The 57,671-nt window shown below is 67.7% G+C and carries 45 protein-coding genes (2 of these 45 cut by a window edge); 13 read left to right on the top strand and 32 right to left on the bottom strand.

What is annotated here, in order from left to right:
- The 6 genes in view from AC1D2H_RS10870 to AC1D2H_RS10845 are tightly spaced (at most 21 nt apart) and all read right to left on the bottom strand, a layout consistent with a single transcriptional unit that may run on beyond the window.
- A protein-coding gene (locus AC1D2H_RS10870; RefSeq protein WP_478010930.1) for a polysaccharide deacetylase family protein crosses the window boundary here: on the bottom strand, positions 1–110 show its 5' portion. It extends 766 nt beyond the left edge of the window; 110 of the gene's 876 nt are visible here — the first part of the coding sequence; the start codon lies at positions 108–110; its stop codon lies beyond the left edge, outside the window.
- Positions 107–1,942 (bottom strand): glycoside hydrolase family 2 protein, encoded by a 1,836-nt coding sequence (locus AC1D2H_RS10865; protein WP_478010929.1) that lies wholly within the window; start codon positions 1,940–1,942, stop codon positions 107–109. Before AC1D2H_RS10865 ends, AC1D2H_RS10870 begins: the two co-directional genes overlap by 4 nt.
- Before the next feature lie 12 nt (positions 1,943–1,954).
- Entirely contained in the window at positions 1,955–2,275 is a 321-nt protein-coding gene (locus tag AC1D2H_RS10860) for an L-rhamnose mutarotase (protein ID WP_478010928.1), read from the bottom strand.
- 15 nt (positions 2,276–2,290) lie between these two features.
- Positions 2,291–3,658, bottom strand: coding sequence for a glycoside hydrolase family 28 protein (locus AC1D2H_RS10855; RefSeq protein ID WP_478010927.1), 1,368 nt, complete (start codon positions 3,656–3,658; stop codon positions 2,291–2,293).
- 1 nt (position 3,659) lies between these two features.
- Positions 3,660–4,955 (bottom strand): L-rhamnose catabolism isomerase, encoded by a 1,296-nt coding sequence (rhaI, locus tag AC1D2H_RS10850; protein ID WP_478010926.1) that lies wholly within the window; start codon positions 4,953–4,955, stop codon positions 3,660–3,662.
- Between the two features lie 21 nt (positions 4,956–4,976).
- Positions 4,977–7,085 carry a bifunctional rhamnulose-1-phosphate aldolase/short-chain dehydrogenase gene (locus tag AC1D2H_RS10845; protein ID WP_478010925.1) on the bottom strand — a complete coding sequence of 703 codons (2,109 nt, stop codon included), beginning with the start codon at positions 7,083–7,085 and terminating at the stop codon, positions 4,977–4,979.
- A 452-nt stretch (positions 7,086–7,537) separates the two neighbouring features.
- Between AC1D2H_RS10845 and AC1D2H_RS10840 the strand changes: the two genes are divergently transcribed.
- Positions 7,538–8,419 carry a DeoR/GlpR family DNA-binding transcription regulator gene (locus AC1D2H_RS10840; RefSeq protein WP_477930343.1) on the top strand — a complete coding sequence of 294 codons (882 nt, stop codon included), beginning with the start codon at positions 7,538–7,540 and terminating at the stop codon, positions 8,417–8,419.
- Positions 8,416–9,798 (top strand): FGGY-family carbohydrate kinase, encoded by a 1,383-nt coding sequence (locus AC1D2H_RS10835; protein WP_478010924.1) that lies wholly within the window; start codon positions 8,416–8,418, stop codon positions 9,796–9,798. Before AC1D2H_RS10840 ends, AC1D2H_RS10835 begins: the two co-directional genes overlap by 4 nt.
- 57 nt (positions 9,799–9,855) lie before the next feature.
- Here the strand turns inward: AC1D2H_RS10835 and AC1D2H_RS10830 are convergent, their stop codons facing one another.
- The 8 genes from AC1D2H_RS10830 to AC1D2H_RS10795 form a co-directional block, all read right to left on the bottom strand.
- Positions 9,856–10,521, bottom strand: a complete 666-nt coding sequence (locus tag AC1D2H_RS10830; RefSeq protein ID WP_478010923.1) for a PEP-CTERM sorting domain-containing protein — start codon at positions 10,519–10,521, stop codon at positions 9,856–9,858.
- A gap of 163 nt (positions 10,522–10,684) precedes the next feature.
- Positions 10,685–12,514, bottom strand: coding sequence for a rhamnogalacturonan lyase B N-terminal domain-containing protein (locus AC1D2H_RS10825; protein ID WP_478010922.1), 1,830 nt, complete (start codon positions 12,512–12,514; stop codon positions 10,685–10,687).
- Positions 12,515–12,695: 181 nt separating this feature from the next.
- A complete protein-coding gene (locus AC1D2H_RS10820) occupies positions 12,696–13,928 on the bottom strand; it encodes a serine hydrolase domain-containing protein (protein ID WP_478010921.1) in 1,233 nt (410 codons plus the stop codon).
- 4 nt (positions 13,929–13,932) lie between these two features.
- A complete protein-coding gene (locus AC1D2H_RS10815) occupies positions 13,933–15,156 on the bottom strand; it encodes a rhamnogalacturonan acetylesterase (RefSeq protein WP_478010920.1) in 1,224 nt (407 codons plus the stop codon).
- 1 nt (position 15,157) lies between these two features.
- A complete protein-coding gene (locus tag AC1D2H_RS10810; RefSeq protein WP_478010919.1) occupies positions 15,158–17,893 on the bottom strand; it encodes an exo-rhamnogalacturonan lyase family protein in 2,736 nt (911 codons plus the stop codon).
- Positions 17,890–19,542, bottom strand: coding sequence for an MFS transporter (locus AC1D2H_RS10805; protein ID WP_478010918.1), 1,653 nt, complete (start codon positions 19,540–19,542; stop codon positions 17,890–17,892). Before AC1D2H_RS10805 ends, AC1D2H_RS10810 begins: the two co-directional genes overlap by 4 nt.
- Positions 19,543–19,544: 2 nt before the next feature.
- Positions 19,545–20,708, bottom strand: a complete 1,164-nt coding sequence (bglB, locus tag AC1D2H_RS10800; RefSeq protein WP_478010917.1) for a beta-galactosidase BglB — start codon at positions 20,706–20,708, stop codon at positions 19,545–19,547.
- Positions 20,709–20,728: 20 nt separating this feature from the next.
- The gene (locus AC1D2H_RS10795) at positions 20,729–24,604 is read right to left on the bottom strand and encodes a beta-galactosidase (RefSeq protein WP_478010916.1); all 3,876 of its coding nucleotides are present in this window, start codon (positions 24,602–24,604) and stop codon (positions 20,729–20,731) included.
- Between the two features lie 124 nt (positions 24,605–24,728).
- On the opposite strand from AC1D2H_RS10795, the gene ftsY reads away from it, so the two are divergent.
- Complete coding sequence (ftsY, locus tag AC1D2H_RS10790) at positions 24,729–25,853, top strand: signal recognition particle-docking protein FtsY (RefSeq protein WP_478010915.1); 1,125 nt, start codon at positions 24,729–24,731, stop codon at positions 25,851–25,853.
- Positions 25,854–25,859: 6 nt separating this feature from the next.
- On the opposite strand, the gene AC1D2H_RS10785 is transcribed toward ftsY, so the two are convergent.
- Entirely contained in the window at positions 25,860–26,384 is a 525-nt protein-coding gene (locus AC1D2H_RS10785; RefSeq protein ID WP_478010914.1) for a hypothetical protein, read from the bottom strand.
- 137 nt (positions 26,385–26,521) lie between these two features.
- Complete coding sequence (gene ffh, locus AC1D2H_RS10780; protein ID WP_478010913.1) at positions 26,522–27,901, bottom strand: signal recognition particle protein; 1,380 nt, start codon at positions 27,899–27,901, stop codon at positions 26,522–26,524.
- A 58-nt stretch (positions 27,902–27,959) separates the two neighbouring features.
- Here ffh and AC1D2H_RS10775 point away from each other — a divergent pair, with 58 nt between their 5' ends.
- From AC1D2H_RS10775 to AC1D2H_RS10745, 7 genes are all read left to right on the top strand, one after another.
- Positions 27,960–28,835, top strand: a complete 876-nt coding sequence (locus AC1D2H_RS10775; RefSeq protein ID WP_478010912.1) for a cytochrome C assembly family protein — start codon at positions 27,960–27,962, stop codon at positions 28,833–28,835.
- Positions 28,832–29,074, top strand: a complete 243-nt coding sequence (locus AC1D2H_RS10770; protein ID WP_478010911.1) for a PP0621 family protein — start codon at positions 28,832–28,834, stop codon at positions 29,072–29,074. Before AC1D2H_RS10775 ends, AC1D2H_RS10770 begins: the two co-directional genes overlap by 4 nt.
- 2 nt (positions 29,075–29,076) lie before the next feature.
- Positions 29,077–30,756: a sensor histidine kinase gene (locus tag AC1D2H_RS10765; protein ID WP_478010910.1), complete on the top strand. Its 1,680-nt coding sequence runs from the start codon at positions 29,077–29,079 to the stop codon at positions 30,754–30,756.
- On the top strand, positions 30,753–32,201 hold the full coding sequence (locus tag AC1D2H_RS10760; protein WP_478010909.1) for a sigma-54-dependent transcriptional regulator: 1,449 nt from the start codon (positions 30,753–30,755) through the stop codon (positions 32,199–32,201). The genes AC1D2H_RS10765 and AC1D2H_RS10760 overlap by 4 nt, the downstream gene beginning before the upstream one ends.
- Before the next feature lie 482 nt (positions 32,202–32,683).
- Positions 32,684–35,590, top strand: coding sequence for a ribonucleoside-diphosphate reductase subunit alpha (locus AC1D2H_RS10755; protein WP_478010908.1), 2,907 nt, complete (start codon positions 32,684–32,686; stop codon positions 35,588–35,590).
- Between the two features lie 158 nt (positions 35,591–35,748).
- Positions 35,749–36,909 carry a ribonucleotide-diphosphate reductase subunit beta gene (locus AC1D2H_RS10750; protein ID WP_477930310.1) on the top strand — a complete coding sequence of 387 codons (1,161 nt, stop codon included), beginning with the start codon at positions 35,749–35,751 and terminating at the stop codon, positions 36,907–36,909.
- A gap of 209 nt (positions 36,910–37,118) precedes the next feature.
- Positions 37,119–37,718: a histone gene (locus AC1D2H_RS10745; RefSeq protein ID WP_478010907.1), complete on the top strand. Its 600-nt coding sequence runs from the start codon at positions 37,119–37,121 to the stop codon at positions 37,716–37,718.
- Positions 37,719–38,099: 381 nt separating this feature from the next.
- On the opposite strand, the gene AC1D2H_RS10740 is transcribed toward AC1D2H_RS10745, so the two are convergent.
- The 11 genes from AC1D2H_RS10740 to AC1D2H_RS10690 all read right to left on the bottom strand — a co-directional run bounded on the left by AC1D2H_RS10740 (position 38,100) and on the right by AC1D2H_RS10690 (position 48,068).
- Positions 38,100–39,170, bottom strand: a complete 1,071-nt coding sequence (locus AC1D2H_RS10740) for a zinc-ribbon and DUF3426 domain-containing protein (protein ID WP_478010906.1) — start codon at positions 39,168–39,170, stop codon at positions 38,100–38,102.
- Positions 39,167–40,054, bottom strand: coding sequence for a 50S ribosomal protein L11 methyltransferase (gene prmA, locus AC1D2H_RS10735; protein ID WP_478010960.1), 888 nt, complete (start codon positions 40,052–40,054; stop codon positions 39,167–39,169). Before prmA ends, AC1D2H_RS10740 begins: the two co-directional genes overlap by 4 nt.
- Positions 40,055–40,102: 48 nt before the next feature.
- On the bottom strand, positions 40,103–41,452 hold the full coding sequence (gene accC, locus AC1D2H_RS10730; RefSeq protein ID WP_478010905.1) for an acetyl-CoA carboxylase biotin carboxylase subunit: 1,350 nt from the start codon (positions 41,450–41,452) through the stop codon (positions 40,103–40,105).
- Between the two features lie 9 nt (positions 41,453–41,461).
- The gene (accB, locus tag AC1D2H_RS10725) at positions 41,462–41,923 is read right to left on the bottom strand and encodes an acetyl-CoA carboxylase biotin carboxyl carrier protein (protein ID WP_478010904.1); all 462 of its coding nucleotides are present in this window, start codon (positions 41,921–41,923) and stop codon (positions 41,462–41,464) included.
- Between the two features lie 61 nt (positions 41,924–41,984).
- On the bottom strand, positions 41,985–42,431 hold the full coding sequence (gene aroQ, locus AC1D2H_RS10720; RefSeq protein WP_477930302.1) for a type II 3-dehydroquinate dehydratase: 447 nt from the start codon (positions 42,429–42,431) through the stop codon (positions 41,985–41,987).
- A gap of 116 nt (positions 42,432–42,547) precedes the next feature.
- Entirely contained in the window at positions 42,548–43,069 is a 522-nt protein-coding gene (locus AC1D2H_RS10715; RefSeq protein ID WP_478010903.1) for a TlpA disulfide reductase family protein, read from the bottom strand.
- On the bottom strand, positions 43,066–43,650 hold the full coding sequence (locus AC1D2H_RS10710; RefSeq protein ID WP_478010902.1) for a hypothetical protein: 585 nt from the start codon (positions 43,648–43,650) through the stop codon (positions 43,066–43,068). Before AC1D2H_RS10710 ends, AC1D2H_RS10715 begins: the two co-directional genes overlap by 4 nt.
- Positions 43,647–44,360 carry a monofunctional biosynthetic peptidoglycan transglycosylase gene (gene mtgA / locus AC1D2H_RS10705; protein ID WP_477930592.1) on the bottom strand — a complete coding sequence of 238 codons (714 nt, stop codon included), beginning with the start codon at positions 44,358–44,360 and terminating at the stop codon, positions 43,647–43,649. The genes AC1D2H_RS10710 and mtgA overlap by 4 nt, the downstream gene beginning before the upstream one ends.
- Positions 44,360–45,175 (bottom strand): shikimate dehydrogenase, encoded by an 816-nt coding sequence (gene aroE / locus AC1D2H_RS10700; RefSeq protein WP_478010901.1) that lies wholly within the window; start codon positions 45,173–45,175, stop codon positions 44,360–44,362. Before aroE ends, mtgA begins: the two co-directional genes overlap by 1 nt.
- Positions 45,172–46,026, bottom strand: coding sequence for an energy transducer TonB (locus tag AC1D2H_RS10695; RefSeq protein WP_477930294.1), 855 nt, complete (start codon positions 46,024–46,026; stop codon positions 45,172–45,174). Before AC1D2H_RS10695 ends, aroE begins: the two co-directional genes overlap by 4 nt.
- 2 nt (positions 46,027–46,028) lie before the next feature.
- Positions 46,029–48,068, bottom strand: coding sequence for a ribonuclease catalytic domain-containing protein (locus AC1D2H_RS10690; RefSeq protein ID WP_478010900.1), 2,040 nt, complete (start codon positions 48,066–48,068; stop codon positions 46,029–46,031).
- 94 nt (positions 48,069–48,162) lie between these two features.
- Here AC1D2H_RS10690 and AC1D2H_RS10685 point away from each other — a divergent pair, with 94 nt between their 5' ends.
- Positions 48,163–49,761, top strand: a complete 1,599-nt coding sequence (locus tag AC1D2H_RS10685) for a phosphoethanolamine transferase (RefSeq protein ID WP_478010899.1) — start codon at positions 48,163–48,165, stop codon at positions 49,759–49,761.
- 9 nt (positions 49,762–49,770) lie between these two features.
- Here AC1D2H_RS10685 and fabG read toward each other — a convergent pair whose 3' ends face one another.
- Both fabG and AC1D2H_RS10675 read right to left on the bottom strand, forming a co-directional pair.
- A complete protein-coding gene (fabG, locus tag AC1D2H_RS10680) occupies positions 49,771–50,511 on the bottom strand; it encodes a 3-oxoacyl-ACP reductase FabG (RefSeq protein WP_478010898.1) in 741 nt (246 codons plus the stop codon).
- On the bottom strand, positions 50,508–51,107 hold the full coding sequence (locus AC1D2H_RS10675; protein ID WP_478010897.1) for a YqiA/YcfP family alpha/beta fold hydrolase: 600 nt from the start codon (positions 51,105–51,107) through the stop codon (positions 50,508–50,510). Before AC1D2H_RS10675 ends, fabG begins: the two co-directional genes overlap by 4 nt.
- A gap of 113 nt (positions 51,108–51,220) precedes the next feature.
- Between AC1D2H_RS10675 and AC1D2H_RS10670 the strand changes: the two genes are divergently transcribed.
- Both AC1D2H_RS10670 and AC1D2H_RS10665 read left to right on the top strand, forming a co-directional pair.
- Positions 51,221–53,902 (top strand): zinc-dependent metalloprotease, encoded by a 2,682-nt coding sequence (locus AC1D2H_RS10670; protein WP_478010896.1) that lies wholly within the window; start codon positions 51,221–51,223, stop codon positions 53,900–53,902.
- A gap of 83 nt (positions 53,903–53,985) precedes the next feature.
- Positions 53,986–54,396: a PaaI family thioesterase gene (locus AC1D2H_RS10665; protein WP_477930283.1), complete on the top strand. Its 411-nt coding sequence runs from the start codon at positions 53,986–53,988 to the stop codon at positions 54,394–54,396.
- A gap of 150 nt (positions 54,397–54,546) precedes the next feature.
- Here AC1D2H_RS10665 and mpl read toward each other — a convergent pair whose 3' ends face one another.
- The 3 genes in view from mpl to thiD are tightly spaced (at most 29 nt apart) and all read right to left on the bottom strand, a layout consistent with a single transcriptional unit that may run on beyond the window.
- Positions 54,547–55,908: a UDP-N-acetylmuramate:L-alanyl-gamma-D-glutamyl-meso-diaminopimelate ligase gene (gene mpl / locus AC1D2H_RS10660; protein WP_478010895.1), complete on the bottom strand. Its 1,362-nt coding sequence runs from the start codon at positions 55,906–55,908 to the stop codon at positions 54,547–54,549.
- Between the two features lie 29 nt (positions 55,909–55,937).
- Entirely contained in the window at positions 55,938–57,224 is a 1,287-nt protein-coding gene (gene hemL / locus AC1D2H_RS10655; protein WP_478010894.1) for a glutamate-1-semialdehyde 2,1-aminomutase, read from the bottom strand.
- An 18-nt stretch (positions 57,225–57,242) separates the two neighbouring features.
- On the bottom strand, positions 57,243–57,671 hold the 3' portion of the coding sequence (gene thiD / locus AC1D2H_RS10650) for a bifunctional hydroxymethylpyrimidine kinase/phosphomethylpyrimidine kinase (protein WP_478010893.1). 519 nt of this gene lie beyond the right edge of the window; only the last 429 of its 948 coding nucleotides appear in the window; its start codon lies beyond the right edge, outside the window; it ends in the stop codon at positions 57,243–57,245.

The following is a 57,671-nucleotide window of genomic DNA, read 5'->3' as shown; positions in this document are numbered from 1 at the left end:
CCCGGCGGCAGCTTGCCGTGCACGGGCAGGTCGTCGACCGTGACGGCGACGTCGAAGGCCTGCGTTGCCGAGGCGAGCCCGACCAGCAACGCCGCCAAAGCCCGCTTCATTTCGCCTGCGCCTTGTAGTGCTCGGCCAGCACGTCGAAGGCCAGCTTGCGCTGCCCCGTCTCGGAGATCAGCCCCTTGCGGTTCCAGCCGTTCTGGTAGACCGGGTGCTCGCGGCGCGGCGAGCGGAAGTCCTTCAGCACCCAGGGTGACAGGCCGCGCAGCGTCGGCACCTTGGCGGCCATGGCCAGCGTGGCGCGGTAGTAGTCGACCTGGAAGTCCTCGCTGAACTTGCGGCGCAGCTTGGCGTCTTGGAAGCCCGCCTGCGCATCGGCGCCGAACTCGCTGAACAGCAGCGGCTTGTCGGCCGGCACGTCCCAGCGCAGCTTGGCCACGTCGGCCAGCGTGTCGTCGCCGTACCAGCCGGCATACGTGTTCACGGCGATGACGTCGAGTTCCTTCAGCAGCGTGTCGGCGATGTGGAGGGTGTCGCCCTTGCGCTCCACCAGCAGCGCCGCGCTGATGAGGCGGCTCGGGTCCAGCGCGCGCACGGTCTGGGCCAGCGCGGTGTGGAAGCGCGTGCGGTTGTCGGCCACGGGCGTCTCGTTGCCGATGCTCCACAGCACGACGGCGGCGCGGTTGCGGTCGCGATAGATGGTCTCGGCCTGCATGCGGCGGGCCAGGTCCAGCGTGGCCGGGTTGTCCCAGTTCACGGTCCAGTAGACGGGGATCTCGCTCCACACCAGCAGGCCGATCTCGTCGGCCACGCGCAGCATGGCTTCGTTGTGCGGGTAGTGGGACAGGCGCACATAGTTGCCGTGCAGGCCGTTCTTCACCTCGCCGAGCAGGCGGCGCGCGGCGGCATCGTCGATGCGGCGGGCGGGGTTGGGGCCGACCTCTTCCTCGTGGATGCAGATGCCCTTCAGGAAGATGGGCTGGCCGTTGAGCAGGATCTCGCTGCCGCGCACGGCAATCGTGCGGAAGCCGATGCGGTCGCGCACTTTGTCGTCACCGGCGTCGAAGTCCACGTCGTAGAGCGTCGGCGTGTCGGGCGTCCAGCGCTTCAAGCTCGCTGGCGCTGCCATGTCAAAGCGGGCTTCGCCGTTCGCGTCGGTGCGCGTCGGCAGCGTGAGGTTCAGGCCGGCGATGCGCAGGTTTACCGCGCGGTTGGCGGCCTGCGGGCCGTTGAGCTGCAGGCTGCCCACCAGCCGGCCGGCGTCGTTGAGGCGCAGCGTCGCGTCGTCGATGAAGGTGGCGGGTGTCTGGATGAGCTTCACCGGCCGCGTGATGCCGCCGTAGAGGTCCCAGTCGGTGATCTCGCCGGGGACGCTGTTGGCGTCGTGCTTGGAGTCCACGCCGACGACGAGGCGGTTGCCCTGCGCGCGCAGCGCGTCGGTCACCTCGACGACGAAGGGCGTGAAGCCGCCCTCGTGCCGGCCGACTTCCTTGCCGTTCAGATAGACGTAGGCGCGGTAGTTGACGGCCTCGAAGCGCAGGAAGCTGCGCTGGTCCGTCTTGATGGCCGCATCAAAGCGGCGCTGGAACCAGATCAGCCCGTCGAAGTAGCGCAGTTCGGGCGTGGCCGAGTTCCACGCGCCGGGGATGTCCATCGCCGGGCCGCGGTCGAGGTCGAACTCGAAGAAGGCCGGACCGGGCTTGCTCTCCTCGGTGGCCACGTCCACGTCACGGTGGCGCTGCATGCGCGACTTGGCGACCCAACCATTGATGTCGGTGAAGCCGGTGCGGTACAGATCCTTGGAATAGGTCCAGCGGCCGGACAGGTCCTGCGCATTGGCCCGGGCACCGGTGAGCAGCAGCGGCGGGCGCAGCGCGTCGGCGGCGAGCGTCGGCAGGGCGAGGGCCCAGGCCAGGGTGAGGGTGATCCAGGTGCGCATGGCGGCCCTCCTTCAGTTGAAGTGGAAGAGGGGTGTCAACGGCCACTGGCGCGGCTTGTTGTCGGCCTCGACCTCCATCAGGTCGGCCATGTGGTCCCACCAGCGGCGCATCACGGGCTGGTGGGGCAGGTCGTCGAAGGGGTGGCCGGGCTTGCGCTTGAGGACGGCGAAGAGGGAGAGCGTGGCTTCGTCGAGGAAGATCCAGTAGTCGTGGATGCCGGCGCCGCGCAGGGCTTCGGCGAGATCGGGCCAGAGCTCGTCGTGGCGGCGCCTGTACTCTGCCACGACGCCGGGCTTGAGCTGCATCTTGAAGGCCAGGGTCTCGTCGCTCATCCTGTCGTCTCCTGCTTATTGAATGTCCTGCTCAACCATGGGCAGTGCCGACACATCGCGCCGGCGCAGCGCCGCATCATGTCTCCAGCAGGCGCTGTTCAGGCCGGTGAGTTCGATACCGGCGCCAACGGCGATGGGCTCGCGCAGCGACAGGCGGCTGTCCGCAAAGCGCCAGTCCACGGCATCCAGAACATGACCGCCGCGTCGGGCCTCGATGTCCAGCCCGGTGAAGCTGAAGCCACGCAGCGGCGCTTCGGTATAGGCGTCGACCTCAAAGGCGACATCCGCACCGCGGGCCTTGAGGCGTTCGATGCGCACGCCATTCACCTGCACGCGGCCTCGCTCGGCGGACACCGGCGTGGCGAGGTTGAGCCAGTGCGGGGGCGCTTCGGCGCGTTCGGCGGCGGGGATGTCCGCTCGGCTGAAGGCCGGGTTCCAGTTCATCGTCACGCGCAGGGCGGTGGGCACCTCATGCAGGGAGAGGTCGCTGATCGTCACGCCCTCGATGAAGCCACCGCGGCTGGGGGCGGACTTGAACAGCAGGCCGACGGGCACCGGCGCGTGGACCTCGATGCGCCTTGCCGTGATGCGCCTGAAGCCGCCCGAGGTCTCACTGCCGAAGGTCAGGCCGGCGGCGCCCTCGCGGACGATGCAATTGCTGATGCTGATGTCTTCGCAGGGCCGCGCGACGCGCAGGCCGTCGGCATCGCGGCCGGCCTTCATGCAGAGGGCGTCATCGTTGACGGCGATGTCGGCGCGGCGGATGGTCACGCGGCGCGAGGAGTCGATGTCAATGCCGTCCGTCGACGGGCCACGGGCGTCGCCGTCGTTGTTGCGGATGGTGAGGCTGTCGACCGTCACGTCCTCGCTGTAGCAGAGGTGCAGGGTCCAGAAGCCCGAGCGGCGCAGCAGCAGGCCATCGCCGATGTTGATGCGGGCTGACTCGAAGACCTGGATGAGGCGGGGTCGCTGCGCGTCATAGTCCGACGCCCAGCGCAGGCCGCGCGGCTCGTAGGTCGCGCGCAGGGCCCAGTAGCTGTCCCAGAAGACCTGGCCGTCGCCGTCTATGCAGCCTTCGCCGACCAGGCCGACGTCATGCTCGCCATAGATGTTGACGAGGGCCGCCGGCCAGCGCATCTCGATGCCGGAGACGCGCGTGGGCAGCAGCGGGTAGTCGGCCAGGTTGCGCGAACCCAGCAGCGTGGTGCCGGCCTCCAGCCGCAGCGTCATGCCGCTCTTCAGGAAGAGCGAACCGGTCAGGTAGGTGCCGGGCGGGATGCGCAGCGTGGTGCGCTGCAGCGCCGCGGCATCGATGGCGGCCTGCAGTGCCCGCGTGTCGAGCGTGATGCCATCGCCGCGTGCGCCGAAGTCCTTGGCATCCACCTCAGACGATGCCGCTGCCGGAAGCTCCTGCTTTCGGCGGGCGCTTGACGGCGGCCTTCTCGCGATAGCCACTGGCACGGTAGGCGGCGACCGGGTCGATGGCGGCGCCGCTGCGCAGGCGGGCCATCGCCAGGATGGGGCTGACGTCGGTGCGGAAGGCCTTCTTCAGCGCCTGCGCCGACTGCAGCGCGTCATTGGCCTCCTGGAAGCCTGCCAGTGCCGCGCGGTCCACCAGCGACGCCTGTACGAAAGCGCGCTGCACTTCGACGGCGCTGCTCATCAGGCTTTCGATGGGGTCGGTCACGTTGTGCGACTGGTCCAGCATATAGGCGGGCTTGAAGCTGCCGTCTCGCAGCGTGGCGTCGGCCAGTTCGTTGAAGACGAGGAAGAGCTGGAAGGGATCGATGCTCCCCGAGTCCAGGTCGTCGTCGCCGTATTTGCTGTCGTTGAAGTGGAAGCCACCGAGCTTGCCGAACTGGGCCAGGCGAGCCACGATCATCTCGATGTTGGTATTGGGCGCGTGATGGCCCAGGTCCACCAGGCACTTGGCCTTGTCGCCGAGCGTTTGCGCCGCGGCGAAGCTGGTGCCCCAGTCGGCGATGACGGTGCAGTAGAAGGCCGGCTCGAACAGCTTGTGCTCGATGTACATCAGCCAGTCGTCGGGCAGGGCGGCGTAGATGCCCTTGGCGCTGTCCAGATAGCGCTCCAGCGCGCCGCGCAGATTGTGCTGGCCGGGGAAGTTGGCGCCGTCGCCGACCCACACCGTCAGGCCCTTGGAACCCAGCGTCTTGCCCAGCTCGATGCAGTCGATGTTGTGGGCCACGGCCTGCTCGCGGGCGGCCTGGCTTTGCGAGGTCAGGCTGCCGTATTTGTAGCTGTGCGCCTGGCCGGCCTGGTCCTGGAAGGTGTTGGAGTTCACCGCGTCGAAGGACAGGCCCAGGCTGTCGGCCTGCTGGCGCAGCGCCTTGGGGTCGGCCGGCTTGTCCCAGGGGAAGTGCAGCGACACCAGGGGCGTGGCACGCGTCAGCTGGTGGATGACGGCGCAGTCCTCGAGCTTCTCGGTCACGTCGCGCGGCTCGCCCTTGCCGGGGAAGCGCGCGAAGCGCGTGCCGCCCGTGCCCACGCCCCAGCTGGGCAGGGCGACGGCGAAGGTCTGGGCCGTGGCCGTCAGCGCCTCGATGTCCACGCCGCGGCGGGACAGCATGCCGCCGAGCGCGTCATAGTCGGCCTGCAGCGTGGCGCGCTGGCTGGCGTTGTGCTGCTCGACCTGGCCGGCATCAATGATTTGCGTCGTCATGTTTGTCTCCTGCGCCGATTGTTAGCGCGTGAAGGCCGCGGCGTTGCCGGCGTCCACGTTGAGGACGTTGCCGGTGCTCTTGCCGGACTTGTCGCTGGCCATGAAGTAGACCGCTTCGGCGATGTCCTCGGGCAGCACGCTGAGCTTGAGCATGCTGCGCTGGCGATAGAACTCTTCGATGTTGTCCGAGTCGATCTTGTTGGACGCGGCGCGCTCTTCCTTCCACTTGCCGTCCCAGATGCGCGAGCCGCGGATGACGGCGTCGGGGTTGACGACGTTGACGCGCACGCCGATGGCGGCACCCTCCAGCGCCACGCAGCGGGCCAGGTGGATCTCGGCCGCCTTGGCCGTGCAGTAGGCCGATGCGCCGGCGGAGGCCACCAGGCCGTTCTTGCTGGCCACGAACACCATGCTGCCGCCGATCTTCTGCTGCTTCATCAGGCGGAAGGCACCGCGGCTGACGAGGAAGTAGCCGGTGACGAGGATGTTCTGGTTGCGGTTCCAGATCTCCAGCGTGGTGTCTTCCAACGGTGCGGCTGAGGCGATGCCGGCGTTGGAGACGAGGATGTCCAGGCCGCCGAAGCGCAGGGCCGTGGCCGACAGCAGGGCTTCGACTTCGGCTTCGGAGGTGATGTCGCCCCGCACGGCGGCGACGTTGTCCTTGCCGCCGACCTTCAGCAGGTTCTGGCGGGCTTCTTCCAGCGCTTCGGCATCGATGTCGGTCAGCATCACGCAGGCACCTTCCTGCAGCAGCTGGCGAGCGACCGCCTGGCCGATGCCACCGGCGCCGCCGGTGACCAGGGCCACGCGGCCGGCCAGGCTCTTGGGCTTGGGCATGCGTTGCAGCTTGGCTTCCTCGAGCAGCCAGTACTCGATGTCGAAGGCCTCCTGCTCGGGCAGGCCGACGTATTTGTCGACGCCGTTCGCGCCGCGCATCACGTTGATGGCGTTGATGTAGAACTCGCCGGCGATGCGGGCGGTGGCCTTGTCCTTGGCGAACGACAGCATGCCGACGCCGGGGATCAGGTAGATGATGGGATTGGCATCGCGCACGGCCGGGCTGTTGGGCCGCTTGCAGCGCTCGTGATAGGCCCGGTAGTCAGCGCGGTAGGCCTCCAGCGCGGCGTCCAGGCCGGCCAGCACGGCATCGACATCGGGCTTGGCCGGGTCGAAGTCCAGCACCAGGGGGCGGATCTTGGTGCGCAGGAAGTGGTCGGGGCAGGACGTGCCCAGGGCGGCCAGCTTGGTCAGGTCCTGGCTGCCGACGAACTCCAGCACCGCGGCGCTGTCGTTGAAGTCGCCCAGCTTGCGCTCGTCGGCGCTGATGCGGCCGCGCAGCGCGGGCATCAGCTTGGCGGCGAGTGCCGCGCGTTGCTCGGCCGGCAGGGTGGGGGTCTTCACGCCGCCGAACACCGGCTGCTTGATGTTCTCGGAGAGCCACTGCTCGGCCAGGCGGATCATGTCCAGCGTGATCTCGTAGCAGGACTTGGCCGTGTCACCCCAGGTGAACAGGCCGTGGCCTTCCAGGATGATGCCCTTCAGTTGGGGCTGCGACGTCGCCAGGGCCTCGAGCTTCAGGCCGAGGTCGTAGCCGGGGCGCTGCCAGGGCAGCCAGCCCAACTGGCCACCGAAGATCACTTCGGTCAGGCGGCGGCTGTCGGCGCAGGCGGCGATGGCAATGATGGCGTCCGGGTGCATGTGGTCGACATGCGCCTTCGGGATATAGGCGTGCAGCGGGGTATCGATACTCGCGGCACGCGGATTCAAATTGAATGTGCAGTGCGGCAGGTAATCCACCATCTCGTCCTCGAGCTCCAGGCCGCGATAACGCTTCTTGAGCGCCTGCAGCTTGCTCATATAGAGGGTGGAAAAACCATCGAGCTTGATGCTGCCGAGGTCGCCGCCCGAGCCCTTGACCCACAGCACCTCGACATCCTCACCCGTCAAATGGTCGCGCATCAGCACCTTGGCCGAGGTATTACCACCGCCGAAATTCGTCACGCGCAGGTCCGAGCCCAGCAGATTGGAGCGATACAGCAGCAGTTCGGGTTCGCTCAGCTTGGCCGCCACGGCGTCGTCCCATTTCGAGACGATCGGAGTTTGTGCAGGGGTTTGAGAAATTGCAGTCATCAGCTTGCCTGTATTCAGTCCGTCATTCATCCCCGTGAGCGCAGCCTGCGGTCCGGAGCCCGCCATTCGCGGGGTTAGCGGAACGCAGTGTGGGCCGAAACGGCGCGCCATGGGCGGCGGCGGCGCAGTAAATCAAAAGGATGAGCGAATGCGGCGGGCGCGATGCCTCCGCTCACGAAACGCTCACGGCCGTGAGCGTTTTCTGATTGACCTTGTCACCTGCCTGACGTAATCTGTACTTGGAACAGCGTTTCACCCAGGCTTTGATTGCTTCTGAGCGTGAGTGGAAAGGGCTGTAGCGACCGGCGCCTACGCTCACCGGCCGCGATCAAGGACCTGGCCTCAGCCGGGCCGCCAAGCCAAGCGACGCCTGCCCTTCAGAGGCTGGGTGCCATAAATACGAGACAACGGTCGCCGCCGGTTCTCCGGGACGCCCGATAAAGGTGATCCACATGATCAATCACAAGCGCCACAAGCGTCTGCTCAAACTGCTGGACGAGCGCGATCACGCCAGCGTGCAGCAATTGATGGAATGGCTTTCGGCTTCCGCCGCCACCGTGCGACGGGATATTTCCTGGTTGGCTGCCAAAAACCAGCTGACGCGCACCCGGGGTGGTGCCCAAAGGCTGGAGCAGAAGAAAAAGTCCTACACGCTGTCCAGCGAGACTTTTCAAAGCAATGCCCAGCAGAATACTGCCGCCAAGCGCGCCATCGCCCGTTATGCCACCTCGATGTGCAATAACGGCGAAACCATCATCATCAATGGGGGCACCACCACTTTCATGATGGCGGAGTTTCTCGTCGAGAAACAGCTGAAGATCCTGACCAATTCATTCCTGATGGCCGAGCGCCTGCTCGTCACCAGCGACAACGAAATCATCCTGCCCGGCGGCAAGGTCTATCGCGAGCAGAACGTCATCCTCAGCCCGTTCGAGAACGACGTCGCCCAGCACCATTACGCGGCCAAGATGTTCATGGGCGTCTACGGCCTGTCCATCCTGGGCCTGATGGAAGCCGATCCGCTGCTGATCCAGGCCGAAAAGCGCCTCATCGGCCAGGCCGAGGAACTCGTCGTGCTGGTGGACAGCTCCAAGTTCCAGCGCAAGGCCGGCCTGGTGCTGTGTGGCCTGAACCGCGTGTCCACCGTCATCACCGACACCGGCGCGTCCGACAGTGCCGTGCAGCTGCTGGAGCACTACGGCGTGCGCGTCATCACGGTGGAGCCCGAAGCCGTGGACCCTCGGGTGGTGGAGGCTTCGGCCATGAGCTCGAATGACTATGCGGCCGTGCTGGAAGCGGGTGGCTATGGACGCCACGTGGCGTTGAACTCTTGAGCGCTGCCCGCGGTCAAAGTGTCATCCTCGACATCGGCAAGACCAACGCCAAGCTCACCCTGATCGACTCGGCCGGCAAGACGCTGGCCGAGGCGCGCACGCCCAACACCGTGCGTCGCGACGGCCCCTATCCGCATCACGACACCGAAAGGCTGTGGACCTGGATGCTGGGCCAGTTGCGCGAGCTGTCGACGCTGGCGCATATCCGCGTCATCGTGCCCGTGACGCACGGCGCGACGGCGGCATTGATCGACGACGCGGGCCTGGTGCTGCCGGTGCCCGATTACGAGCATGTGCCCGGCGATGCGACCGATGCGGCGCGCTATGACTTGCTGCGGCCGGCCTTTGAAGAGAGCGGCTCGCCGCAGCTGCCGGCCGGCTTGAATCTGGGCCGCCAGCTGGACTGGCTGCAGGCGCGCTTCCCCGCGGAGTTCGCTCAGGCCAGGCATGTGCTGATGTATCCGCAGTACTGGGCGTGGCGCTTCTGCGGTGTCGCGGCCAGTGAGGTCACCTCCCTGGGTTGCCATACCGATCTGTGGCGGCCGCGCCAGCGCACCTGGTCGTCGCTGGTGGAGCGTCAGGGCTGGCAGCCACTGTTCCCGCCGCAACGCGAAGCGTGGGCGCGGCTGGGCACGCTGCGGCCCGATGTCGTCGCGGACACGGGCCTGCCGGCCGATTGCGAGATCGTCTGCGGCATCCACGACAGCAATGCCTCGCTGCTGCGCCACCTGCTGACGCTGCAGCAGAGCGGCCCCTGCACGGTGCTGTCCACCGGCACCTGGGTCATCGCCGCGGCGCTGGGCTCGGCGACGCGGCCCCTCGTCGAGGCGCAGGACATGCTGGCCAACTGCAATGTCTTCGGTGACGCCGTGCCCTGCATCCGCTTCATGGGCGGGCGCGAGTTCGGCGCCATTGCCGGCGAACGACCGGCGGCGTTCACGGCCGAGGATCTAGAGCGGCTGATTGCGCGGCAGACGATGGCGCTGCCCTGCTTTGCGGAGACCGGCGGGCCGTTCGAGGGGCAAGCCGGGCGGGTCCAGGGCGTTGCGCCGCAAACGGATGCGGAGCGCGCCGCGTTGGCGACGCTCTACGTCGTGCTGATGACCGACCATTGCCTGGCCGCTCTCGGCGCCAGGGGCCGTGTCGTCGTCGAAGGCGCGTTCACGGCCAACCCCTGGTTCGGCCCGCTGCTGGCGGGTCTGGCCGAGGGCCGCGACGTGACCGTGTCGGACGACAGCAGCGGCACGACCTGCGGCGCCTGGCTGCTGGACGCCTGGGGCAGCGCCCCCGAGGCGGCCGCAGCGCCCGTGGCCGCGTTGAACCCACCGGGCTGGCGGGCCTATCGCGACGCCTGGCGAACGCAGGCCGGCGCGCACTGAATGAAGGAAAAAGGGCCGGCCTCCCGCGAGACCGGCCCTTTGACTTTGGCGCAGCGATCAGCCGCGACGGCGACGGCGCACACCGGCCACACCCAGCCCGGCCAGCGAGGCCAGCGCAAGGGAGCTCGGCTCGGGGACGGTGAAGGCGCGCACGCTGTCGATGGCGGGCGCGCTGTAGCCAGACACGTCGCTGGCGCTGTCGAAGGCATAGACCCTCACCTCGTCAAAGCCCACCAGGTCGCTCAGGCCGAGCACGCCGCCGATACCCGCTGCGCCGAGAGACACGCGGCCGGTGCCGGTCTGCACGCCGTCCAGCCAGGTCTGCCACATCAGGTAGATGTTGGCGTAGCCCGAATCGACGGCGAACTCGATGCCGTTGAGGTCGCGTGCCGCGCTGCGGATGGATAGGTAGGCGTTCATGCCCGCAGTGGCGAAGTAGTTGCCGGAGAAGGACTGGCTGTAGGACTCGCCGGCGCCCAGATCGACACAGTTGCCGCCGGCATAGCCGCAGCCACCGTTGTCGTTGCCCAGGCCGGTATGGCTGAACAGCAGACCCCCCTCCGACCAGGGGCTGGCCAGCGCGGTGTTGGTCTCGAAGTCGGCGGTATAGGTCAGGTGCGCGGCACCGGGCGTGGCGCTGCCGGCACCGGTGGTCTGCACGACGGCGGCCATGGCGGGTGCCGCGAACAAGGCCGCGATCAGGGAGAGAAGTTTGGTTTTCATGGTGGTGGATGTGTCAGTTGTATTCCGGGCCGAGCGCCGGGCCGCCCCTAGCCGGCCCGCGTTGGCGATGTGCATGCGGCTCGACGCCGCATGCATCGCCGTCCCCTCGGGGGACCGACTGGGCTGACCCGCGTCCAGCGAGGTCAGACCGGGCGAGGGGTACCTAGTTCGCTGCGACGAGGTCGATGGCGTCGAAGGACAGGGCGGGGCTCAGGAAGCCCGCGCCGGCGGTGCCGCTGACGGTGTTGATGGTCAGCACATTGGTGCCGACGACGAGCTGGGCGGCCGGGATGTCGAAGGTGTAGAGGCGGTTGAAGCCGCGGTAGGTGCCCACGGTGACGTTGCGCGAGACCTTGGGCGGCGCGCTGGGAATCGCGGACGACCAGCTGTTGACGGTGACCTGTGGGCGGGCGCTGTTGTAGTCGGCCGTGATGCCGATGCGCAGCCGCAGCGGGGCCGCGTTCTGGCCGCGCTTGAGCGTGAAGCGCACCTGCAGGCCGTTGTTCACGTCCTTCCATTGATAGGCCGGCCAGTTGGCATTCGTCGACGTGCCGACGATGAAGGGGCCTGCCAACCACGAAGCCATGCGCACGTCGGACGGGTGCATGAAGTTCAGGCGGTCGCCGTTGATGAACTCCTGAGGCGTGCCGTCCCAGCGGCCGATGCGCCAGATCGCCGGCGTGGCCTCGGGGTCGGCCGTGATGGCCACCGGGTTCAGCGCAAAGCTGGTGTTGGCCGTGACCGTCACGGGCACGGTCTGCACGGCGAGTTCGCCCTTGTAGACCGTCATCGTGTAGTTGCCCGGCAGCATGCCCTCGGCCGCGAAGTGGCCGTCGACCGGGTCGGCGTCCACCCAGTACTGCGCCTGCGCATTGGCGAAGCCCACCGTGTAGGGCACGCCTGCGACGCGGCCCGTCAGGCCGGCCACGTTGACCGCGCCCCGGCCCACCGGCGGCACATAGCCGACCATGCCCAGCTGGCCATACCAGCTGGTGTCGGGTCTTGCCGTCGGCGCGGTCCCGTCGTTGAAGATCATCGTGTAGGTGTTGAGCACATTGAGGCGGAAGGGCTCGATCTGGGCCTCGCCGTAATTGACCATATAGGTCAGCTCGTTGGTCGTGTCGGTGATCTGCTGCAGCAGGCTGCGGTAGAAGGGGCCGCTGGAGCCGCCTTCGTTGTTGTCGCGCCAGAACCAGATGCCCACGCCGGCACCGGTGCCGCCGAGGAACTGCCAGTCCTTCAGGCGACGGTTGGCGTAATGCTTGGAGCGCGACTGGCCGTAGCGCGGGTCGCTGCTGGCGAAGCCGAACACGTCGCTGGCCTCGATGGCGCCGTTGGTGCCGCGCAGGTCTTCGGCCCAATAGCTCTGGCCGGCGTAGGTCACGAGGCCGCCGGCCGCGTTGGCCGGGCCGCCGTTGGGCAGCTTGGCGATGGGGATGCGCGCGATGAAGCGCACCAGGCCGTGCACATCGGGCTCCTCGGTGAAGTGGGTGCCCATGTGGATGTTGGACTCACCCTTCTTCACCACGTAGTAGTGCGTCAGCACGCCACCCTTGAGGCTGTTCACGGTCAGCGTGACGCGGATGTAGGCGTCGCCGGTGACGACGCCGCCATTGGTCGTGGCGGCCGGCACGACGCTGCCATTGGCGTTGACCAGCTCGGCCTTCACGGCCACGGCGCTGACGCCGGTGTAGAGCCAGTCGGCGCCCGAGTTCAGCTGCGTGCCGCGCGCCGGGTCGGCGTACTCCACGCCCTTGTAGACCATGCTGGAGAGGTCACCTGCCGACGTGGTGCTGGCGCCGTTGTCATAGCCGCGCACCTTGAACACCAGGCCGGCGTCGGTATCGATGACGTATTGCGGCTTGGCGGCATTGCCGCTGTCGTGGACGGTGGTGATGCTGAGGGCCGCCATCGCGGCCGGTGCGGTGGTGGCGAGCAGCGCGGTGGCCAGCCAGCGCGCCCAGGGCGGGCGCGCGCTTGTCTTCGTGTGCATGAGGTCTCCTGGTTTCGTGTCGTTGTTCACGGTCTATGACCGGGAGCGGACTCTAGGCAGGAGGCCTCGTTGCGTGTACTCAACCCAATGAGCGTTTGGGCCGCGTTTCAAATACGCCGTCGACGGCGCGAATTGATGCGCGCTAACACGGCGTTCGCGATACCCGATGTGGCATCGCGCGTCACTTCATGAGGGCTTGATAGGTCAGGTTGCGCACGCGCAGATGCAGCGTCGAGTTGCCCGCGGGCCGCAGCTGGGTCATGAAGAGTATGACCAGGCGCTCCTTGGGATCCACCGTGTACTGCGGGAAATAGGCGCTGCCCCAGCCGAAGGCGCCTTCGCTGCCCAGCTCCTTGAAGCCGCCGGTGCGCACATTGACCCAGAAGCCCAGGCCGAAGCCATCGGCGTCGCCACCGGACTTGGCTCCGAGATGGTCGGCCGTCATCAGCGCCACGGTGTGGGGCGCGAGCAGGCGCACGCCGTCGAGTTCGCCCTTGTTCAGCAGCATCTGCAGGAAGCGGGTGTAGTCGCCGGCCGTGGACAGCATGCCGGCGCCACCGGACAGCAGCTTGCGTGGTCCGTTGACGAAGTCGCTGTGCGCGGCCGTTTCCATCAGCTTGATCTGCCCGCCCTCCAGGCCGTAGACGTTGGCCAGGCGGTCGAGCTTGTCGGGTGGCAGGAAGAAGCTGGTGTCCGGCATGCGCAGCGGGCCAGTGATGCGCTCGCGGATGAAGCGGTCCAGCGGCTGGCCGGACACGACCTCCACCAGCCGCCCCAGCACGTCGGTCGCATAGCCGTAGATGAAGGCATCGCCCGGCTGGCCCTGCAGCGGCAGCGCGGCCAGCCGGTCGGTCCATTGCGCCAGCGTCTCGTCGTTGCCGACGAGATACCAGTCCTTCATGCCGGCCGCGTCGTAGGCGGCCTTGGCCGGGCCGGGGCCATAGCTCATGCCGGCCGTGTGGGTCAGCAGGTCGTGGATGGTCAGCGGCCGGCGCGGCTTCTCGGTGCCGCCACCGGGCAGCGCCACCTGCACATTGGCGAAGGCCGGCAGATAGCGCGCCACCGGGTCCTTCAGCAGGAAACGGCCTTCCTCGTAAAGCATCATGGCCGCGACCGTCGTCAGCGCCTTGGTCATGGAGGCGATGCGGAAGATGGCGTCCGTGCGCATGGGCTTGGCGTTCTCGACGTCCTGCTGGCCATAGGCCTTGAAGACGACGGGCTTGCCATCGCGCAGCACCACCATGACGCCGCCGGCGAGCTGTTTGCTGCCGATCTGCTCATCGATGGCGGCGTCCAGGCGCTTCAGCCGTTCGGGCGAGAAGCCGGCGACCAGGGCCGGCGGCGCTGCGATCGAGGCGGGCGCGTGGATCAGCGCGGCGCAGGCCAGCGCCACGGCAAGGACGAGAGACTTCATGCGGCTAGTCGCCCAGCGGGCGCTGGTTGGTGAAGCCGGGGCTGGTGGCGACGTGGAACTGCTCCGGCGCCTGCGGTTTGCCCGGCTCGATGGCGCCGAGATCATCCCGCAGCTGATCAGCCACCGGCACCCGGGCTTCCCTGAGGCCCAGGGCCACCAAACGCGCCAACTGCATGGCGCCGTAGTTGTTGTGGTGGGTGTTGTCCAGCTTGCCGTTGTTCAGCGGGTGGGCGGCCTGGGAACGCTCGGGCCCCAGGGCCGCATAGACCTGCTGGCTCATCGCGTTGAGGTCGATGAAGGCCAGCTTCATGTCCTGGGCCACGGCGCGGGCCGAGTCGGCGTACTCGGTCAGGCTGGGCTTGAGCTTGCCTTGCGCGTCGAAGTTGCGTCTCTCCATCGATGACACCACGACCGGCACGCCGCCGCGCGCCAGGATGCGTTCGGCGTGCGTGCGCAACTCGGCCTTGTAACTCTCGGCATTGCCGCTGCCGTCCTTCTGCTGCTTCTGGTCGTTGTGGCCGAACTGCAGCAGCACGGTGTCGCCGGGCTGCAGCAGCGACAGGATCTTGTCGATGCGCCGGCGCGCCAGCGAGTCGCGGAAGGTCTCGCCCGACTCGGCATGGTTGGCCACGGCCACGGTGGGCTTGAACAGGGCTGTCAGCATCTGGCCCCAGCTGGCATAGGGCTCGCCGCTCTGGTCGGCGACGGTCGAGTCGCCGAGCAGGAAGACGGTGGGAAGGCTGACCGGCTCGATGACGAGCTGGCGCAGGGCGGGATGCGGCCCGTTGATCTCGAGCGTGAGCCGGCGGTCCCAGGCCCAGGCTTCGCTGGCGATCTCGCGCTCCTTGAGCTTGACGCGGCCGGCTTCGACCCCTGGCGCGGCGGTGATGTCGGCCGTGCGCACGTTGACGATGAAGCTGCGGGTCTCGGTGCTGCCTGCGGGCAGGCTGACGCTGTCCAGCATCAGCCGCCGCAGCTCGGCCTTGACCGTCGTGTTGCTCGCCTCGGCGCCGCCCAGCGTGGCGGTGACGCGGTAGTTGCCTTCGGGCAGGTCGACCGAGAAGAAGCTGGACTGGCCGGCTGCATTGCGTGGCGAGCCGGGCTCGAAGCCGTTGCCGCGTTCGCGGCTGTAGGTCTGCTCTGGGCCGGTGAGGTCGAAGCTCACGGGCTTGTCGGCGGCCCAGGTGGGTGCGGCCAGCAGGCAGGCGATGAGGAGGAGGCTCTTCATGTCAGTCGCTGAGCTGATCGCCGATCAGGGCCAGGTTCTGGATGGCCGCCAGGCCCCATTGCGCCGTGTCGTTGGTGCTGATCCACGGCGCCTCGTCGACCGGGTTCAGCGCCAGCGGGCCGGCGATGCGCGTCGTCTTCAGCGTCTTGTGGCCGCGCGGGTCGTCGGCCCAGAACTCGCGCCAGGCGCGCTGGGCCAGGGCCTTGTCCTGCTTGCTCTTGGCCGCGTAGGCGCTCAGACGCGAATGCCCCACGCTCAGCACGGTGCCGCCGCCATGCGGCGCACCCAGCGCCTTGACCTGCTGTTCCTTCGGCGCGTTGTAGAGCTCGCAGTACTGCAGCCAGACCTGCTTGAAGGCGGGCTCATCGATGAGGTCGACAAGCTCGGCCATCATCTCGACGGCGCCGAAGACGGCGCTCAGGTGGCTGGCGCTGAGCTTGTCGCCGCTGACGTTGTGGAAGGCGCCTTCGTTGGGGCCGGTGGGCTCGTAGCCGCCGCTGCCGGTGAAGAAGCCATGCGGCATGGCGGCAATGCCTTTCATGCCGCGCAGCAACTTGTTGCGCCAGCGCGCGTCGCCGGTGCGCTCCCATTCGGTCAGCACGTTGGCGACCACCGAACCCCAGTCCGTGCCGAAACCGATGCGTGCCGGCCAGGGGCCCTTGTCGACGCGGCCGGCGATCTTGCGCACGGGGTCGACCTCGTCCATCTTGCTGTCGGCGTTCAGCACCTCGCGCATGACGTCGCCGATGCGCTCGTCCGCCGTCAGGTAGTAGTAGAAGCGACGGTAGGCAGCCGTGGAGATGCGTGCCTGCTTGGCGCTGCAGCCCCAGTGCTGCACGTTGTGCCGCGTACCCAGGCCCTGGAAGCGGCCGGCGTGATAGATGTCGACCTCGCTGGTGTGGCGCACCATGGCCTCGGCGAAACGGAAGATGTCGGCGCGGCCGCTGCGCAAGTAGGCGTACCAGAGCCAGAGGTCGGGCGAGAGCTCGGAGTTGTCCCAGGCGAAGCCGCCGACGTCGTAGCGCCATTCGTGGCGGTCGCTGTCATAGGTGTGGCGGATGTCGCCATAGTCCCAGAAGCCGTACCAGTGCCGCTGCTCGACTTCCTTGGCGTAGAAGCCGAACAGGAAGTCCAGCTTGTCCTCGATCTTCTGGCGTGCGGGCGTGGAGCGGTCGGGCAGGCTCCACAGCTTGCCGAAGACGCCGGCCTGCAGATAGCGAGCTGGCGACGCAGCCAGCTGCGGCGGCGTTTGCACCGCGGTAGCCATCTGCACGAGGCGCTCGCGGGTCGGCGTGGCGGCCAGCGCCCACAGCGTGATCTCGCTGCTGCGCGCGATGCCTACCGGCGTGCCGAAGCCCTTCTCATAGTCTTCGTAGGTGACCTCCAGGCCTTCGAGCTCCTGCTCGTGGGTCTCCATGCCGAGGCCATCGTGATAGAAGCGCAGGTCCATGGCCGGCGCCTCGGGCGAGTGCATCCACAGCGTCACCTGCGCGGCGTCGGTGTGGGCGTTGCGGATGTCCAGCTGCGTCGGGTGGCGCTGCCAGAAGTCGCGCAGGCCGAATGCCACGCCGCCGGTGGCGCCGCCGATATAGCCGCTGCCCGGCGCACGCCTGCCGAAGGCGGCGGGAATCCAGCCGTGGCCGGCCTTGGTGCGCTTCTTGATCTGGAAGCCGTCGGCGCTGAGTTGGCTCAAGCTGTAGTCGCCCCAGGCGGGAATGCGATGTTGCAGTTCGCGCACCTGCTTGCCCCATTGCGCCACCGGCGGCGTGGCGCGGCCGGCGAGTTGGGCCTCGCGCACGGCGGCGCCCGGGTCGCGGCGCAGGCCGGTCAGGTTGCGCACGCCCTCGGCCCAGAGGCCGCCGGCTTCGCCGGCAAAGCGCACGTGGCGGTCGTAGAGGGCATCGCGCAGCGGCACGTCGAAGCGCAGGCCGATGCCGCGCAGGAAATCCTTCTGGTCGTCGCCATCGAAGACAAAGGTGTGCATCACGCGCAGCGACTCGGCACCGGCGTAGAAATACAAGCGCACCGAGAAGGGCAGCCATTCGCGGCCGGCGGCGCTGCGGTGCTGGCCGTCGACCTTGATGACGGCGCGCACCGGGCCGGTCTGCTCGACGGTCAGCTTAGTCGTGCGGCTCTGGAAGGCGGTCTGCGTGACAGCACCCTGCTCGGCATCGGGCTTGTCGTCGGTCTGCGCAATGAGGGTGCAGGCGCCCAGCACCTCGCGGCCGTCGCGCTCAATGCCCTGGATGAGCTTGGCGCCCTGGCGTGGCAGCTTGCAGCGGATGACGCCGGTGTCGACTTCGATGAAGTCCGGCCCCTCCTTGACGCTGACGATGGCGCCGCCTGTGGCCACGCCCTTGCCGGCGCGGATGCTGGGTGCGGCGCCGGCGTCGACGCCGGCCGGCAGCGCGTGCGCCGTCCATTTCAGCGAGCCGTCGGGCCAGTAGGCCAGCGGCCAGGTCTGCAGCGGCAGCGGGTTGCCCTTGGCATCGGCCGCGTTGAAGTCCTGACTCTTCTGATACTGGCCGCGCGGCCAGGGCAGGCCCAGCGTTGCGCCCAGCGGCAGTGCGGGCGCGGCGCCGTCGAGCCAGCGCAGCGCGAGCAGCTCGGTGGAGACCGTGGCGACCGGCGCTGGCGCCGGCGCTGCGCTGGCGGCAGTGGCCAAGCCGGTGAGGCCGGTGATGCCCAAAGGCAGTGACGCGGTCTTGAAGAAATTGCGGCGGCTGAAATCAGTCATGGGCGGGCTTGCAGGGGTTGCAGCGAGGAGTCGGCGGCGTGGCCGCTGCCGCGGCCCCAGAGGCGGTCGTAGGACCAGCCGGTCAGGTCTTCGACGATGCGGCGGCTTTCATCGGTTTCTGCCTCGGTGGCGCCGCTGCGCAGGCGCTCGACTTCGTTGACGAGGACGGCATGCGTGCTGGCATTGAGGCGGAAGGACCAGGAGGCGATCAGGCCGAACAGCATCATCAAGAGGGGCCCGCCCACCATCAGACCGGTGATGGTCTGGATGGCCTCGGGGCTTTGCACGATGACCTCGCCGGGGCGGCTCTTGGGCGAGATATAGCCGCCCAGGTCGATGATCCAGCCGCTGGCGATGATGGCGGCGCTCTGGGCCATCTTGCGCACCAGCGTCATCACGCCGGCGAAGATGCCCTCGCGGCGCTGGCCGGTGACGGCCTCGTCGATGTCGGGCAGGTAGTTGTAGACCGACCAGGGCACGAAGTTCAGCGTGCCGCGGCCCAGGCCCGCCAGCACGATGGGCACGAAGATCCAGAACACCAGGCTGAAGCTGCCGCTGGCGGGGTTCAGCGCGGTGAAGAGGTTGGTGCCCAGCGCCTTGAAGCCGGCGTCGAAGCCCTCGGGCCGCAACAGGAAGAAGCCCAGGTACAGCAACAGCGCTGCGCCGAACAGGGAGATCGCCAGGCGGTAGGCCAGCACGGGCCCGGTGCGGATGACGATCTGGATGGCCACCATGACCGAGATCAGCTGGGCCACATATATGACCGTCATCAGCTGCGAGATGACGAGGGTGGCGCCCATCAGCACCGTCGCCACGAAGATGGGGAAGGCGGTGTTGAAGATGTCCTGCGACAGATAGCCACCCAGGTAGATGGACAGATGCTGGCGGAAGGCGCGGATCTTCAGCGTCGAGAACAGGTCGCCGAACATCTTGACCGGCAGGGCCAGCGCCGCCTTCAGCGTCACGCCGCCATAGGTCTGCGACAGCACGGCCTGTTCGCGGGTGCCGTAGGGGCGCTCCCAGGTCGTCAGCACGACGATCGTCACGACGACCGAGAAGATGCAGCCGAAGATGGCCGCCATCCAGAAGAAGGTATCGGGCGAGTCCTTGCCGCCGAACTGGCTGATCAGCAGCGTGGGCAGGTAGGAGGCCAGGATGGCCGAGCTCTGCGCGACGATCATGCGCGCGCCGGCGAACTTGGCCTTGGCCTTGTAGTCCTTGGTCATCTCGGCGGCCAGCGTTTCCCAAGGGATGAGAAACATCGTGTACAGCAGCTCGAAGAAGATGAAGGCGAGCAGGTAGTAGGTGAAGCTGTGGCCGGTGCGGAAGATCAGCGCGAAGCTGGGCAGCAGCGGGATGGTGATGAGCAGGAAGAGCTTGCGCCGGCCGATCTTGCGGCCCACCCAGGTGTGGCGCAGGTTGTCGGACACATAGCCGATGAGGGGGCAGGTGATGGCTTCAAGCAGCCTGGGCAGACCCAGGATCAGGCCAGCTTCCACGGCGCTAAGGCCACAGAAGGTCGTGAAGAAATAGAACAGCCAGCCGGTGATGACGGCCTGGGCGCCGGCGCCCAGCATGTCGCCCGAGCCCCAGCCCCAGTAGTTGATCCAGTTCGGCTCGCGGGCCGCGGGGTGCAGGTTCTTGTTCATCATCAGATGAAGCGCACCAGCAGCTCGCCCATCGCCAGCAGGGCCATGGCCTGGCCGAAGGGCATGGACGTCAGCGGGATGTCCTTGTATTCCTGCAGGGTGTTGAACACCGGCGTGCCGAAGCTGACCTGGGTCAGCTCGCCGGCGTCGTTGATCTTGCTGCGCACGGCCAGCGCGGCTTTCAGGCCGACGGCCTCAAACTCCTTGGAGATATAGCCCTTGCGGACGGCCTTCAAGATGCCATACGCAAATCCGGCAGAAGCCGCAGCCTCGTCATACGAGGTCGGATCGTCCAGCAACGTTGGCCACAAGCCCGATGGAGACTGGCACCCCGCCAGTGCCTTCACCTGCGCCTCCAAGGTCGACACCAGGAAGTCCCGGAATGCATCGCCCTCGGGCAAGTTCAGCAGCTCGATGAACTCCGGGATGACGATGGTGACCCAGGAGTTCCCGCGTGCCCAGAGCGCGTTGGCAAAGTTGTGCCGACCCTCGAAGGTCCAGCCGTGGAACCACAGGCCCGTCTTGCGATCGGCCAGGTATTTGATGTGGACGAGGAACTGGCGCTTGGCCTCCTCGACGTAGTGCGGCCGGTTCAGCAGCAGGCCGAACTTGGCCAGCGGCAAGACGGACATCATCAGCGTGTCGTCCCACAGCTGCTGGTGGTTCACGCTGTTGTAGACGATGTGCTGGAAGCCGCCTTCCTCGGTGCGCGGCAGGTCCTTGTAGACCCACTCGGCCCAGCGGTCGATATAGGGCAGGAAGCGGCGCTCGCCGGTGCGGTCGAAGAGATAGGCCAGCGTCAGGAAGGGCGCCACCGTGTTGATGTTGCGGCTGGGCATGCCTTCCGCAAAGCGGGCCTCGAACCAGCTCGTCATGATGTCCCAGGCCTTGGGGTCGCCGGTCAGCTCCCAGACCTTGTAGACGCCGTACAGGCCCACGCCATGCGTCCACTCGAAGCCGTTCCAGCCCTTGGTGTCCAGCACGCGGCCATCGTCCAGGCGCAGCAGGAACTTGCCGTCCTTGTCTTCGATGTTGACCAGGTTGTGGATCAGGCGATCGATGGCGCCGCGGATGTCATCGCGGTCCGCGCCGAGCTTGGCCGTGTGGTGGGCCAGCAGCGGGTGGATCTTGGACGAATCGACGGGCTTGAGGACTTGATTGGGCATGGTCATGTCTCGGTATGTATTCAACGCTGCAGGTTGCGCGGTTGGGGCACCGGCTCCAACGGTACGCCGCCGCGCGCCACGGCCAGCGGCACGAGGTGCACGGCCTCCAACGCGTTGGCCGCCTGGCCATCGGTGGTGACGGCCAGCGTGAGCGTGTTGTCGCCGTTCGGATTCAGGATGCCGGGCGGCAGCACGAAGACGCGTTGTGGGCCGACGTGGGCGATGAACTGGCCCATATTCCAGCCGTTGACGAAGATCAGCGCGCGGTTCTCGACCTCGGAGCGCGGCTTCGTCGTGTCGCCGAAGGCCAGGCCCAGCTGCACGTCGTGGCCGGCGGGAAGGTCGAGCTTGAAGTGGGTGCGCAGCCAGTAGCTGCCGGGCGCGGGCGGTGCGGCGCTGGGCGTGGTGGTTTCCCACCCAAGCTGCGGCTTGCTCGGATCGACAGGCAGATGCCAGCCCATGCGCTCGCCMTGCAGGCCACCGTTGTTCATCGGGCCGCGCACGAGGTCGGCAATGTCCTCGCCGCCCTTGTTGCCCTGGATCTTCCAGGCGATGGGCAGACCGAAACGCTGGCCGCCCCGGGTCGCCAGCGACGCGGCGATGAGGCCGCGGGCCTCCTTGTGGGCATCGTCGGCGAACAGATCCCAGTTGTGCGAGTTGTTGCGCACGACGACGGCCAGCACATGCTCGCCGGCCGGCAGGTCTTTCAGCTGCTGCTTGAAGCTGTCGGTCGTCTCGGGGAAGGGCCGGCCGGTGTCGTTCTCCTGCTGGCCGAGGAAGCGGCCGTCCAGCCAGACCTGGATCATGCCGGCGCCGCCGCCGCCAAAGAAGAGTTCGAGCTGCAGCGGCTTGGCAGTGCTCGTCGTCGTGAAGCGGCCGCGGTACCAGACGTCGCCGTGGTGGAAGCCGTAGTCGCTCATCGCCAGCACGGGCTGGCCCTTGTCGGGCGCGGTGTAGACATTGGCGGCCGAAGCGGTCGCGTCGGCCTTGCGCCAGGCGCTGTCGTCGAAGCCGGGTGCGGCTTCGAGAGAGTCGAAGCGGCGCGTCCAGGCCAGTTGCGTCAGGTCGGGCAGCTTGATCACGTCGGGACCGGGCAGGGCGGTGCGGGCGGCGAGGCTGAAGTCTTGAGCTGCAACGGCGACGGGCTGGCCGTTGAAGCTCAGACCGGTGACGCCATCGGGTACCCAGGCGCGCAGTGCGCTGGGCGCGGTCGTGTCGCCGCTCAGCTTCAACGTCTTGCCATCGATAGCCGCCGTGCGAAGGAGTGCCGGGCTGCGCACCAGCACGCCTTGCAGTCGCCAGAACTCCTGGGCCGTCTTCTCGTCGGCAAGCAGCAGCAGCAAGGGCGCGCGGCCGGCGCCGCTGATCAGTACTTCGATGAGGCCGCTGTGCTGGTAGTTCAGCCGCAGGTCGCCGCTCCTGGCATCCCAGTTCAGTTGGGCCTGGCCGCGCAGCAGCTTCACGGTCGGCCTGGCGGCATAGCGCAGCACGGTCTCGCCGTCGTCGCCGTTGCGGCCGTAGAGCAGCGCCACGTCGCGCGCGCCCTGCTGCAACTGCGCCTGCAGCTCGCTCGTGCTGTAGACGAGATGCTGGCGCTCCAGCGCGTAGCTGGCCAGCAGCATCTTGGCGTCCTGACCGGTCAGTGTCAGCTTGCCGGCCTGCGGGATCTGGTAGCTGCCGTCGCGCGTCTGCAGCTTGAAGCCGAAGGCCTCGGTGCCGGTCAGCGCGTTGTGCTGGGCCAGCAGTACATGGCTGCCCAGCGCCTGGTTGACGTTGTGATACAGCCTCACCCTGGCATTGCCCGGGTCCAGGATCTCACCCTTGTCCATCTGGGCGAGCACAGGCGTGGCTGCCTGCACGAAGCCGCCCATCTGCTTGAGCACCAGGGCCTTGTCGCGCATCACGCGGGCCTCGCTGATGGGCGAGCCGTAGTCGTAGCTGGTGTAGACGATGGGCCCCGGCTGCCAGCCCCAACTGGTGCCGCCGTAGGCCATGTAGATGGAGTGGATGGTCAGCGCATTGATGAGGCTGCTGCCGTAGAACACGCGCTGGTAGCCCGGCCCCTGGCGCTGGGCCGTGCACTCGTAGGTGCCGTTGCTGCCCCAGTAGTCGAACCAGCCTGCGCCGATCTCGGCGACGAAGCCCGGCGTGTTGGGCGAGGCCAGCGAGCCGACCTTGGGATAGTTCTTGCCGTAGATGCCCCAGTCCGGCGCTGGCGCCGGCGAGCCGGGTTGGGCGTCCACGCTGCAGACGCCACCGGGGTAGCCGTCAAAGGCGTAGAGGTCGGTCGGGCCGGGGTTGGCGAAGGGGGCGGTGGAGTTCCTGGGCGTCCAGTCCGGCAGGCGCGATGCGGCGTTGTGGAACAGCGGCACCGTGATGCCATCGGCGCGCGCCTTGTCCGCCAGATGCTGCATGTGCCGGATGTTCTTGGGCTGCACGGAGAACAGCTCGTTCTCCAGCTGGTAGGCGATGACGTTGCCGCCGCCATTGGTGATCTGGTGGCGGGCCAGGATGGCATTGATCTGCGTCATCCATTCATCGGCCGCGGCCTGGTACTCGGCCGCGTCGGTGCGCGCCTCGGCGCGCTGGCGCAACAGCCAGCCGGGGAAGCCGCCGGCCGTCAGCTCGGCGTTCACATAGGGGCCCATGCGGGCGATGACGTAGAGGCCTTCTTCTTCGGCCATCTGGATGGCGCGCTCGATGTTGCGCACACCGGTGAAGTCGTAGTGGCCCGGCTTGGCCGAGTGGTAGCCCCAGCTGAAGTAGAAGGACACGGCGTTCAGGCCCGAGGCCTTCATCTTCTGCAGCACGTCGCGCCACAGGCTGGGCGAGGGCAGGCGAAAAGGGTGGATCTCGCCGGCGAAGATCATCTCGCGCTTGCCGTCGATGATCAGCGAATGGCGGTCCCAGGCTATGGCCTTGGGCTTGCCCTTGGGCGCTGTCACGCGTTCCAGCTGCGCGGTCTCTTCGGAGATCACGGTGAAGTGGCGCACGGTGCCCGATACGCCGCCGAGCTCCTTCTTCGGCGTCCAGGTCTGCAGGCCGTCCAAGCTGTCGGAATACCAGTAGCGCTTGGTCGTGTAGTCGTCGAAATAGATGCGCCAGCCGCCCTGGATCGGCACCAGCGCCTGGCCCTCCGACGGACCGCCCCAACCAGCCCAGTCGCCCGTCTTCTGCATCGTCCACGGGCCGTCCAGCGACGGCGCGGTGGCCAGTTCGATGAACTTGGTCGTCTCGTTCTTCGTGAACGCGACATAACGGCCTTCGTGCAGGATGACGAAGGTGTCGATGAAGTTCTTCTCCAGACCCTGCAGGGCCACGGGGTCGGAGAACTGCGTGAAACCGGCATCCAGTGCCTTCACGTAGTAGGCCGCGAAGGGCCCCTGCGTGCCGGTCCTGGACAGGCTCATGACCAGCTTGAGGCTGCCGTCGCTGTCGCGGAACCATTCCGGCGCCCAGACGTTGGACACACCGGGCAATCTGACGGGCACGTCGGCCACATGCGTCCACGTCTTCAGGTCGGCCGACTTCGCAATGCCGAAGGTCGAGCCTGACCAGTTCGTCGTGTAGGCGATGTAGTAGAGGCCGTCTGCCGCCCGGATGATGGACGGGTCGCGCAGCAGGTCCTTGGGCGGTTGGTAGACCTCCGAGCCCAGCGACGTGAACGTGATGCCGTCGCTCGACGAGAACAGGCTGAGCCTGTCCTGCGACGTGGCCATGAAGGCCGACATCAGGAAGCTGCGTTCGGCCTTGGCGACCGGTGCAAGCCCTCGCGCCGGCGTGCTGACGGCGGTGGGCGCCTGCTGTCCTGGCAGGTCCTGCGCCCACGCGGCGGCGCAGAGCAGCAGCGCAGCGAGCGAGATCAACCGGGGGGCGGAGGGCAGGGCAGCGTGCATAGCGGACCGGGAGTGCGGGAAGCCTGAATCAGTGTCACCCGGTTCGTGGCCGCCAAAAAATCAAGCGCTTGCGAGAAAGGCGCCGTCAAAGGGCTTTCGCAAGGGCAGGCGAAAATGGCGGCCTATGTTCAGTTTCTTCAAGAAGGCGCCCCCGCCTCCCGCGCCCGCCGACGAGGCGCCGGCCCTGCTCCCCGAAGGCTGGGTCACCAAGCCGGCCAGCAAGCCGGCGCTGGAACCCGTGCCGGCCCCTGTACCGGTCGCCGCCCCGCTGCCAGTCCCTGTGCCGCCCCCCGTGGCTGCAGCTATCGTTGCACCCATTGCGGCGCCTGTCGCCGTACCCGCGCCACCGCCGCGCGCCAGCTGGATGGACCGCCTGCGGGCCGGGCTGCGCAAGACCGGCGGCAGCATCGCCGGGGTCTTCAGCGGCGCCAAGATCGACGAGCAGCTCTACGAAGAGCTGGAAGAGGCGCTGCTGATGGCAGATGCCGGTGTCAAGGCGACGCAGTTCCTGCTCGACGACCTGAAGCGCCGCGTCAAGGAGGCCCGCGCGACCGAGCCGCAAGTCGTGCGCGGCCTGCTCATCGATGCACTGGCCGAACTGCTGGCACCGCTGGAAAAGGGCCTGGAAGTTGGGCGGCACACACCCACTGTCATCATGGTCGTCGGCGTCAACGGAGCCGGCAAGACGACCAGCATCGGCAAGCTGACCCGCCACCTGGCCGAGGCCGACCAGAAGGTGCTGCTGGCCGCCGCCGACACCTTCCGCGCCGCCGCGCGTGAGCAGTTGGGTGTCTGGGCCGACCGCGCCAAGGTCGAGATCGTCAGCCAGGAGGGTGGCGACCCGGCCGCCGTGTCCTTCGATGCCGTCAATGCCGGGCGAGCGCGTGGCGTCGATGTCGTCATTGCCGACACGGCCGGCCGCCTGCCGACCCAGGTCCACCTGATGGAAGAGCTGAAGAAGATCAAGCGCGTCATCAACAAGGCCCAGGAGGGCGCGCCGCACGAGGTGCTGCTGGTGGTGGACGGCAACACCGGCCAGAACGCGCTGAACCAGGTCAAGGCCTTCGACGAGGCGCTGGGCCTGACGGGCCTGGTCGTCACCAAGCTCGACGGCACGGCCAAGGGCGGCGTGCTCGCGGCCATCGCGCGCGAGCGGCCCGTGCCGGTCTATTTCATCGGCGTCGGCGAGAAGCTGGAAGACCTCGAGACCTTCAGCGCCCGCGAGTTTGCGCGGGCCTTGCTGGAGTAACCCGGCTCAGTGTGAGTGGGGCGTATCGGCGTAGTAGCCGGAGGCCTTGGGTTTGGAGAACAGCCGGTCGCGCAGCCGCTCGGCGGTGTCGTTCTGCCAGTCGCGCTCCCAATGCGTGACTGCCAGCTCCGTGGCGCCCAGCACGCGCAGCAGGCGTTCACGCTTGCGGGAGTGGCGGACCTGGTCTTCGGCGACGGGCAGCAGCACGACGGAACGCACATAGCCGTGCTCGTCGCACAAGGCGAAGTCGACGGTCAGCAGGCCGGTGCGGGACAGCCACTCGCGGTAGGAGTACTGCTTGGGTACGCGCACCAACTTGTGCAGGGGCACATGGGCCAGCAGAAAGCCCTTGGGGTGCTCCAGGGCCAGGGCGTGGGAGATGCTCTTGTGGGCGTGGCGCTCCGAGCTCACCAGCACGCGTGCGGCCGTGGGCGGCCAGTGCATCACGGTGTCGGATGCGTCGACCTGGCGGCGCTGCGCGCTCTGTCCGGTCAGGTTGCTCAGCCAGGCGGGGAGGTGGAGATTCAGCATGCCGGGCACGCTAGCGGCAGTGCCGGGTCTTGACCACGGCCGCCTGTCCCTCGACCTTGGGACCAAGTGTGAGGACTTGTTTCGCCGGACAGGCCGACGACGGTTTGAGTGCTGGTCAACCCTAGGCCATCAGACCATCACATCCCCGGCAAGCCCTTCATGCCACCCATGCGCTTCATCATCTTCATCAGGCCGCCGCCCTTCATCTTCTTCATCATGCCCTGCATCTGGTCGAACTGATTCAGCAGGCGGTTGACGTCCTGGATCTGGACACCGGCGCCGGTGGCGATGCGGCGCTTGCGGCTGGCCTTGCTCTTGCCATCCATCAGCAGCGTGGGCTGGGCGCGCTCCTTGGCGGTCATCGCGCGCAGGATGCCTTCCATGCGCTTCATGTCGCGCTCGGCGCGGTCCATGTCGGCCTGGCCGGGCTGCTTGTTGCCCATCATGCTGGTCGGCAGCTTGTCCATCAGGCCGCCGAGGCCGCCCATCTTCTTCATCTGCGCGATCTGCTGCAGGAAGTCGTTCAGATCGAAGCCGCTGCCGCTCTTGAGCTTCTCGGCCATGGCCTGGGCCGAGGCCAGGTCGACGTTCTGCGTGACCTGCTCGACCAGGGCCACGATGTCGCCCATGCCCAGCACGCGGCCGGCATGGCGGTCGGCATCGAAGACCTCCAGCCCGTCGATCTTCTCGGACACGCCGGCGAACTTGATCGGTGCACCCGTGATCTGGCGCACCGACAGCGCCGCACCACCGCGCGAGTCGCCGTCGAGCTTGGTCAGGATGACGCCGGTCAGCGGCAGGGCCTCCTTGAAGGCCTTGGCGGTGTTGACCGCATCCTGGCCCTGCATCGCGTCGACGACGAACAGCGTCTCGACGGGATTCAGGACGGCGTGCAGTTCCTTGATCTCGGCCATCAGCGCTTCGTCGATGGCCAGGCGACCGGCCGTGTCGACCAGCAGCACATCGAAGTAGTGGCGCTTGGCGTGGTCCAGCGCCGCGAGCGCGATGTCGCGCGGCTTCTGGTTGGGCTCTGACGGGAACCACTCGCCACCGGCCTGCCGGGTCACCGTCTTCAACTGCTCGATGGCGGCCGGGCGGTAGACGTCGGCGGAGACCGTCAGCACCTTCTTCTTGCGCTTGTCGATCAGGTGCTTGGTGAGCTTGGCCGTCGTCGTCGTCTTGCCGGCGCCCTGCAGGCCGGCCATCAGGATGACGGCGGGCGGCTGGGCGGCGAGGTTGATATCGACCACGCCCTCGCCCATGGTGGCGGCGAGTTCCTTGTGCACCACCGAGACCAGCACCTGGCCCGGGTTCAGCGAGCCGACGACCTCCTGGCCGAGCGCCTTCTCCTTCACGCGGGCGATGAAGTCGCGCACCACGGGCAAGGCCACGTCGGCCTCCAGCAGGGCCATGCGCACCTCGCGCAGCATGTCCTGCACGTTGCTCTCGGTGATGCGGGCCTGCCCGCGCATCGTCTTGACGAGGCGACTCAGGCGGTCGGTGAGGGTGGAAGCCATGTTTGGGGAGGGGGCCTGAGTCGACAGAACGGCGACAGGCCAAAAGTACACTGCAGCCATGAGTTTATCGCCCGCCCCTGTTGGAGACGCCGCCGTGGTCGGCGCCGTCGGGCCGGGCCTCGCGCTGGCGGTCGCCAGCGTGCTGGCGCTGCTGGGTTATGTCTGGGTCGGCCTGCTGCGCGCACGCGCGGGAGATGCCGATGGCGCCGTGCGCCGCCCGCTGCGCTCCGTGCCCCCCATGGCGCTGGCCTGGACGGCCCAGTTCGTCGCCCTCTATATAGATATCAGTGGCTATGGCCTGGCCGAGCCGGGGGCTCGCTTCGGCTTCGCGCCGGCGCTGTCGATGACGACCTGGCTGGTGCTGACGGTCTATCTGGTCGAAAGCCGTTTCCTGCCGCTGCACAGCGTGCGCCGCGTGCTGGCCTGGCTGGCGGCGGCGGCCGTGCTGCTGGCCTGGGGCTTTCCCGGCGAGAGCCGGCCACTCGCGGCCTCGCCCTGGGCGCCGCTGCACTGGGTGCTGGGCCTGGCGTCCTACGGACTCTTCGGCGTGGCGGTGCTGCACGCGGCACTGATGAACCGTGCCGAATCGCAGCTGCGCCGCAAGCAGTCGACGCCGGCCGGCCTGCCCCTGCTGCGGCTCGAGCGGCTGACCTTCCAGTTCGTGGCCGCCGGCGTCGGCGTGCTGTCGCTCGCCATCGTGCTGGGCTGGTGGTTCACGCCGCATTGGCGCTGGGACCACAAGAACCTGCTCGCCGTGCTGGGCTGGCTGGTGCTGACCGGCCTGCTCGTCGGCCGGCGCATCTATGGCTGGCGCGGCCGGCGCGCGACGCGCTGGCTCTATGCCGGCGCCGCCCTGCTGCTGCTGTCCTATGCCGGTTCGCGCTTCGTGCTGGAGGTCATCCTGCAGCGCGGTGTCAACGGAGGCGGCGCATGAAGTACCTGCTGCTGCTGCTGGGGCTGGCCGTGCTCTTCTTCGTGCTGGGTGCCAAGCGCGCCAGGCCGCGCGAGCCCGAGGCGGGCAAGCCGCAGCCGCCCGCACCGCCGCGCCCCATGCTGCGCTGCGCCGAATGCGGCATGCACCTGCCGGCCGATGAAGCCTTGCCGGGCAAGGGTGGCGTATTCTGCAGCGCGGGCCACCGCAGCAGCTTCGAGGCCCGCCAGGGCCAGGCCTGAAGGTGACCGGCGCGGGGAGCTGGTTCGTCGAGCAGCCGCCGGCGGAGCCGCCGGTCGAGGCCAGTGCTTCGTTCGAGCGCCTCTACCGCGCCTTCCTGTCGGCGCGCGCCGCCCTGGGCCTGGCCCTGGTCGCGGCGCAATTGATCTCGGCCATCCTGGGCACGCCGCCGGCGCGCTCGACGCTGGCACTCAGCGTCTCCTATGCGCTGGCGGCGCTGGCGCTCTGGTTGCTGCCGCAGTTGCGGCGCGGGGCGTCCGCGCGCAGCCTCGCGCGCATCAGCAGCCCACATTGGTGGAGCGCCATCGGCGTGGACCTGATCCTGTTCGGCGTGCTGCACGCGCTGGACCCGAGCGGCGTGAACTACGGCGCCCTGTTCGTCATGCCGGTGCTGATGGCGGCCGTGCTGAGCCCGCGGCTGCTGGCGCTGGCGACGGCCGCGATCGCGACGCTGGGCCTGCTGGCTGCGGCGGGCTGGTCGCTGCTGTCGGGCAACGACGTGGGCCTGAAGACGACGCAGGCCGGTTTGGTGGGGGGCGGCCTGTTCGCCGTCAGCCTGCTGGCCAGCGAGCTCAGCGCCCGCCTGGCCCGCGAGGAAAAGGCCGCGCGCGGCAGCCTCGCGCTCGCGCGCCAGCAGGAGCAGTTGAACCGCCTCGTCATCGACGAGATGCAGGAGGGCGTCCTCGTCGTCGACCGGCGCGGGCGCGTGCGGGCGATGAACCCGGCCGCACGCAGCCTGCTCGGCGCCGCCAGCGGCGAGCTGAGCTGGCAGCTGCGCGGCCGCGCCGACTGGCAGCCGCTGGTGCTGGCCCTGGAGCAGGCTCATGGCAGCAGCGCCGGCGATGCGGGCGCGGAGGTCGACGTGGCGCTCGCGCTGGACAACGGTGCTGCGCGCAGCCTGCGCCTGCGGCTGCGTTTCACCCGCCAGCGCGAGGGCAGCGAGGAGTTGTGCGTGCTCTTCGTCGAGGACAACCGCGAGCTGCTGGCGCGCACCCGCCAGGAGAAGCTGGCCGCCATGGGCCGGGTGTCGGCGGGCATTGCGCACGAGATCCGCAACCCGCTGGCGGCCATCGCGCAGGCGAACGCCTTGCTGGCCGAGGACGTGGCGGGCGGCCGCGCCGAGCAGCTGACCAAGATGGTGGCTTCCAATGTGCAGCGGCTCAAGCGCCTGGTCGATGACGTCAGCGAACTCGCACCCGGCATGCAGCCCGACACCCAGCCGCTGGACGTCAGCACCCTGGTGAAGGAGACCAGCGAGGACTGGGTTCGCGTCAATGGCGTCGAGCCCGGTGCCCAGAGCCGCTTCCGGCTGCACATCGCCGCGCCGGGCCTGGTGGGCCTGTTCGACGCCGAGCATCTGCGCCGCGTGCTGGTCAACCTGCTGGACAACGCGCACCGCCATGCCGAGCCGGGCGCGGGCGCCATCCAGGCGAGCCTCGAGCGCCACGGCGATACGCTGGACCTGCTCGTGCGCAGCGCGGGCGCGCCGGTGCCGCACGAGATCGAGCGCCATCTGTTCGAGCCTTTCTTCTCGACCCGCAGCCGCGGTTCGGGCCTGGGCCTCTATATTTGCCGTGAGCTGTGCGAGCGCCATGGTGCCCGCATCGACTACCGCCGCGCCACCGACGCGGCGGCCAACGAGTTCCGCGTTCGGCTGCGCACGCCCTCATCTGCCCCTGCATGACTACTGCTTCGCCCCCGCGCCTGCTGGTCGTTGACGACGAGCCCGATCTGCGCACGCTCTACGAGCTGACGCTGCTGCGCGAAGGCTATGAGATCGACAGCGCCGGCACGGTGGCCGAGGCGCTCGCGCATCTGCAGGCCCAGACCTACAGCGCCGTCATCACCGACATGAAGCTGCCCGACGGCTCGGGCCTGGCGCTGCTGCGCTGGCTGGAGCAGGCCGGGCGGCCCGAGAAGGCCATCGTCATCACCGCCTTCGGCTCGGCCGAGAACGCCGTGGAGGCCCTGAAGGCCGGTGCCTACGACTATCTGACCAAGCCGGTGGACCTGCGCCAGTTCCGCCTCGTCGTCGGATCGGCCCTGGGCCGCGTGGCGCCCGAGCCGGCGCCGGCAGCGCAAGAGAAAGGCGTGGCGACTCCCGCGTCGGCATTGCGCCTGGTCGGTGAATCGCCCGCCATCCGCGCGGTGCGGTCGCTGATCGACAAGGTGGCGCGCAGCATGGCGCCCGTGCTGGTGCAGGGCGAGTCCGGCACCGGCAAGGAGTTGGTGGCGCGGGCCATCCACGACCACGGCGTGCGCGCCGAGCAGGGCTTCATCGCCGTCAACTGCGGCGCCATTCCCGAGAACCTGCTCGAGGCCGAGTTCTTCGGCTACCGCAAGGGCGCCTTCACCGGTGCCAACGAGGACCGCGAGGGTTTCTTCCAGGCGGCCGACGGCGGCACGCTTTTCCTCGACGAGATTGGCGACCTGCCGCTGGCCATGCAGAGCAAGCTGCTGCGCGTCATCCAGGAGCGTTCGGTGCGACCGGTCGGCGCCACCGCCGAGACGCCGATCAATGTGCGCATCCTCAGCGCGACGCACAAGGACCTGTCCGCCGAGGTCGCGGCGGGCCGCTTCCGTCAGGACTTGTTCTACCGCCTCAACGTCATCCAAATCCGGGTGCCGCCGCTGCGCGAGCGGCTGGAGGACCTGGGCCTGATCAGCACGCGGGTGCTGACGCGCATCGCCCAGGACGCTGGTGTCTCGCCGGCGCCGCGGCTGACGGCGGGCGCGCTGCAGACCTTGTCGCGCTATGCCTTCCCCGGCAATGTGCGCGAACTGGAGAACCTGCTGCACCGCGCGCTGGCGCTGGCCGGCGGTGAGTGGATAGACGCCGACGATCTCGGCCTGCCCGACACCCTGCTCGATGAAGGCCGCAGCGAGTCGCAGTTCGCCGCCCTGGACCTCCCCATCGAGGCAGCGCCCGTCGTCGAGGGCGTGTCCCTGCCCGAGGAGCTGCCATCGGACCTGGCGCGCTATCTCGACGAGGTCGAGCGCGCCATCCTGCTGCGGGCCCTGGAGCTGCACCGCTTCAACCGCACGGCGGCGGCGGCCAGCCTCGGGCTGTCGCTGCGCCAGATCCGCTACCGCATGGCGCGGTTGGCGATCTCGGCGGGTGACAGTTGAACGAAAAACCTTCTCGGGATTTGCCCTGCTTGAATCTGCAGCGTGGCTGTCGGGTGCTTGTCCGGGCCTAGCGTTGGCGCGGCTTTGCGGGCCGCTTCGACCCGCCAGCCCAGTGTTGATGCGGGTTGTCGGCCATGAGCCCCGATCTGATCGGACAAAGGCGCGCGCCGGGCATTTTTCCAGCGGAATCACGCCCAGGGTTTGACACTAGGGGTAGTGCTTGAGGGGTCTTCGGCCCATAGATATAGTGTCCCTTCGTGATATCCTGCTAACCCAGTCGACCCCATGACCTTCCCCTCGGATTTGCTGTTTGCAGTGGCTTGGCCACCGCAGCAAAGCGCCCGAGGCCCAAGCCGGAACACCGGCCTGGCAATGGACCGGCAGGGACGAAACACCCCACTGAAGCTACGCACCATGCGCTGGCCCGACCTCCGGGTTGCTGCCGCGCATTTGCCCGTCATTTCTCGATAAAGGATCTCCTCATGCTGCATGAAGCCGCCACGGGTCAGGCCCAAGCCATTCCCGCTGCACCGGTCGCGTTTGGATCCGACGCGTCCGCTCCCAGCGCCCCCACGCTGACGACCTACCAGGCCTACCAGATCATTCGCCGCAACGGTGCCGTGGTCTCGTTCGAGCCGAGCAAGATCGCCGTCGCGCTGATGAAGGCCTTCCTGGCCGTGCACGGCACCAGCGGTGCAGCCTCGGCCAGCGTGCGCGAGACGGTGGAGCAGCTGACCCAGAACGTCGTGCGCGCCCTGCTGCGTTCGCGTCCGAGCGGCGGCACCTTCCATATTGAAGATGTGCAGGACCAGGTTGAACTGGGCCTGATGCGCAGCAGCAACCACGAAGTCGCCCGCGCCTATGTGCTGTATCGCGAGCGCCGCACCCAGGAGCGTGCCGCCCAGGGCGAGGCCACGCGCGCGGCCGAGCCGCAGCTGATGGTGGTGGACGGCGGCGAGCGTCGTCCGCTGGATCTCGGCCAGCTGAAGTCGCTGATCGTCTCCGCCTGCGAGAACCTCGGCGCCGACGTCAAACCCGACCCCGTGCTGGCCGAGACCATGCGCAATCTGTACGACGGCGTCGCCATCGACGAGGTCTACAAGGCCGCCATCCTGGCCGCCCGCACGCTGATCGAGAAGGACCCCGGCTACAGCCGCGCCACCGCCCGCCTGCTGCTGCACACCATCCGCCGCGAGATCATCGGCGGCGAGGTGCTGCAGGGCGAGATGGCCCAGCGCTATGCCGAGTACTTCCCCGGCTATATCAAGAAGGGCATCAAGGCCGAGCTGCTGGACGAGAAGCTGGGGCAGTACGACCTGGCCAAGCTGGGCGCCGCGCTGAAGGCCGAACGCGACCTGCAGTTCGACTACCTCGGCCTGCAGACGCTGTACGACCGCTACTTCCTGCACATCGAAGACCAGCGCATCGAGATGCCGCAGGCCTTCTTCATGCGCGTGGCCATGGGCCTGGCGCTGGGCGAGATCGACCGCGAAGCGCGCGCCATCGAGTTCTACGAAGTGCTGTCGAGCTTCGACTTCATGTCGAGCACGCCCACCCTCTTCAACGCCGGCACGCGCCGCTCGCAGTTGTCGAGCTGCTACCTGACGACGGTCAGCGATGACCTCGACGGCATCTACGAGGCCCTGAAGGAGAACGCGCTGCTGAGCAAGTTTGCCGGTGGCCTGGGCAACGACTGGACGCCGGTGCGTGCGCTCGGCTCGCACATCAAGGGCACCAACGGCAAGTCGCAAGGCGTCGTCCCCTTCCTGAAGGTCGTCAACGACACGGCCGTCGCCGTGAACCAGGGCGGCAAGCGCAAGGGCGCCGTCTGCGCCTACCTGGAAACCTGGCACCTCGACATCGAAGAGTTCCTGGACCTGCGCAAGAACACCGGCGACGACCGCCGCCGCACCCACGACATGAACACGGCGAACTGGATTCCCGACCTGTTCATGAAGCGTGTCCTCGAAGGCGGCGACTGGACGCTGTTCAGCCCCTCCACCTGCCCGGACCTGCATGACCTGTTCGGCAAGCCCTTCGAAGTGGCCTATACGGCCTACGAGGCCAAGGCCGACCGCGGCGAGATCAAGCTCTTCAAGCGCATGCCGGCCAAGGACCTGTGGCGCAAGATGCTGTCGATGCTGTTCGAGACGGGCCACCCCTGGATCACGTTCAAGGACGCCTGCAATGTGCGCAGCCCGCAGCAGCATGTCGGCGTCGTGCACTCCAGCAACCTGTGCACCGAGATCACGCTGAACACCAACGACAGCGAGATCGCCGTCTGCAACCTCGGCTCCGTCAACCTGGCCCAGCACATCAAGGATGGCGCCATCGACCAGGTCAAGATGAAGAAGACGGTGCGCACGGCCATGCGCATGCTCGACAACGTCATCGACATCAACTACTACGCCGTCAAGAAGGCCCGCGACTCCAACCTGCGCCACCGTCCGGTCGGCCTGGGCATCATGGGCTTCCAGGACGCGCTGTATCAACTGCGCACGCCCTACGCCAGCCAGGCTGCCGTCGAGTTCGCCGACCGCTCGATGGAAGCCGTCTGCTATCACGCCTACTGGGCCTCGACCGAGATGGCCGAAGAGCGTGGCCGCTATTCCTCGTACAAGGGCTCGCTGTGGGACCGCGGCATCCTGCCGATCGACTCGCTCGACCTGCTGGCCGAAGCCCGCGGCGGCTACGTCGACGTGGACCGCTCGACGACGCTGGACTGGGATTCGCTGCGCGGCCGCATCGCCACCTTCGGCATGCGCAACAGCAACTGCATCGCCATCGCGCCGACGGCCACCATCTCCAACATCATTGGCGTCGACGCGTCGATCGAACCCTGCTTCGGCAATCTGTCGGTCAAGTCCAACCTGTCCGGCGAGTTCACCGTCATCAACGAATCGCTGGTGCGTGACCTGAAGGCCCTGGGCCTGTGGGACGACGTGATGGTCATGGACCTCAAGCACTTCGACGGCTCGCTGCGCCGCATCGACCGCGTGCCCGAGGACATCAAGGCGCTGTACGCGACGGCCTTCGAGGTCGACACCGTGTGGCTGATCGAAGCCGGCTCGCGCCGCCAGAAGTGGATCGACCAGGCGCAGAGCCTGAACATCTACATGGCCGGCGCATCGGGCAAGAAGCTCGACGAGACCTACAAGCTGGCGTGGCAGCGCGGCCTGAAGACGACCTACTACCTGCGCACCATCAGCGCGACACAGGCCGAGAAGAGCACGGTCACGCGCTCGGGCCAGCTCAACTCGGTGTCGTCCAGCGCGGCGCCGGTGATGGCTGCTGCGGCTGCACCGATCGCTGTCGTCGAGCCCGAACTGCCGGCCACCGACATGAAGTTCTGCGCCATCGACGACCCCGGCTGCGAGGCCTGCCAGTAAGTCGAAGTGGAGGTGTGTACTTGTATAGACAAGTGCGCACCTCCTGTTTTCGATGCCCACGCGCAACAAACTTTGCGCGAATGATGCAAATAGCCGCAGCTAGTTCTTGTTGATTTGCACAAGCACTGCCGATAATTAGAAGTGATAGGAAGCACACCATGCTGGATTGGGACGAAGACCTGAAGTCCACTGATACCCACACCGCGAAGCCTCTCGCGGCCATGCCTTCGGCGACAGCGTCGCGCGAAGCCGCCAGCATCTCCATCCCCGCTCCCCAGCTGTCCGGTGAACCCACGACCGCGCGTCGCGTGCGTGCCGCCGACAAGCGCATCATCAACGGCCAGACCGACGTCAACCAGCTGGTGCCGTTCAAGTACAAGTGGGCCTGGGAGAAGTACCTCGCCACCTGCGCCAACCACTGGATGCCGCAGGAAGTGAACATGAGCCGCGACATCGCGCTCTGGAAGGATCCCAACGGCCTGACCGAAGACGAGCGCCGCATCATCAAGCGCAACCTCGGCTTCTTCGTCACCGCCGACTCGCTGGCCGCCAACAACATCGTGCTGGGCACCTACCGCCACATCACGGCGCCGGAGGCCCGTCAGTTCCTGCTGCGCCAGGCCTTCGAAGAAGCGATCCACACGCACGCCTACCAGTACATCGTGGAGTCGCTCGGTCTCGACGAGAGCGAGATCTTCAACGCCTACAACGAAGTCCAGTCCATCCGTGACAAGGACGAGTTCCTGATCCCCTTCATCGGCGCGATCATGGACCCGAACTTCAACACCGGCACGCCCGAGACCGACCAGACGCTGCTGAAGAGCCTGATCGTCTTCGCCTGCCTGATGGAAGGCATGTTCTTCTACGTCGGCTTCACGCAGATCCTGGCGATGGGCCGCCAGAACAAGATGACCGGTGCGGCAGAGCAGTACCAGTACATACTGCGCGACGAGTCCATGCACTGCAATTTCGGCATCGACCTGATCAACCAGATCAAGCTTGAGAACCCGCACCTCTGGACGGCCGAGTTCAAGGCCGAGATCAAGGCGCTGTTCCTGAAGGCCGTCGAGCTGGAATATCGCTACGCCGAGGACACCATGCCGCGTGGCGTGCTGGGCCTCAACGCCTCGATGTTCAAGGGCTATCTGCGCTTCATCGCGAATCGTCGCGCGGTGCAGATCGGCCTCGAAGCCCTGTTCCCTAACGAAGAAAATCCCTTCCCCTGGATGAGCGAGATGATCGACTTGAAGAAGGAACGCAACTTCTTCGAGACCCGTGTCATCGAGTACCAATCAGGCGGGGCCCTGAGCTGGGACTGAAGTCTCAGCCATCACAAGATCAAGACCTGGCCAATGCAGTCACCGAGCGAAACCCGCATCAGCACCCTTGAGGTGGCGGGGCTGCATGGCGATCCGATTCACCGTACCGAGGCGTTCCTCCTGAGCGACTCTCGGACGGTGAATAACCGTATCTGCACGGACCGGTCCGTGCGGGACGGTGACTTTTCCACTTGATCAAGGAGAAAACCATGGCAACTGCGAAGACCCCGGCTAAGGCCGCACCGAAGAAGGCCGCTCCGGCCAAGAAGGCCGCTCCGGCCAAGAAGGCTGCTCCGGCCAAGAAGGCCGCTCCGGCCAAGAAGGCCGCTCCGGCGAAGAAGGCCGTTCCGGCGAAGAAGGCCGCTCCGGCCAAGAAGGCTGCTCCGGCAAAGAAGGCCGCTCCGGCAAAGAAGGCCGCTCCGGCCAAGAAGGCTGCTCCGGCAAAGAAGGCCGCTCCGGCCAAGAAGGCTGCTCCGGCGAAGAAGGCCGCTCCGGCCAAGAAGGCTGCAGCTCCTAAGAAGGCTGCTGCCAAGAAGGCCGCACCGAAGAAGGCTGCACCCGCCAAGAAGGCTGCTGCTCCCAAGAAGGCTGCTCCGGCCAAGAAGGCTGCTGCTCCCAAGAAGGCTGCTGCCAAGCCTGCCGCCAAGCCCGCTGCGAAGCCTGCTGCCAAGAAGGCCGCTGCTCCGAAGAAGGCTGCCGCCAAGCCTGCCCCTGCTGCCAAGCCTGCCGCTGCTGCGACCGCTCCTGCGGCCAAGACCGCGCTGAGCCCGCAAGCTGCCTGGCCCTTCCCGACCGGCAACAAGCCCTAATCAGGCGATCCGCTGACTCGTCTCCGGGTGGCTTGTCCACCCGGATCCCGGCGAATCAGACACCCGGCACCGAATTTTCGGTGCCGGGTTTTTTTATTGCCGGCGCACTCGTCCAAGTGGGCGCGGATGCATCTGCTGACGCCTCTTGCCGGCGATGCGGCCTGGTCCTACAGCTGCTGCCGCTGCGAGGGCCTAACTTTGATCCCGGGCGCAGACTCCCGGCCTCTCTCCCCGCAGCACGACAGCGTGTCCCGACTGACGCATGACGTTGGCCGAAGCGCTCAAGTCTCGAGGACTCGCACGGGGCTCTGCGTCTTTCCCATTGGCGCGGCGATGAAGATCAAGACCCCGCGATGACTGCGGTGTCGGACGCCGCCGCGCTCAGGGGTAGAATATGTTGACGCTGTAGCCGCTGACCTTTTGCCCGCCCGTGCCGAACACCAGGCTCAGCGCCTGTTCGGATTCGGCATTGACCTGGGTCAACGCGGGCGTCAAGGTCTCCGGGCCGAGCACACGGCGCGCGAACGGCACGCCGTTGGCGTCGCTGAGGCTCAGCTCCACCCAGGGCGCTGCGACGTCGACGCCGGTCTTGTTGCGCAGCGACAGGCTGAGCTTGTAGCTGCCGGTGCCCACCGGACTGAGCGACGTGGCATCGATGCTGAGCGCCTCGATGCGGCGCCACGGCTTGACCTCGCAACTGGCAATGCCGCAAAGCGCCCGCAGGGGTTCACGCAGGGGTGCGTGCAGCGCCGCGATGGCGTCGCGGAAGTGCAGCGTGACCTGCAGGCCCAGCAGCAAGGCAAGCAACAGGGAAACGGCGCCGAGCGCCACGCGCACGGCCGGGCGATTCCAGCGCGCGCTGCTTTCGGCCTGGCGCATGAACTCGGGCACCCCGGGTTGGGCCTTGGCCGTCTTGGGCGCCTTGGCTGGCTTGACTGCCTTGGCCGGCTTCGCAGGCTTGCCGGGCCGCTCGGCGGGCTCTGCGGTGATGGGCGCCATCTCGGCCATGGACGGTTCGGGCTCGGCATCACGGGCCACCATGGGTGCGGGTTCGGCAGCCGCCTCGGCGACCCGGTCATCCTCCACCCAGCGGGGCTCGGGCCTGGACTCGTTCCTGCCGAACTCGGAAGGCCAGCCGGTGGGCAGGGCCTCGGCGCGCGGCTCGGGTTCGGGCGGCGGCATCCAATCCGGCGGCGGTGTGTAGGCCGGTGGTGGTGGCGCAGCAGGCGGCGGTGGCGGTGGCAGCGGCTCCGGTTCAGGCGCCATGGCGGCGGGTGCGTATTGCGCCGGCCATGGTGGCGGCGCGTCGCGCTCGATGTCGAACAGCAGTTCGCGGGCGTCGAAGATCTCGGCGCAGCGGCCGCAGCGCACCCAGCCGTCGGAGACGCGCAGCTGGTCCTCGACGATCCTGAAGATCGTGCCGCAGGCGGTGCAGCGCGTCGCGAGGCTCATGCCGGGCGCCGGGCCGTCATCAGGATCCAGCCATCTTCTTCGTCCGTGACTTCGAGCTTCAACCAGGGCGCATAGGCTGCCTTCAGCTCGTCGGCCTGGCGGCTGAGGATGCCGGCCAGGATCAGGTCGCCACCCGGCGCGACATGGGCGCAGAGCAGCGGGGCCAGCAGCTTCAGTGGCGTGGCCAGGATGTTGGCGATGACCAGCGGGTACTCGCCCTGGGCCAGTTCAGGCAGGCCGGGATTGAACTTGACGTTGTTCGCCGTCGCGTTGTCGCGCGAGGAGGTGATGGCGGCCGGGTCGATGTCGACCGCGTCGATGTCGCGGGCGCCATGCAGGGCCGCGCCGATGGCGAGGATGCCGGAGCCGCAGCCGTAATCCAGCACGCGAGTCCAAGCTTGAACGTGGGTCGCGATCCAGCGCAGGCACATGCGCGTCGTCGGGTGCGTGCCGGTGCCGAAGGCCAGGCCCGGGTCCAGGCGCATGACGCGCTGGGCCTGCGGCGGCGCCTCATGCCAGCTGGGCACGATCCAGAACTCGGGCGTGATCTCCACGGGTGCGAACTGGCTTTGCGTGAGGCGCACCCAGTCCTGCTCGGGCACGGCCTGGATGGCCTGCACATGCACGTCCGCGGCCCACTCCTGGGCCAGGATCAGCGTGGCAGCTTCGGTGGCGTCGGGCTCGCTGGGAAACAGCGCCTTCACGACCGAGCGTTCCCAGCCGGCCTTGGGTGCCGGCATGCCGGGCTCGCCGAACAGGGCGTGCTCGGCGTCGGTGTCAGCGTCGGCGTCCTCCACGGAGACGGCGAGCGCGTCGATCTCCATCAGCGCATCGCTGACGATCTCGACATCGGCCTCGCGGCACACCAGCGCAAGTTCAAACAAATGACTCATGCGCCTATTGTCCCGCGACTGCCGAGACCCGCCCTGGGCTCATCGCTTGTGGGCAGCCATCCAGCCTTCCAGGTAATGGATGCTGGTGCCACCCTCGATGAACTTGGCGTCCGCCATCAGCTCGCGGTGCAGCGGGATGTTGGTCTGGATGCCTTCGACCACCGTCTCGCTCAGCGCGATGCGCATGCGGGCCAGGGCCTGCTCGCGTGTGTCGCCGTGGACGATGATCTTGCCGATCATGGAGTCGTAGTTGGGCGGCACGAAGTAGTTCGTGTAGGCGTGCGAGTCCACGCGCACGCCGGGGCCGCCGGGGGCGTGCCACATCGTGATGCGACCAGGCGACGGCACGAACTTGACCGGGTCTTCCGCGTTGATGCGGCACTCGATGGCATGGCCGCGCATCTCGATCTGGCGCTGCGTGAACGGCAGCTTCTCGCCGGCGGCGATCTTGATCTGCTGCTGCACGATGTCGATGCCGGTGACCATCTCCGTGACCGGATGCTCCACCTGCACGCGCGTGTTCATCTCGATAAAGAAGAACTCGCCGTTTTCGTAGAGGAATTCGAAGGTGCCGGCGCCGCGGTAGCCCATCTTCTTGCAGGCGGCCGCGCAGCGGTCACCCACCTTCTCGATGTTGCGACGCGGGATGCCGGGTGCCGGCGCTTCCTCGATGATCTTCTGGTGGCGGCGCTGCATGGAGCAGTCGCGTTCGCCCAGCCAGACGGCGTTCTTGAAGGTGTCTGCCAGGATCTGGATCTCCACATGGCGCGGGTTCTCGAGGAACTTCTCCATGTAGACCTCGGGGTTGCCGAAGGCGGCACCCGCTTCGGCGCGCGTCGTCTGCACCGCGTGCACCAGGGCCGCTTCGGTGTGCACGACACGCATACCGCGGCCGCCGCCGCCGCCGGCCGCCTTGATGATGACCGGGTAGCCCACCGAGCGGGCGATCTTGATGATCTCCTTGGGGTCCTCGGGCAGGGCGCCCTCGGAGCCGGGCACGCAGGGCACGCCGGCGCGGATCATGGCCTGCTTGGCCGAGACCTTGTCGCCCATCATGCGGATGGACTCGGGCGTCGGGCCGATGAAGGTGAAGCCGCTGCGCTCGACGCGCTCGGCAAAGTCGGCGTTCTCGCTCAGGAAGCCGTAGCCAGGGTGGATGGCCTCGGCGTCGGTCACCTCGGCCGTCGCGATGATGGCCGGCATGCTGAGGTAGCTCTGGGCCGAGGGTGCGGGGCCGATGCAGACAGCCTCGTCGGCCAGGCGCACATATTTGGCGTCGCGGTCGGCCTCGGAGTAGACGACGACGGACTTGATGCCGAGTTCTCGGCACGCTCGTTGAATGCGCAGAGCGATCTCTCCGCGATTCGCAATAAGAACCTTCTTAAACATCGAGTGGCCTCACTCGATCACGAACAGCGGTTGTCCGAACTCGACGGCCTGGCCGTTCTCGCACATCACCTTGGTGATCGTGCCGGTCTTGTCGGCCTCGATCTCGTTCATGATCTTCATCGCCTCGATGATGCAGATGGCCTCGCCTTCCTTGACCTGCTGGCCGACGTCGGCGAACGGCTTGGCGTTGGGGCTGGAGGCACGGTAGAAGGTGCCGACCATGGGCGACTTGACGATGTGGCCGGTTTCGACGGGCGCGGCCGGAGCGGCGGCGGCCACGGGCGCGGCGACCTGGGCCGGCGCATGGGCGACCGGCGCCGGGGCGGCGGCATAGACCGGCTGCATGGCGACGGCGGCGGCCGGGTCGGCCTTGACGATGCGGACCTTGCCGTCGGCCTCGGTGATTTCCAGTTCGGAAATATTGGATTCCGAAACCAGGTCGATCAGGGTTTTGAGCTTGCGAAGGTCCATCTTGGCTCCAGGCGGTGTTGTTGTTGTGGGAGAAAAGGAAAAGGCGGCGCGAGACCGGAGGTCAGGCGCCGGCTTCCAACGATTCGAGGACGTGGCGCAGCGCGAGGCGGTAGCCGTTCGCGCCGAGGCCGCAGATGACGCCCACCGCCAGTTCACTCATATAGCTGTGATGGCGGAAGGCCTCGCGGCGGTGGATATTGGACAAATGAACTTCGATGAAGGGCAGGGCCACGGCCGCCAGCGCGTCGCGGATGGCGACGCTGGTGTGGGTGTAGGCGGCCGGATTGATGATGATGAAGTGAGTGCCGTCGGTGCGCGCGGCCTGGATGCGGTCGACCAGAGCACCTTCGTGGTTGCTCTGGAAGCTGCTCAGCGTGGCGCCGGCTTCTGAGGCGATCGCGCCGAGTTCAGCGTCGATCTGCGCCAGAGTCTGCGCGCCGTAGACCTCGGGCTCGCGGGTGCCAAGCAGGTTGAGGTTGGGGCCATGCAGGACAAGAACTTGCATCAAACACGTGGCAGCTGCCAGGCCCTAGGGTCTAGAGAGCGGCCACTAAATTGAGGAAGGGCGAACTTTACGCGTTTTGCCGCCGATTTCCCGCTGGATAGGGAAATTCTCGGGGTGGCTCAGCTGTTCGCCAGCTGGCGCAGCTCTTCGAGGCGGCTGACGCCCAGACGGCGCCAGCTGATCTCGCCAGTTTCGTCGAAGACCACCGAAAAAGGCAGGCCGCCGGCCGGATTGCCGAGCTCGCGCACCAAGCCCAGGCCTTCCGGACCGGCCAGCGCGACAGCGAAGTCCAGCGGGGTCTTCTGCAGAAAGGCCTTGACCGGGTCCAACTGGTCCACCGCCAGCCCCAGCACCTGCCAGCCCTTGCCCTTGGCTTCTTTATAGAACTGGTTGATCTCGGGCAGTTCCTTGACGCAGGGCGGGCACCAGGTCGCCCAGAAATTGACGAGCAGGGGCTGGCCGCGCCAGCGGGCGACGTCCAGCTCCTGGCCGTCCAGGCCAGGGAAGCGGCGCGCCCAGAAGGCCTGGGCGAGGGCCGAGGACTGGGGTGGGTTCAGCTTGCGCCAGGCGAAGGAGGCGCCCAGCGTGGCGGCGCCGAGGCCGGCGCTGGTCAGGAGGATGCGTCGGGTGATCGGGCTCATTCGGGGGCATCCAGCAGGTTTTGCAGCGCACCGAGGTCACCGCGCTCGGTCAGGCCGCGTGCATCGGGCTTGAGGGCGCCGCGCAAATCGTCGAAGTCCAGGATGGTCAGGCACAACGTCACTCGCTCGCCCAGGGCGGCGCAGGGCGCGTCGAGGATGAGCATGTCGATCTGCCGCCCGCGGCCCGCCGTCGTCTCTGCCACGTCGAAGTTGATGCCGCGATCCAGCAGCGCGATCTCGGCGGCCTTGCTGTCATCGCAATACAGCTGCAGATGGACGTTGGACAGGCGGGTGGCCGTGCCTCGCCAGACGGCGCCGGTCAGATGGGGGCGGAACTCCGCCAGCCGCGTCATCCACTGCGCGGCCAGTTCGCGCAGGGCGCGCAGTTCGCCGGGCTGGGTGTCGGCATGGAAGATGGCGATGTGCTCGCGCACGGCATCCTCGACCTCGTCATTGCCGGGCAGGGCGGCTCGTGGCGCGCCCAGGTCACGCGCGGCGCGCTGCTTGGCGGGTCCCCAGTCCATGCCTTCGTCGACGATGAGTCGGGCGGCCGCGGCCGCAATCTCTTCCGAATCGCTCATGGAAGCTGGGCGCTGTTCATGCGGCTGGTGATGATGCCGGCTCGGCCCATCACATAGGCCGACCCCGGCTGGCGCTCGAAGCGCTTGGGTGCCGGCAGCATCACCGCCAGCCGCGCCGCCTCGAAGGCGCCGAGCCGGGCCGCGTCGGTGTGGAAATAGTGGCGGGCCGCGGCCTGGGCGCCGAACAGGCCTTCGCCCCATTCGACGCTGTTCAGATAGATCTCCAGGATGCGGCGCTTGTCCAGCAGGCCTTCCAGCATCAAGGTCAGGATCAGCTCCTGGCCCTTGCGCAGCAGCGTGCGCTCGCCGGAGAGGAAGAGGTTCTTGGCCAGTTGCTGCGTGATGGTCGAGCCGCCGATGACCTTGGCGGTGGGTTTGCCGCGCGCCTCGGCGCGGGCCTGAGCCTTCTCGTTCTTCTTCCAGGCGCCCTTGAGGGCGTCCCAATCGACGCCGCCGTGCTCAGCAAAGGAATCGTCCTCGCTGGCGATGACGGCGCGCTTGAGCGTGCTGGCCAGCTGGGCGTCGTCCACCCATTGCTGGCTCCAGGCGACCTGCTGCTTCTCCTTCAGCAGGCGCACCGCCTCGCTGCGCTGGAAGCTGGTCGACTGCGGCGCGACAAAGCGCATCAGCAGGATGCGGCCGGCAAACCAGAGCTGCAGGCACAGCACCGCGAGCGCCAGCACGGCGACCAGGCGGCCAATGTGCCGGATCACAGCGAAGACCTCAGCGCGGTGAGCACCGGCGCCGTGTCGGGGCGCAGGCCACGCCAGAAGAAAAAGGCCTCGGCGGCCTGCTCGATGAGCATGCCCAGGCCGTCGCGCGGTTCGGCGCCGTGGGCGGCGGCCCAGTCGAGAAAGCCCTGGGCCTTGGGGCCATACATCATGTCCAGGGCCAGGGCGCCGGGCTTGAGCACGCGGGCGTCCACGGGCGAGGCCGCGCCGGCCAGGCTGGTGCTGGTGGCATTGACGACGATGTCCTGCGCCGCGGGCGCGTCGGCCAGCGTGGCTGCCGTGAGGGGAATGCCCAGGTCGGCATGGCTGGTTACCAGGGCCAGGGCCTTGTCGAGCGAGCGGTTGACGATGGTGATGTGCGCCGGCCGGGCGGCGATCAGGCTGCCCAGCACGCCGGCCGCCGCGCCGCCGGCGCCGACCAGCAGCAGCTGCAAGCCTTCAAGCGGGCGGCGGGCATTGCGCTGGATGTCGTTGACCAGGCCGGCACCGTCGGTGTTGTCGCCTACCCAGCCGCCTTCGTCAAAGCGCAGCGCATTGACGGCGCCGGCCCGCGCGGCGCGTTCGGTGTGCTCGGTGGCCAGCGCAAAGGCGTCGAACTTGAAGGGCACCGTGATGTTGCAGCCCTTGGCGCCGGCCGCCGCAAAGGCGCGCAGCGTCGCCTCGAAGCCGTCCAGCGGCGCGAGCAGGCGCTCATAGCTCAGCGACTGGCCCATCTGCTCGGCAAACATCGCGTGGATGGCGGGCGAGCGGCTGTGCTCCACCGGGTTGCCGACGACGGCGTACTGATCCTTCATTGCGGCTGCCCTTGCAAAGTCGTTTCCAGGTTCTCGTCGCGCGTGAACTTGAAGCGCGAGGTGATGACCAGCACTTCCGCGCCACGCAGCATCTCCTTGGTGAAGTTGCCGAAGGGCGAGGCCGCCTGCACGATGGCGACGGCGCGGCGGTCCAGCGTCGGGTTGCCGCTGGAGGCGACGATCTCGGTCTCGATGACGCGGCCCTTGTGGTCGATGTGGATGTTCATCGTCAGCTCGCCGTAGAGTTTCTTGCCGCGGGATTCAGGGAAATCACGCGTGCCGCGCTCCTCGATGCGGCGGCGCAGGCCGTCGTAGTACTGCGCATAGACGACCTCGCGCGTGGCCGGGCTGACATAGCGCTTGCGCGGCCGGGCGCTTTCCTCGTTGACGCGCTTCTCGATCTCGGCGAGCTGGTCGACGAGCTGGCGGCGCTTCTCGGCCAGGGCGCGTTCGGCGGCATCGGTCTTCTCGCGGCGCGGGTCGGGCGGTGGCAGCAGGGCCAGATCGCGGCGCATCTGCGCCAGCAATTGCTGCTGCTGCTGCTGCAACTGGGCGATCTGCGAGCTCTGCGATTCGGCCGCGTTGCCAGCCTCGTTCTGGCGCGCGGGCGGCAGCGGCGACGTGGCGCGGCCGACCTCCGTATTGCCGCCGCCGGCCAGATTGGCCTGGGCCAGCGCGGCGGCCTTGACCGGCACCTCGTTGGAGCGCGTGTTGACGAGCACGACCTCCAGCGGCGTGTCCTGGAAGATGCGGTTGAAGGCCTCGGGTGCGGCGATGCGCAGGCTCAGCAGCGCGGCATGCACGCCGAGCGAAAACGCGAGCGCGATCTGCAGCGTGCTCAGCTTGCGCATCTTCAGTTCGACGCGGCCGCTTCTGCGGGTTCGGTTTCGCTGCTGCCGTCGTTCAGGTCGATGGCCAAGGTCAGCGGCGCCGCCGCGGCCTCGAGTTCCTCGTCGTCGCCTTCCGATTCGTCGGCCGCAGCCGCCTCGTCCAGGCGCTCGATCAGCGTGGCATGCACGTCCAGCGTCATTTCGTCCAGGCCGGTGATGCGCACCTTCACGTGACTGCCGCGCGGCAGGTTCTCGCAGCCCAGGGCCCTGAAGACCAGGGGCAGGTCGTCGGCGCGCACCAGGCCGTCCTTCATGACGGCGGCGGTCAGCTCGGTCGTGCCGGTCTGCTGCAGCCAGCGCAGCGTCCAGAAACGTTCGATGCCGTTCTGGAAACCGTTGTAGGCCATGTAGGCGGACTCGAAGCCCGAGATGATGGAGAAGAGCTGCGCATCCTTGGGCTTGAAGGGCGCGGCCAAGGCGGCGGTGCGGCCGTGGCGGGCGCAGGCAATGATCTGCCACTGGTTGACGAGGTCGACATAACGGCGCAGCGGCGACGTTGCCCAGGTGTATTGCGCCACGCCCATGCCGGCATGCGGCAGGGCCTTGACGCCCATGCGCACCTTGATGCCGGGCGCCAGGCTGGCCTGGCTGCGGTAGATGCCGGGCAGGCCCAGTTCAGCCAGCCAGCCACCCCAGGCGGAGTTGGCCAGGATCATGGCCTCGGCCACGATCAGGTCCATCGAGCTGCCGCGGGCGCGCACGCCGATCTCGACGGACTCGCTGCCATTGGGCGCTTCCGAGCGCTCGCCGGCGAGGCGGAAGTTGTAGTCGGGCCGGTTGAAGTTCTCGGGCTTGCCGCGCACGACCTCGCGCTGGGCCTTGAGGTGCTTGGCCAGGCGCCACGTGAAGGCGAGCTCGGGTGCGAAGGCGTAGTCGGCCGGCGCCTCGCCCGACAGCGTTGCGTCGGTGACGATGCCGTCCAGCTTGTCGTGGCGCAGGTTGGCGGCGATGTGCACGCGCTCCAGCCGGGTCTCGCGCGCCTTGATCTCGAAGCTCGCCTCGTCCATCGTGAAATAGATGGACACGGCCGGGCAGTCGCGGCCCTCGATCAGCGTGTAAGCCTGCACGACCTCGTCGGGCAGCATGGTCAGCTTCCAGCCCGGCATGTAGACGGTGGACAGGCGCTCGCGGGCGACCTTGTCGACGGCCGAATCCGGCGTGATGGCCAGGCCAGGGGCGGCGATGTGCACGCCGAAGGTGACGGTGCCCGTGCCCAGGCCCTGCACCGACAGCGCATCGTCGATCTCGGTCGTCTGCGAATCGTCGATGGAGAAGGCCTGCGCGGTGGACAGGGCCAAGTCGTCCTTGATCTCCGGCGCCGAGAGCTGAGGGAAGCCCACGCCCTTGGGGAAGTTCTCGAACAGGAAGCGCTTCCAGTGAAACTGATAGGCGCTGGTGATGGCGCCGGCCTGCTGCAGCAGGTCCAGCGGCGCCTTGTGCGAGCGCTTGGCCGCGTCGACCACCGCCTTGTATTCGGGGCCGTTCTTGTCGGGCTTGAAGAGGATCTTGTAGATCTGGTCCTGGATGGGCTGGGGACAGGCGCCCTTCACCAGCTCCTCGGCCCAGGCCTCGATCTGCAAGGCCTGCTGGCGCTTGCGCTCGATGCCCAGCAGGGCGGCCTTCACCGTCTCCTCGGGCGCCTTCTTGAACTGACCCTTGCCGGCGCGGCGGAAATAGTGGGGCGCGTCGTAGAGGCGGAACAGCGCGGCGGCCTGCTGCACGGTGCCGGCCTTGGCGTCGAAATAGTCGCGGGCCAGGTCGGCAAAGCCGAACTCGCCCTCGGGGGCGAACTCCCAGGCCAGGTCGAGGTCGATGTCGTCGGCGAGCGTGCGCGCTTCGGCCAGCAACGCAGCAGGCGCCGGCTTCTCGAACTTCAGCAGCACATTGGCGGACTTGACCTTGACCCGCTTGCCCGAGTCCAGCTCGACCTGCAGCGAGGCATCGGCCTCCGACATCACCCGGCCGGCGAGAAATTTCCCGGCGTCATCAAACAGCGCAAACATAGGGGCGCATTGTCATTGATAGTGACGGCCCGCCCGGCCGGAGTCCACGCAGGCCATCGATATCATGCGCCGCCTTCGCCGCTGCCGATTGCCGATGACCGACCGCTTCAAGATCCTGCTGCTGCTTGGCTTTCTGTGGTTGCCGGGCCTGGCCACACCGTGGCTGGCGGAAGGGCTGGACGGCCTCGAGGCGCTGTCCGTCGTGCTGCTGTCGCTGTTCGTGCTGGCCGTGCCGCTGTGCCTGCTGCCGCGCTGGCGCAGTTATTTCCTGCTGTGGCTGCCGCTGGCGCCCCTGATCCCGGCCTATCTCTATCTTTGCCACTACTACCGCAGCGTGCCCGGGGACGTGCTGATGTCCGCCGCGCTGAACACGCGTTGGCAGGATTCGGTGCAGATGGTGGCCTCCTTTGGCTGGAAGCTGTGCTGGGTGCCGGTGCTGGGGGCGGTCTACGCTGTGATCGCACTCAGCATCGGCCGCGAGGCCCGCTGGCCGTGGCGCAGGCCGCTGCTGGCTGCGCTGCTGACCTACGCCATGGCCGGCATGCTGGGACAGCAGGTTCTGGTTCAGTGGCTGCCGTGGCCGCCGCTGTTTGATCTGCAGACGGCCAAGCTGGTGTTTCCGGTGAACCTGGCGCTGTCGGCCGAGCACAGCTGGGACAGGCAGCGACAGCTGGATACGCGGGCGAGCGTGTCGGGCCGCAGCGGCGACGACGGCCCGCTGCTGGTGGTGCTGGTGGTTGGCGAAAGCGTCAGGCGCGACCACCTGGGCCTGTACGGCTACGAGCGGCCCACCACGCCGTGGCTGACGGCGCATGCGTCCGAGTTCGCGATTTTTCGCGACGTGGCTTCGACCGCCCAATGGACCGAGGGTGCCGTGCCCCGCATCGTCACGCAGGAGTCTGCCGCGGGCGCGGCGACGCTGGTGCAGACCTTCGCCGAGGCGGGATTCCGCACCGCCTGGCTCTCGAACCAGGAGCCGTCGAAGCTGAGCCGCGAGGCGGACGTGGTGGACCATTCGGAGAACGGCCAGGACAAATACTTCCGCAAGGACATGAGCCTGCTGCCGCTGATGGTGGCCTTCAACCACCAGGCCGGGCCGCGGCAGTTCGTGGTGCTGCACATGATGGGCAGCCACTTCCACTACGACGAACGCTACACCGCGGCCTCGCATCGCTTTCGCCCGACGCTGACCGAAGCCGGTGTCAGCGGCCAGCCCGACCTGGCCCATCGAGCCGAGGCCGTCAATTCCTACGACAACACCGTCGTCGAGCTGGACCGCTTCATGGAGCGCACCATCGCTCTGCTGGAGGCCGAATCCCGGCCCGTCGTGCTGCTCTACACCTCCGACCATGGCGACAATCTTCTCGACGATGAGAGCGCCGCTTTCATGCATGCGCGCCCGACGCCCACCTGCCATGACCTCAAGGTGCCCCTGCTGGTCTGGGGCAATGCCGCCTACCGCGAGCGCCACGCCCAGCGGTTTGCGGCCGTGCAGGCCAACACCGCGCGCCGCGTCAGCCATGTGAACGTCTTCGCCTCGCTGCTGGAGCTGGGCGGCGTGGACTGGTCGGGCCGCGATGCCTCCTGGAGCTTCGCGTCCCCGGCATTCACGGAACGAGACCGCCCGCTGACCGACCTCTATGCGCGTGGCGCCAAGACCTACGAGGCGCTTTGCGCGCCCGCCGCGCCCTGACTCCCGGCCTCAGACCGTCATGCCGCCGGACACCTCGATGACCGCGCCATTGACGTAGCTGGCCTCGTCGCTCGCCAGGAAGGCGTAGACGTTGGCGATCTCCTCGGGCTTGCCCAGGCGCTTGAGCGGCACATGGGCGCGCATCTCGTCCAGCACCTTGTCGGGGATGGTGCCGAGGATGGGCGTGTCGATGAAGCCCGGGGCGACGGCATTCACGCGGATGCCCTTGGGCCCCAGCTCACGGCTCCACGTCTTGGTGAAGCCGATGACGCCGAATTTCGCGGCCGCATAGTTGGTCTGGCCGAAATTGCCATAGATGCCGACGACCGACGAGGCATTGAGGATGACGCCCGAGCCTTGCGCCACCATGGTGTCGGCCACGGCCTGGGCGCAGTGGAAGACGCCGCGCAGGTTGACGTCGATGACGGCGTCGAACTGCAGCAGCGTCATCTTCTGCAGGCGGGCATCCTTGGTGATGCCGGCGTTGTTCACCAGCACGTCGATGCGGCCGAAGTCTTTCAGCACGGCGGCCACCATCAGGTCGACCGACACGCGGTCGGCCACGTCGACGGTGTGGCCCTGGGCCGTGGCGCCGAGCTTCTCGCAGGCCTGGACGGCGGCCTGCACGCCTTCGGGGCGCAGGTCGCAGGCGATGACCGTGGCGCCCTCGCGGGCGAATTTCAGCGCGGTGGCCAGGCCGATGCCCTGGGCCGCGCCCGTGATGATGCAGACCTTGTTCTGGAGTTTCATCGTTGGCTCTTCGTCAGGAATTCCGTCAGGGGTTGGAGATGGTTGTCGAAGTCTGTCAGACCATGGTCGCTGCCCTCCAGCACCTCGCCGTCACAGTCGGCATAGCGGGCCAGCATCTCGCGCCAGTCCAGCAGCTCGTCGCCCTTGGCGATCAGCGCGTAATAGCGCAACGGCTTCGTCAGCCGTGCCGGCGGCGTCAAGGCGGCCAGCTCGGCTACATGCTGGGCCGTGAACTCGAACTGCAGCTGCGGGTCATGCCAGGCCGTCAGTGTGCCGATGTGGCGGGCGAGATCGCGCGCCGGGTCGACGGCGGGGTTGAGCACGGCGACGCGCCAGGCGCGATGAGCGGGCTGCTCCGCGACAAAGGTGGCATAGAAACCGCCCAGCGAGCTGCCGATGACGGCGGCGCCCTCGGCCGGCCAGCCTTCAATGAGGCCGGCCACGATTTCCATGGCTTCGAGCGGGGAGGGCGGCAGCTGCGGGGCGGCGAAGACGAGACCGGGCTGCTCGGCCGCCCAGGCTGCCATGCGGCGCGCCTTGGCCGAGGCCGGCGAGGAGCGAAAGCCGTGCAAATAGAGCAGATGCGTGAGATCCATGACGGAAGTTTTGATGTGAACTTTTGTGCACCCGCGACGCGGGAGGAATCGGATTGACGCAAGTGTCGCCGCCAGCCACAGTGCCTGCCTTTCCGCAATCCCGGACCCGTCCCATGATTCCGACGCCCCGCACCGCCCTGGCCACCGCCGTCCTGCTCGCACTGGCCGCGGTCGCCCAAGCCCAGACCCCGCCCGCTGCCGCCGCCTCCGCACCCGGCAGCGCCGCCTCCGGCCCCGCCGCCGCCCGCCCGCCGGCGGATCCCACGGCGCCCAAGCCCTTCGCCGACGTCATCAAGGGCGCCAAGGAGCAGCCCGGCCTGTTCCCGATCTGGCGCAAGGACGAGAAGGTCTGGATCGAGATCCCCAAGGAAGCCTTCAACAAGCCTTTCCTGTTCAGCGTCAACGTTGCTAACGCCGTCGGCGAGCGTGGCCTCTACGCCAGCCAGATGCTGGGTGACGAGATGGCCGAGTGGCGCCGCATCGGCAACCATGTGCAGCTGATCGCGCTGAACACCAAGTTCCGCACCGCCAACCCGTCGAGCAAGATCGCCATCGAGCAGGCCTTCTCGCCCAGCCTGATCGGCGGCGTGCCGGTCGCCAGTGCCGACCATCCGGACCGCAAGTCGGTGCTGATCGACGCCAGCAACCTGCTGCTGGGCGACATCCCGGGTTATTCCACGCGCCTGGAGTTCGCCTACCGCCTGCCGTTCGCACCGGACCGCGCCAACTCCTTCATCGAAGCCACCCGCGCCGATGCCCAGGTCTCGACGCTGACCTCGCGCGTGCACTTCGCCACGCCGCGCATCCCCGCGCCTTCGCTGGTGCCCGCACCCGTGCCCGTGCCGACGCCGCCCCAGGCCACGCCGGACCCGCGCTCGATGTTCTTCAGCTTCGTCTACAGCTTCCGTGCGCTGCCCGAAGCGCCGGCGGCCGTGCGCCATGCCGACCCGCGCCTGGGTCATTTCATGGAGAGCTACAGCGACTTCGGCGATGACCTCAAGGCCAACCCGCGCGTGCACATGATTGCCCGCTGGCGCCTGGAGAAGAAGGATCCGGCCGCGGCCCTGTCCGAGCCGGTGCAGCCCATCGTCTACTGGATGGACAAGAACATCCCGACCAAATACCGCGAGGCCGTCAAGGCCGGCATCGAGGAGTGGAACAAGGCCTTCGAGAAGATCGGCTTCAAGGACGCCGTGCAGGCCAAGCAGCAGCCCGACGACGCCGATTGGGACAATATGGACTCGACGCACGCGTCCATCCGCTGGTTCACGGGCGCCGACGTGGGCTTCGCCATCGGCCCCAGCAACAAGGACCCGCGCACCGGCGAAATCCTCGATGCCGACATCGGCATGAGCGACGTCTTCGGCCGCGGCTCGCGCCGCCTGGCGTCGGACGACGTGGTGGGCTTCCATGGTCACGACCATGCCGCCAGCAGCTGGATGGGCGAGCGCAGTCTGCGCCTGTCCGAGCAGCAGTGCAGCTACATGGCCGACCAGGCCAACGAGCTCGGCTTCGCGCTGGACCTGCTGTCCCTTCGCGACGGCATGGACATGAACGGCCCCGAGGCCGAGGCCCTGGCCCAGGCGGTCATCAAGGACGTCGTCATGCACGAGGTCGGCCACACGCTTGGGCTGAAGCACAACTTCAAATCCTCCACGACGGTCACCCAGGCCCAGCTCAAGGACAAGGCCTTCACCGAGGCCAACGGCATCTCCAACTCGGTGATGGACTACAACGCCTACAACCTGCCGCTCAAGGGCGAGGCCAAGGCCAGCCTGACGAACACGACGCTGGGCGCCTACGACTACTGGGCCATCGAGTACGCCTACAAGCCCATCGCGGTCGACCAGGAGGCGGCCGAGCTGGCCAGGATCGCGGCCCGTTCGACCGAGCCCAAGCTGGCCTATGGCGACGACTTCGACCAGGGCGTCGGCGGCCCCTACGACGGCTTCGATCCGCGCACCAACCAGCGCGATCTCGGCGACGACCCGCTGGCCTACGCCAAGAAGCGCCTGAAGCTCAGCCAGGAGCTGTGGGAGCGCGTGCAGTCGCGCCCGGCCGCCGTCGGCGACGATCCGCTGCGCAGCCGCCGCTCGATCTTCGAGTCCTTCCGCCAGCTGGGCATGACGGCCAACAACATCAGCAAGTATGTCGGCGGCATGTATGCCGAGCGCGTGGTGCCGGGTGTCACGACCGGTCCGGCCTTCAAGCCGGTCGACAACGTCCAGCAGCGTGAGGCCCTGCGCTTCATTGCGGCAGGCCTGCTGTCCAGCGACTCGTTCAAGTTCAAGCCCGAGTTCCTCGTCACCCAGACGCTGGACTACAACGAGTGGGACCGCGGCCTGCCGCTGTCCATTCCCGACAGCGTCAGCGCATTGCAGGGCCGCGTGCTGGACCGCCTGATGTCGCCCAACACCGCGCGCCGCCTCATCGAGCAGGGCGCTTACCTGCCCGAGGCCCAGCGCAAGGGGGCGGTGTCGCTGAGCGAGGTCTACGGCACGCTGCAGGGCGCGATCTTCAGCGAGCTCAAGACCGGCGCCGAGGTCGATCGCATGCGCCGCAGCCTGCAGCGCGAATACCTGCGCCGCCTGCAGGCCCAGCTGAACCGCGCGACCAACGGTGCAGCGGTCTATGCCGACGCCTTCTCGATGGCTCGCTGGCATGCCACTCAACTGCTGAATGAGCTGCGTGTGGCCTCGGCCAAGCCGGGCCTGTCGGTCGAGACGCGCGCGCACCTGGCCGAGACGCAGGACATGCTGAACTCGATGCTGAAGGCTTCGTTGGTGCGCAGCTGATTCACAGTTCGCGCAAGCAAAAGGCCGGCTTCATGCCGGCCTTTTTTCTTGTCTTAGCATCGTGCGCACTTCGAGGATCAGCGATGTCCACACCCGACAAACTCAATCAATTCGGCGCCAAGAACCTGCCCGGCCATCTGGGCATCGTCTTCACCCAGGCCGACCCCGCCGAGATCAAGGCTGAGCTGGTGGTGCGCGAAGAGCTGATGGCGCCCAACGGCTATCTGCATGCCGGGAGCATCGTGACGCTCGCGGACAGCTGCGCCGGCTACGGCTGCATCGCCAACCTGCCGCCGGGCGCAGTGGGTTTCACGACCATCGAGCTGAAGTCCAACCACCTCGGCACGGCGCGCGAAGGCACCATCGCCTGCGTGGCCCGGCCGGTTCACCTGGGCAAGACGACGCAGATCTGGGATGCGGTGGTGACGAACAAGGACACCGGGAAGACCATGGCCTTGTTCAGGTGTACGCAGATGGTGTTGTACGGGAAGTGAACTGGGAGAGGTTGCTTTTGCGGCTGTCCTTTCGACCCGGTGCAGTGCCGCGGGAATCCGCCCCGCGAGGGCGGGTAACTTTCTTCTGGCCCCGCAGAAGAAAGTTACCCGGCCGCCGGGACGGACTCCCGGCAATGCATCGAGCAGACGCTACTTGGCCAACGCAGCCAGCAGCTTTTCGTGGATGCCACCAAACCCGCCATTGCTCATGCACAGCAAATGGTCCCCGGGCTTCGCAGCTTTGACGACAGCGGACACCAGCGTATCCACATCTGCACCGACAAAAGCCTGCTGACCCATCGGCGCCAACGCCTCCTTGGCGTCCCAGCTCAGCCCCTGCTGATTGCAGAAAGCCAGATCGGCCTCCTCCAGCGCCCAAGGCAACTGGGCCTTCATCGTGCCCAGCTTCATGGTGTTGGAGCGCGGCTCGAAGATGGCCAGGATGCGCTCCTGCGGCGCGATGCGGCGGCGCAGGCCGTTGACGGTGGTGCGGATGGCCGTGGGGTGGTGGGCGAAATCGTCGTAGACCTTGATGCCGCGCGCTTCGCCGCGCAACTCCATGCGCCGCTTGACGTTCTGGAACTCGGCCAGCGCCGCAGCCGACTGCTCGGGCGCCACGCCAACGTGCTCGGCCGCAGCAATGGCGGCCAGCGCATTGAGCTGGTTGTGCTCGCCGATCAGGCCCCACTCGACGCGGGCGACCTTCAGGCTGCCGCGCAGCACGTCGAAGGCTTGCGGCTCACCGCGGGCGCGCAGCATGCCGGCCTCTTCCTTCTTGGCGCCGAAGCGCAGTACCTCGCTCCAGCAGCCGCGGGCGATGACGCGCTGCAGCGCTTCCTCGCGCGCGTTGACGACGAGGCGGCCGCTGGCCGGCACGGTGCGCACGAGGTGGTGGAACTGGGTCTCGATGGCGGCCAGGTCCGGGAAGATGTCGGCGTGGTCGTGCTCGAGGTTGTTCAGCACGGCCGTGCGCGGCCGGTAGTGGACGAACTTGCTGCGCTTGTCGAAGAAGGCCGTGTCGTACTCGTCGGCCTCGATGACGAAGGGCTTGCCTTCGCCCAGGCGAGCCGAGACGCCGAAGTTCTGCGGCACGCCGCCGACCAGGAAGCCGGGCTGCTGGCCGGCGTGCTCGAGGATCCAGGCCAGCATGGACGTCGTCGACGTCTTGCCATGAGTCCCTGCCACGGCCAGCACGTGACGGCCTTGCAGCACGTTCTCGGAAAGCCATTGCGGCCCGGACGTGTAGGGCAGGCCGGCGTCCAGGATGGCTTCCATCAGCGGGAAGCGCTCGCCGCGCGTGACGACATTGCCGATGACGAAGACGTCGGGCTTGAGCTCCAACTGCTCGGCGCCAAAGCCGGTGATCAGCTCGATGCCCAGGGCCTCGAGCTGGGTGCTCATCGGCGGGTAGACGTTGGCGTCGCAGCCGGTGACCTTGTGGCCGGCTTCGCGCGCGAGGGCCGCGAGGCCGCCCATGAAGGTGCCGCAGATGCCGAGGATGTGGAGATGCATGTCAGCGCGCCCTGCAGGGCGTCAAGGAGTCAGCGCAAGGCGGTGCGCGCGGCCGCGAGAGTGGCGTCGATGTCGGCCTGGCTGTGGGCCGCCGACACGAAGCCCGCTTCGTACAGGGCCGGCGCGAGATAGATGCCGGCGTCCAGCATCGCGTGGAAGAAGCGGTTGAAGCGCTCCTTGTCCGTCGTCATGACGGTGGTGTAGTTCTGCGGCAGTTCCGGCATCAGGAAGAAGCCGAACATGCCGCCTTCGCAGTCGGCGCTGAAGGGCACGCCGTTCTCCTTGGCCACTGCCTTCAAACCATCCACGAGCTGGCGGGTCTTGGCCGACAGCGATTCGAAGAAGCCGGGTTTCTGGATCTCGCGCAGCGTGGCCAGCCCGCAGGCCGTGGCCACCGGGTTGCCCGACAGCGTGCCGGCCTGGTAGACGCCGCCCAGCGGCGCCAGGTGTTGCATGACCTCGCGCCTGGCACCAAAGGCCGCCAGCGGCATGCCGCCACCGATGACCTTGCCGAAGACCGAGATGTCGGGTGCGAAGCCAGGGATGAGCTGGGCGTAATGGGCCTGTGCGGAACCCAGGCCGACACGGAAGCCCGTCATCACCTCGTCCAGCACCAGCAGCGCACCATGCTGGCTGCACAAGCGGCGCATCGCGCTCATGAAGGCCAGCGACGAGCGCACGAAGTTCATATTGCCCGCGATGGGCTCGACGATGACGCAGGCCAGCTCGCTGCCGTACTGGGCGAAGGCAGCCTCGAGCTGCTCGACGTTGTTGTATTCCAGCACCACGGTGTCCGCCGCGGCACCGGGCGTGACGCCGGCGCTGGTCGGGTGGCCGAAGGTGGCCAGGCCTGAACCGGCCTTCACGAGCAGGGCGTCGGTGTGGCCGTGATAGCAGCCCTCGAACTTGATGAACTTGGCGCGGCCGGTGGCGCCGCGCGCCAGGCGGATGGCGCTCATGGTCGCCTCGGTGCCCGAGCTGACCAGGCGCACCTGGTCCATGCTGGGCACGAGCTTGAGGATCTCCTCGGCCAGCTCGATCTCGCGCTCGGTCGGCGCGCCGAAGGAGAAACCCTCGGCAGCGGCCTTCGTGACGGCTTCCAGCACGGCCGGGTGGCCGTGGCCGAGGATCATCGGGCCCCAGGAGCCGATGTAGTCGACATAGCGCCGGCCTTCGGCGTCATGGATATAGGCGCCATCGCCGCGGGCGATGAAGCGCGGCGTGCCGCCGACGGCGCGGAAGGCGCGCACGGGCGAGTTCACGCCGCCGGGAATGACGCGCGCGGCGCGCTCGAAGAGCTCTGAATTGCTGGCCATGACAGGGAAATCAGGAAATCAATGCATGCGCCGCGGCGTCTTGGGCGGCTGCTCGGGTTCGGGTTCGGGCTCGAAGTCGGGCGGCTCGCCACCTTCCTCGTCCGCGGCGGGCAGGGCCCAGAAGAAGCGGTCGGGGATGACATTGCCYATGCCGGGTCGAAAGCCCGCGTCCAGGGACTGGTCCAGGAAGGACAGGGCCTCGCTGACGGCCGAGTGCAGTTCGGCGCCCACCGACAGCAGGGCAGCCAGGGCGGCGGCCAGCGTGTCACCGGAGCCGACGAAGGCCGTCTCGAAGCGCTCGAACTTCTCGCCGGTGATGGGGCCCTGGGCGTTCGCCAGCACGTTGTCTACATACTGGTTGGGCAACTGGATGCCCGTCACCAGCACATGCTGGGCACCGGCCTGGGCCGCGGCCACGGCCAGCTCGCGGGCCGACGGCGCGCGCTC

The organism is Roseateles sp. P1_C1_2 (assembly GCF_056406535.1).
This window is presented reverse-complemented; position numbering and strand designations above follow the sequence as displayed.

Coding starts and splice junctions, on each gene's coding strand:
- AC1D2H_RS10865 (WP_478010929.1), bottom strand. CDS start 1,942: ATGCGCACCTGGATCACCCTCACCCTGGCCTGGGCCCTCGCCCTGCCG.
- AC1D2H_RS10860 (WP_478010928.1), bottom strand. CDS start 2,275: ATGAGCGACGAGACCCTGGCCTTCAAGATGCAGCTCAAGCCCGGCGTC.
- rhaI (WP_478010926.1), bottom strand. CDS start 4,955: ATGACGACGCAAATCATTGATGCCGGCCAGGTCGAGCAGCACAACGCC.
- AC1D2H_RS10845 (WP_478010925.1), bottom strand. CDS start 7,085: ATGACTGCAATTTCTCAAACCCCTGCACAAACTCCGATCGTCTCGAAA.
- AC1D2H_RS10840 (WP_477930343.1), top strand. CDS start 7,538: ATGATCAATCACAAGCGCCACAAGCGTCTGCTCAAACTGCTGGACGAG.
- AC1D2H_RS10830 (WP_478010923.1), bottom strand. CDS start 10,521: ATGAAAACCAAACTTCTCTCCCTGATCGCGGCCTTGTTCGCGGCACCC.
- AC1D2H_RS10825 (WP_478010922.1), bottom strand. CDS start 12,514: ATGCACACGAAGACAAGCGCGCGCCCGCCCTGGGCGCGCTGGCTGGCC.
- AC1D2H_RS10820 (WP_478010921.1), bottom strand. CDS start 13,928: ATGAAGTCTCTCGTCCTTGCCGTGGCGCTGGCCTGCGCCGCGCTGATC.
- AC1D2H_RS10815 (WP_478010920.1), bottom strand. CDS start 15,156: ATGAAGAGCCTCCTCCTCATCGCCTGCCTGCTGGCCGCACCCACCTGG.
- AC1D2H_RS10810 (WP_478010919.1), bottom strand. CDS start 17,893: ATGACTGATTTCAGCCGCCGCAATTTCTTCAAGACCGCGTCACTGCCT.
- AC1D2H_RS10805 (WP_478010918.1), bottom strand. CDS start 19,542: ATGAACAAGAACCTGCACCCCGCGGCCCGCGAGCCGAACTGGATCAAC.
- bglB (WP_478010917.1), bottom strand. CDS start 20,708: ATGCCCAATCAAGTCCTCAAGCCCGTCGATTCGTCCAAGATCCACCCG.
- ftsY (WP_478010915.1), top strand. CDS start 24,729: ATGTTCAGTTTCTTCAAGAAGGCGCCCCCGCCTCCCGCGCCCGCCGAC.
- AC1D2H_RS10785 (WP_478010914.1), bottom strand. CDS start 26,384: ATGCTGAATCTCCACCTCCCCGCCTGGCTGAGCAACCTGACCGGACAG.
- ffh (WP_478010913.1), bottom strand. CDS start 27,901: ATGGCTTCCACCCTCACCGACCGCCTGAGTCGCCTCGTCAAGACGATG.
- AC1D2H_RS10775 (WP_478010912.1), top strand. CDS start 27,960: ATGAGTTTATCGCCCGCCCCTGTTGGAGACGCCGCCGTGGTCGGCGCC.
- AC1D2H_RS10770 (WP_478010911.1), top strand. CDS start 28,832: ATGAAGTACCTGCTGCTGCTGCTGGGGCTGGCCGTGCTCTTCTTCGTG.
- AC1D2H_RS10760 (WP_478010909.1), top strand. CDS start 30,753: ATGACTACTGCTTCGCCCCCGCGCCTGCTGGTCGTTGACGACGAGCCC.
- AC1D2H_RS10755 (WP_478010908.1), top strand. CDS start 32,684: ATGCTGCATGAAGCCGCCACGGGTCAGGCCCAAGCCATTCCCGCTGCA.
- AC1D2H_RS10750 (WP_477930310.1), top strand. CDS start 35,749: ATGCTGGATTGGGACGAAGACCTGAAGTCCACTGATACCCACACCGCG.
- AC1D2H_RS10745 (WP_478010907.1), top strand. CDS start 37,119: ATGGCAACTGCGAAGACCCCGGCTAAGGCCGCACCGAAGAAGGCCGCT.
- AC1D2H_RS10740 (WP_478010906.1), bottom strand. CDS start 39,170: ATGAGCCTCGCGACGCGCTGCACCGCCTGCGGCACGATCTTCAGGATC.
- accC (WP_478010905.1), bottom strand. CDS start 41,452: ATGTTTAAGAAGGTTCTTATTGCGAATCGCGGAGAGATCGCTCTGCGC.
- accB (WP_478010904.1), bottom strand. CDS start 41,923: ATGGACCTTCGCAAGCTCAAAACCCTGATCGACCTGGTTTCGGAATCC.
- AC1D2H_RS10715 (WP_478010903.1), bottom strand. CDS start 43,069: ATGAGCCCGATCACCCGACGCATCCTCCTGACCAGCGCCGGCCTCGGC.
- AC1D2H_RS10710 (WP_478010902.1), bottom strand. CDS start 43,650: ATGAGCGATTCGGAAGAGATTGCGGCCGCGGCCGCCCGACTCATCGTC.
- aroE (WP_478010901.1), bottom strand. CDS start 45,175: ATGAAGGATCAGTACGCCGTCGTCGGCAACCCGGTGGAGCACAGCCGC.
- AC1D2H_RS10695 (WP_477930294.1), bottom strand. CDS start 46,026: ATGCGCAAGCTGAGCACGCTGCAGATCGCGCTCGCGTTTTCGCTCGGC.
- AC1D2H_RS10690 (WP_478010900.1), bottom strand. CDS start 48,068: ATGTTTGCGCTGTTTGATGACGCCGGGAAATTTCTCGCCGGCCGGGTG.
- AC1D2H_RS10685 (WP_478010899.1), top strand. CDS start 48,163: ATGACCGACCGCTTCAAGATCCTGCTGCTGCTTGGCTTTCTGTGGTTG.
- fabG (WP_478010898.1), bottom strand. CDS start 50,511: ATGAAACTCCAGAACAAGGTCTGCATCATCACGGGCGCGGCCCAGGGC.
- AC1D2H_RS10675 (WP_478010897.1), bottom strand. CDS start 51,107: ATGGATCTCACGCATCTGCTCTATTTGCACGGCTTTCGCTCCTCGCCG.
- AC1D2H_RS10670 (WP_478010896.1), top strand. CDS start 51,221: ATGATTCCGACGCCCCGCACCGCCCTGGCCACCGCCGTCCTGCTCGCA.
- AC1D2H_RS10665 (WP_477930283.1), top strand. CDS start 53,986: ATGTCCACACCCGACAAACTCAATCAATTCGGCGCCAAGAACCTGCCC.
- mpl (WP_478010895.1), bottom strand. CDS start 55,908: ATGCATCTCCACATCCTCGGCATCTGCGGCACCTTCATGGGCGGCCTC.
- hemL (WP_478010894.1), bottom strand. CDS start 57,224: ATGGCCAGCAATTCAGAGCTCTTCGAGCGCGCCGCGCGCGTCATTCCC.